Annotated in this window: 58 protein-coding genes, 1 tRNA gene and 1 riboswitch (2 of these 60 only partly in view); of the genes, 32 read left to right on the top strand and 27 right to left on the bottom strand. The window is 65.1% G+C overall.

Annotated elements, in window-relative coordinates:
• On the bottom strand, positions 1-345 hold the 5' portion of the coding sequence (locus tag CH275_RS09285; protein ID WP_032396781.1) for a type II toxin-antitoxin system Rv0910 family toxin. 84 nt of this gene lie to the left of the window's left edge; 345 of the gene's 429 nt are visible here — the first part of the coding sequence; it begins with the start codon at positions 343-345; its stop codon lies off the left edge, out of view.
• A 60-nt stretch (positions 346-405) separates the two neighbouring features.
• Here CH275_RS09285 and CH275_RS09280 point away from each other — a divergent pair, with 60 nt between their 5' ends.
• The 3 genes from CH275_RS09280 (at position 406) to CH275_RS09270 (ending at position 5,199) form a co-directional block, all read left to right on the top strand.
• On the top strand, positions 406-2,676 hold the full coding sequence (locus tag CH275_RS09280) for an ATP-dependent DNA ligase (RefSeq protein WP_094677227.1): 2,271 nt from the start codon (positions 406-408) through the stop codon (positions 2,674-2,676).
• Positions 2,677-2,909: 233 nt separating this feature from the next.
• Complete coding sequence (locus CH275_RS09275; RefSeq protein WP_094677225.1) at positions 2,910-4,124, top strand: lipase family protein; 1,215 nt, start codon at positions 2,910-2,912, stop codon at positions 4,122-4,124.
• An 85-nt stretch (positions 4,125-4,209) separates the two neighbouring features.
• Positions 4,210-5,199, top strand: a complete 990-nt coding sequence (locus CH275_RS09270; protein WP_094677223.1) for an ABC transporter substrate-binding protein — start codon at positions 4,210-4,212, stop codon at positions 5,197-5,199.
• Here CH275_RS09270 and CH275_RS09265 read toward each other — a convergent pair.
• The 3 genes from CH275_RS09265 to CH275_RS09255 all read right to left on the bottom strand — a co-directional run bounded on the left by CH275_RS09265 (position 5,121) and on the right by CH275_RS09255 (position 9,950).
• The gene (locus CH275_RS09265; RefSeq protein WP_094677411.1) at positions 5,121-7,070 is read right to left on the bottom strand and encodes an ABC transporter ATP-binding protein; all 1,950 of its coding nucleotides are present in this window, start codon (positions 7,068-7,070) and stop codon (positions 5,121-5,123) included. The two genes, CH275_RS09270 and CH275_RS09265, sit on opposite strands and share 79 nt — an antisense overlap.
• 73 nt (positions 7,071-7,143) lie before the next feature.
• The gene (gene lon, locus CH275_RS09260) at positions 7,144-9,459 is read right to left on the bottom strand and encodes an endopeptidase La (RefSeq protein WP_094677221.1); all 2,316 of its coding nucleotides are present in this window, start codon (positions 9,457-9,459) and stop codon (positions 7,144-7,146) included.
• 92 nt (positions 9,460-9,551) lie between these two features.
• On the bottom strand, positions 9,552-9,950 hold the full coding sequence (locus CH275_RS09255) for a winged helix-turn-helix transcriptional regulator (protein ID WP_094677219.1): 399 nt from the start codon (positions 9,948-9,950) through the stop codon (positions 9,552-9,554).
• A gap of 125 nt (positions 9,951-10,075) precedes the next feature.
• Here CH275_RS09255 and CH275_RS09250 point away from each other — a divergent pair, with 125 nt between their 5' ends.
• Entirely contained in the window at positions 10,076-10,966 is an 891-nt protein-coding gene (locus CH275_RS09250; RefSeq protein WP_094677409.1) for an NADP-dependent oxidoreductase, read from the top strand.
• A 7-nt stretch (positions 10,967-10,973) separates the two neighbouring features.
• Here the strand turns inward: CH275_RS09250 and CH275_RS09245 are convergent, their stop codons facing one another.
• The 3 genes from CH275_RS09245 to CH275_RS09235 are packed head-to-tail and all read right to left on the bottom strand — an operon-like array spanning position 10,974 to position 12,833.
• The gene (locus CH275_RS09245) at positions 10,974-11,675 is read right to left on the bottom strand and encodes a type 1 glutamine amidotransferase domain-containing protein (RefSeq protein ID WP_094677217.1); all 702 of its coding nucleotides are present in this window, start codon (positions 11,673-11,675) and stop codon (positions 10,974-10,976) included.
• 45 nt (positions 11,676-11,720) lie between these two features.
• A complete protein-coding gene (locus CH275_RS09240; RefSeq protein ID WP_094677215.1) occupies positions 11,721-12,011 on the bottom strand; it encodes a hypothetical protein in 291 nt (96 codons plus the stop codon).
• A 42-nt stretch (positions 12,012-12,053) separates the two neighbouring features.
• Entirely contained in the window at positions 12,054-12,833 is a 780-nt protein-coding gene (locus tag CH275_RS09235; protein WP_094677213.1) for a putative protein N(5)-glutamine methyltransferase, read from the bottom strand.
• A 61-nt stretch (positions 12,834-12,894) separates the two neighbouring features.
• Between CH275_RS09235 and CH275_RS09230 the strand changes: the two genes are divergently transcribed.
• Positions 12,895-13,299 carry an MmcQ/YjbR family DNA-binding protein gene (locus CH275_RS09230; protein WP_094677211.1) on the top strand — a complete coding sequence of 135 codons (405 nt, stop codon included), beginning with the start codon at positions 12,895-12,897 and terminating at the stop codon, positions 13,297-13,299.
• Between the two features lie 43 nt (positions 13,300-13,342).
• Positions 13,343-14,149, top strand: coding sequence for a pentapeptide repeat-containing protein (locus CH275_RS09225; protein WP_094677209.1), 807 nt, complete (start codon positions 13,343-13,345; stop codon positions 14,147-14,149).
• A gap of 3 nt (positions 14,150-14,152) precedes the next feature.
• On the opposite strand, the gene CH275_RS09220 is transcribed toward CH275_RS09225, so the two are convergent.
• A complete protein-coding gene (locus CH275_RS09220) occupies positions 14,153-14,362 on the bottom strand; it encodes a DNA-binding protein (protein ID WP_094677207.1) in 210 nt (69 codons plus the stop codon).
• A gap of 35 nt (positions 14,363-14,397) precedes the next feature.
• Here CH275_RS09220 and CH275_RS09215 point away from each other — a divergent pair, with 35 nt between their 5' ends.
• Positions 14,398-15,285, top strand: a complete 888-nt coding sequence (locus CH275_RS09215) for an oxidoreductase (RefSeq protein WP_094677205.1) — start codon at positions 14,398-14,400, stop codon at positions 15,283-15,285.
• A gap of 16 nt (positions 15,286-15,301) precedes the next feature.
• Here the strand turns inward: CH275_RS09215 and CH275_RS09210 are convergent, their stop codons facing one another.
• On the bottom strand, positions 15,302-16,333 hold the full coding sequence (locus CH275_RS09210) for a glycerophosphodiester phosphodiesterase family protein (protein ID WP_179276054.1): 1,032 nt from the start codon (positions 16,331-16,333) through the stop codon (positions 15,302-15,304).
• 44 nt (positions 16,334-16,377) lie between these two features.
• Complete coding sequence (locus CH275_RS09205; protein ID WP_094677201.1) at positions 16,378-16,938, bottom strand: TetR/AcrR family transcriptional regulator; 561 nt, start codon at positions 16,936-16,938, stop codon at positions 16,378-16,380.
• A 60-nt stretch (positions 16,939-16,998) separates the two neighbouring features.
• Here CH275_RS09205 and zapE point away from each other — a divergent pair, with 60 nt between their 5' ends.
• On the top strand, positions 16,999-17,913 hold the full coding sequence (gene zapE, locus CH275_RS09200; protein WP_094677199.1) for a cell division protein ZapE: 915 nt from the start codon (positions 16,999-17,001) through the stop codon (positions 17,911-17,913).
• Here the strand turns inward: zapE and CH275_RS09195 are convergent.
• Positions 17,869-18,249, bottom strand: coding sequence for a hypothetical protein (locus tag CH275_RS09195; protein ID WP_094677197.1), 381 nt, complete (start codon positions 18,247-18,249; stop codon positions 17,869-17,871). The two genes, zapE and CH275_RS09195, sit on opposite strands and share 45 nt — an antisense overlap.
• Positions 18,250-18,283: 34 nt before the next feature.
• The gene (locus CH275_RS09190; protein ID WP_094677195.1) at positions 18,284-18,784 is read right to left on the bottom strand and encodes a GNAT family N-acetyltransferase; all 501 of its coding nucleotides are present in this window, start codon (positions 18,782-18,784) and stop codon (positions 18,284-18,286) included.
• A 228-nt stretch (positions 18,785-19,012) separates the two neighbouring features.
• Between CH275_RS09190 and CH275_RS09185 the strand changes: the two genes are divergently transcribed.
• Entirely contained in the window at positions 19,013-19,387 is a 375-nt protein-coding gene (locus CH275_RS09185; protein ID WP_094677193.1) for a hypothetical protein, read from the top strand.
• Between the two features lie 98 nt (positions 19,388-19,485).
• Entirely contained in the window at positions 19,486-20,370 is an 885-nt protein-coding gene (locus CH275_RS09180) for a pirin family protein (protein ID WP_094677191.1), read from the top strand.
• Between the two features lie 16 nt (positions 20,371-20,386).
• On the opposite strand, the gene CH275_RS09175 is transcribed toward CH275_RS09180, so the two are convergent.
• Complete coding sequence (locus tag CH275_RS09175; protein ID WP_094677189.1) at positions 20,387-20,926, bottom strand: ribonuclease H family protein; 540 nt, start codon at positions 20,924-20,926, stop codon at positions 20,387-20,389.
• A 112-nt stretch (positions 20,927-21,038) separates the two neighbouring features.
• A complete protein-coding gene (locus CH275_RS09170) occupies positions 21,039-22,232 on the bottom strand; it encodes an MFS transporter (protein ID WP_094677187.1) in 1,194 nt (397 codons plus the stop codon).
• Positions 22,233-22,354: 122 nt separating this feature from the next.
• Here CH275_RS09170 and CH275_RS09165 point away from each other — a divergent pair, with 122 nt between their 5' ends.
• From CH275_RS09165 to CH275_RS09145, 5 genes are all read left to right on the top strand, one after another.
• The gene (locus tag CH275_RS09165) at positions 22,355-23,287 is read left to right on the top strand and encodes a DNA-3-methyladenine glycosylase family protein (RefSeq protein WP_094677185.1); all 933 of its coding nucleotides are present in this window, start codon (positions 22,355-22,357) and stop codon (positions 23,285-23,287) included.
• A gap of 52 nt (positions 23,288-23,339) precedes the next feature.
• Positions 23,340-24,284, top strand: a complete 945-nt coding sequence (locus CH275_RS09160; RefSeq protein WP_094677183.1) for an aldo/keto reductase — start codon at positions 23,340-23,342, stop codon at positions 24,282-24,284.
• Positions 24,285-24,383: 99 nt separating this feature from the next.
• A complete protein-coding gene (locus CH275_RS09155; protein ID WP_373453693.1) occupies positions 24,384-25,661 on the top strand; it encodes a multidrug effflux MFS transporter in 1,278 nt (425 codons plus the stop codon).
• Positions 25,662-25,671: 10 nt separating this feature from the next.
• On the top strand, positions 25,672-26,187 hold the full coding sequence (locus CH275_RS09150; RefSeq protein ID WP_094677407.1) for a DUF309 domain-containing protein: 516 nt from the start codon (positions 25,672-25,674) through the stop codon (positions 26,185-26,187).
• Between the two features lie 56 nt (positions 26,188-26,243).
• Positions 26,244-26,954, top strand: a complete 711-nt coding sequence (locus CH275_RS09145; protein ID WP_143546716.1) for a hypothetical protein — start codon at positions 26,244-26,246, stop codon at positions 26,952-26,954.
• On the opposite strand, the gene CH275_RS09140 is transcribed toward CH275_RS09145, so the two are convergent.
• Positions 26,932-27,696 (bottom strand): deoxyribonuclease IV, encoded by a 765-nt coding sequence (locus CH275_RS09140; RefSeq protein WP_094677403.1) that lies wholly within the window; start codon positions 27,694-27,696, stop codon positions 26,932-26,934. The genes CH275_RS09145 and CH275_RS09140 overlap by 23 nt on opposite strands.
• Before the next feature lie 75 nt (positions 27,697-27,771).
• On the opposite strand from CH275_RS09140, the gene CH275_RS09135 reads away from it, so the two are divergent.
• The 5 genes from CH275_RS09135 (at position 27,772) to CH275_RS09115 (ending at position 35,455) form a co-directional block, all read left to right on the top strand.
• A complete protein-coding gene (locus tag CH275_RS09135) occupies positions 27,772-28,506 on the top strand; it encodes an ABC transporter ATP-binding protein (protein WP_094677179.1) in 735 nt (244 codons plus the stop codon).
• Between the two features lie 53 nt (positions 28,507-28,559).
• Positions 28,560-31,082 (top strand): ABC transporter permease, encoded by a 2,523-nt coding sequence (locus tag CH275_RS09130; RefSeq protein WP_094677177.1) that lies wholly within the window; start codon positions 28,560-28,562, stop codon positions 31,080-31,082.
• A gap of 181 nt (positions 31,083-31,263) precedes the next feature.
• Positions 31,264-33,825 carry an alpha/beta fold hydrolase gene (locus CH275_RS09125; protein WP_094677175.1) on the top strand — a complete coding sequence of 854 codons (2,562 nt, stop codon included), beginning with the start codon at positions 31,264-31,266 and terminating at the stop codon, positions 33,823-33,825.
• Between the two features lie 80 nt (positions 33,826-33,905).
• Positions 33,906-34,820, top strand: a complete 915-nt coding sequence (locus CH275_RS09120) for an alpha/beta fold hydrolase (RefSeq protein WP_094677173.1) — start codon at positions 33,906-33,908, stop codon at positions 34,818-34,820.
• Positions 34,817-35,455: an LON peptidase substrate-binding domain-containing protein gene (locus CH275_RS09115; protein ID WP_094677171.1), complete on the top strand. Its 639-nt coding sequence runs from the start codon at positions 34,817-34,819 to the stop codon at positions 35,453-35,455. The genes CH275_RS09120 and CH275_RS09115 overlap by 4 nt, the downstream gene beginning before the upstream one ends.
• Positions 35,456-35,513: 58 nt before the next feature.
• On the opposite strand, the gene CH275_RS09110 is transcribed toward CH275_RS09115, so the two are convergent.
• A tRNA-Met gene (locus CH275_RS09110) sits at positions 35,514-35,587 on the bottom strand.
• Between the two features lie 78 nt (positions 35,588-35,665).
• On the opposite strand from CH275_RS09110, the gene CH275_RS09105 reads away from it, so the two are divergent.
• Positions 35,666-36,445, top strand: a complete 780-nt coding sequence (locus CH275_RS09105) for an enoyl-CoA hydratase/isomerase family protein (protein WP_094677169.1) — start codon at positions 35,666-35,668, stop codon at positions 36,443-36,445.
• On the opposite strand, the gene CH275_RS09100 is transcribed toward CH275_RS09105, so the two are convergent.
• Entirely contained in the window at positions 36,428-37,045 is a 618-nt protein-coding gene (locus CH275_RS09100; RefSeq protein ID WP_179276053.1) for a DUF998 domain-containing protein, read from the bottom strand. The two genes, CH275_RS09105 and CH275_RS09100, sit on opposite strands and share 18 nt — an antisense overlap.
• A gap of 109 nt (positions 37,046-37,154) precedes the next feature.
• Between CH275_RS09100 and CH275_RS09095 the strand changes: the two genes are divergently transcribed.
• Both CH275_RS09095 and CH275_RS09090 read left to right on the top strand, forming a co-directional pair.
• On the top strand, positions 37,155-37,718 hold the full coding sequence (locus CH275_RS09095; RefSeq protein ID WP_179276052.1) for a TetR/AcrR family transcriptional regulator: 564 nt from the start codon (positions 37,155-37,157) through the stop codon (positions 37,716-37,718).
• The gene (locus CH275_RS09090; protein ID WP_094677165.1) at positions 37,715-39,070 is read left to right on the top strand and encodes an ABC1 kinase family protein; all 1,356 of its coding nucleotides are present in this window, start codon (positions 37,715-37,717) and stop codon (positions 39,068-39,070) included. The genes CH275_RS09095 and CH275_RS09090 overlap by 4 nt, the downstream gene beginning before the upstream one ends.
• Positions 39,071-39,090: 20 nt before the next feature.
• Here the strand turns inward: CH275_RS09090 and CH275_RS09085 are convergent, their stop codons facing one another.
• Positions 39,091-40,068: an NADPH:quinone oxidoreductase family protein gene (locus CH275_RS09085; protein WP_094677163.1), complete on the bottom strand. Its 978-nt coding sequence runs from the start codon at positions 40,066-40,068 to the stop codon at positions 39,091-39,093.
• Between the two features lie 105 nt (positions 40,069-40,173).
• Here CH275_RS09085 and CH275_RS09080 point away from each other — a divergent pair, with 105 nt between their 5' ends.
• Together CH275_RS09080 and CH275_RS09075 are read left to right on the top strand one after the other, a co-directional pair.
• Positions 40,174-40,860 carry a dienelactone hydrolase family protein gene (locus CH275_RS09080; protein ID WP_094677161.1) on the top strand — a complete coding sequence of 229 codons (687 nt, stop codon included), beginning with the start codon at positions 40,174-40,176 and terminating at the stop codon, positions 40,858-40,860.
• Positions 40,847-41,755 carry an amidohydrolase family protein gene (locus tag CH275_RS09075; protein ID WP_094677159.1) on the top strand — a complete coding sequence of 303 codons (909 nt, stop codon included), beginning with the start codon at positions 40,847-40,849 and terminating at the stop codon, positions 41,753-41,755. The genes CH275_RS09080 and CH275_RS09075 overlap by 14 nt, the downstream gene beginning before the upstream one ends.
• 22 nt (positions 41,756-41,777) lie before the next feature.
• Here CH275_RS09075 and CH275_RS09070 read toward each other — a convergent pair whose 3' ends face one another.
• Together CH275_RS09070 and CH275_RS09065 are read right to left on the bottom strand one after the other, a co-directional pair.
• The gene (locus CH275_RS09070; protein WP_094677157.1) at positions 41,778-42,626 is read right to left on the bottom strand and encodes a patatin-like phospholipase family protein; all 849 of its coding nucleotides are present in this window, start codon (positions 42,624-42,626) and stop codon (positions 41,778-41,780) included.
• Positions 42,627-42,655: 29 nt separating this feature from the next.
• Positions 42,656-43,510 carry an alpha/beta hydrolase gene (locus CH275_RS09065; RefSeq protein WP_094677399.1) on the bottom strand — a complete coding sequence of 285 codons (855 nt, stop codon included), beginning with the start codon at positions 43,508-43,510 and terminating at the stop codon, positions 42,656-42,658.
• A gap of 166 nt (positions 43,511-43,676) precedes the next feature.
• Between CH275_RS09065 and CH275_RS09060 the strand changes: the two genes are divergently transcribed.
• Positions 43,677-44,864 (top strand): alkane 1-monooxygenase, encoded by a 1,188-nt coding sequence (locus CH275_RS09060; protein ID WP_094677155.1) that lies wholly within the window; start codon positions 43,677-43,679, stop codon positions 44,862-44,864.
• A gap of 1 nt (position 44,865) precedes the next feature.
• Here the strand turns inward: CH275_RS09060 and CH275_RS09055 are convergent, their stop codons facing one another.
• Positions 44,866-46,068, bottom strand: coding sequence for an ATP-binding protein (locus CH275_RS09055; RefSeq protein WP_094677153.1), 1,203 nt, complete (start codon positions 46,066-46,068; stop codon positions 44,866-44,868).
• 229 nt (positions 46,069-46,297) lie between these two features.
• Here CH275_RS09055 and CH275_RS09050 point away from each other — a divergent pair, with 229 nt between their 5' ends.
• Positions 46,298-46,765: an alpha-isopropylmalate synthase regulatory domain-containing protein gene (locus CH275_RS09050; RefSeq protein WP_094677151.1), complete on the top strand. Its 468-nt coding sequence runs from the start codon at positions 46,298-46,300 to the stop codon at positions 46,763-46,765.
• A 48-nt stretch (positions 46,766-46,813) separates the two neighbouring features.
• Here CH275_RS09050 and CH275_RS09045 read toward each other — a convergent pair whose 3' ends face one another.
• Positions 46,814-47,329 (bottom strand): hypothetical protein, encoded by a 516-nt coding sequence (locus CH275_RS09045; protein WP_179276051.1) that lies wholly within the window; start codon positions 47,327-47,329, stop codon positions 46,814-46,816.
• Between the two features lie 115 nt (positions 47,330-47,444).
• Between CH275_RS09045 and CH275_RS09040 the strand changes: the two genes are divergently transcribed.
• The 3 genes from CH275_RS09040 to CH275_RS09030 are packed head-to-tail and all read left to right on the top strand — an operon-like array spanning position 47,445 to position 50,350.
• The gene (locus CH275_RS09040) at positions 47,445-48,344 is read left to right on the top strand and encodes a metal-dependent hydrolase (protein ID WP_094677393.1); all 900 of its coding nucleotides are present in this window, start codon (positions 47,445-47,447) and stop codon (positions 48,342-48,344) included.
• Positions 48,341-49,447: a PDR/VanB family oxidoreductase gene (locus tag CH275_RS09035; RefSeq protein WP_179276050.1), complete on the top strand. Its 1,107-nt coding sequence runs from the start codon at positions 48,341-48,343 to the stop codon at positions 49,445-49,447. Before CH275_RS09040 ends, CH275_RS09035 begins: the two co-directional genes overlap by 4 nt.
• A 12-nt stretch (positions 49,448-49,459) precedes the next feature.
• Positions 49,460-50,350, top strand: coding sequence for an alpha/beta fold hydrolase (locus CH275_RS09030; RefSeq protein WP_094677149.1), 891 nt, complete (start codon positions 49,460-49,462; stop codon positions 50,348-50,350).
• 28 nt (positions 50,351-50,378) lie between these two features.
• Here CH275_RS09030 and CH275_RS09025 read toward each other — a convergent pair whose 3' ends face one another.
• A complete protein-coding gene (locus CH275_RS09025; RefSeq protein ID WP_094677147.1) occupies positions 50,379-51,314 on the bottom strand; it encodes a quinone oxidoreductase family protein in 936 nt (311 codons plus the stop codon).
• Between the two features lie 87 nt (positions 51,315-51,401).
• Here CH275_RS09025 and CH275_RS09020 point away from each other — a divergent pair, with 87 nt between their 5' ends.
• Positions 51,402-51,989, top strand: coding sequence for a TetR/AcrR family transcriptional regulator (locus CH275_RS09020; RefSeq protein ID WP_094677145.1), 588 nt, complete (start codon positions 51,402-51,404; stop codon positions 51,987-51,989).
• On the opposite strand, the gene CH275_RS09015 is transcribed toward CH275_RS09020, so the two are convergent.
• Positions 51,983-53,251 carry an LLM class flavin-dependent oxidoreductase gene (locus CH275_RS09015; RefSeq protein WP_094677143.1) on the bottom strand — a complete coding sequence of 423 codons (1,269 nt, stop codon included), beginning with the start codon at positions 53,249-53,251 and terminating at the stop codon, positions 51,983-51,985. The two genes, CH275_RS09020 and CH275_RS09015, sit on opposite strands and share 7 nt — an antisense overlap.
• A gap of 1 nt (position 53,252) precedes the next feature.
• Positions 53,253-54,014, bottom strand: a complete 762-nt coding sequence (locus CH275_RS09010; RefSeq protein ID WP_094677141.1) for a 3-oxoacyl-ACP reductase — start codon at positions 54,012-54,014, stop codon at positions 53,253-53,255.
• A gap of 48 nt (positions 54,015-54,062) precedes the next feature.
• Positions 54,063-54,155, bottom strand: a riboswitch (TPP riboswitch).
• Between the two features lie 105 nt (positions 54,156-54,260).
• On the opposite strand from CH275_RS09010, the gene CH275_RS09005 reads away from it, so the two are divergent.
• Complete coding sequence (locus CH275_RS09005; protein ID WP_094677139.1) at positions 54,261-54,575, top strand: hypothetical protein; 315 nt, start codon at positions 54,261-54,263, stop codon at positions 54,573-54,575.
• Here CH275_RS09005 and CH275_RS09000 read toward each other — a convergent pair.
• Positions 54,565-55,860, bottom strand: coding sequence for an alpha-amylase family glycosyl hydrolase (locus CH275_RS09000; RefSeq protein ID WP_094677137.1), 1,296 nt, complete (start codon positions 55,858-55,860; stop codon positions 54,565-54,567). The genes CH275_RS09005 and CH275_RS09000 overlap by 11 nt on opposite strands.
• Positions 55,860-56,255, bottom strand: partial view of an alpha-hydroxy-acid oxidizing protein gene (locus CH275_RS08995; protein ID WP_094677135.1) — the 3' portion only. The gene runs 783 nt beyond the window's last position; only the last 396 of its 1,179 coding nucleotides appear in the window; its start codon lies off the right edge, out of view; the stop codon is at positions 55,860-55,862. The genes CH275_RS09000 and CH275_RS08995 overlap by 1 nt, the downstream gene beginning before the upstream one ends.

The following is a 56,255-nucleotide window of genomic DNA, read 5'->3' as shown; positions in this document are numbered from 1 at the left end:
CAGGACACCACCGCCGAACTTCGCGTCGAGCGTCAACTCCGAACCACCCTCGGCCTCACGCACATGCACCGTCAGCGAGATGCGCACTCCACCCTTACCGCGGCCGGACATCTCGATCAGCTTGGGCTCGTCGTACTCCGTGAAGGTCCAGTTGATCGTGTTCTTGAAGCCCTTCACCTTCACCAACGACTCCACCTCGGTGCCCTTGCCGACCTTCTTCGGCGGTGGGCTGCACCATCCACCGTGGATCGTCATCCACTCGTCGAACCGATCGAGTGCGGAAGCTTTGTCCCACGCACCCTGCGGATTCTCGGGCATCTGTACTGAGACACTGATCGTCGCCATGAGAAAAGAGCCTGTCACAACTCCCCCGCAAGTTCTGACGGCGGACGTTAACCTGAGACGATGGCCACGCTCGAGATCGAAGGTCGGAAGGTCTCCGTCACCAACCTCGACAAAGTGCTGTTCCCCGAAACAGGGACCACCAAGGGCAACATCATCGAGTACTACGTTGCCATCGCGCCTGCGATGCTTCCTCACCTCGTGGACCGCGCGGTGACCCGCAAGCGCTGGCCGAACGGCGTAGACCAGTCCTCGTTCTTCGAGAAGAACCTCGCAGCGTCGGCCCCCGACTGGCTCGACCGTCGTTCGATGCAGCATTCCGACCGCATCGTCACCTACCCACTGTTCTCCACCACAGCCGATCTGGCGTGGCTCGGCCAACAGGCGGCTATCGAAGCGCATGTCCCACAGTGGCGGTTCGACGGCAACGAGCCCGGCCCCGCCACCCGCATGGTCTTCGACCTCGATCCCGGTGACGACGTGGATCTCGCCCGATGCGCCGAAGTGGCCTGCGAGATAAGGGAGCTGATCGGCGACATCGGCATGACCGCATATCCGGTCACCAGCGGCAGCAAGGGAATTCACCTCTATGTCCCGCTGGAGAAGCCGCTGTCGACGTCGGGCGCGTCCACCGTCGCCAAACGTGTTGCCACCCTGCTCGAAGAGCGTTCGCCGGATCGGGTGACGGCAACGATGGCGAAGGCGAAGCGAACCGGCCGGGTGTTCGTGGACTGGAGCCAGAACAACGGCAAGAAGACCACTGTCGCCCCGTACTCGCTCCGCGGGCGAACACTCCCCACCGTCGCTGCACCGCGCACCTGGGACGAGCTGGAATCGTCCGGGCTGCAACAGCTTCGGTTCGAGGAGGTCCTCGAACGAGCACAGGACTTCGGCGATCTGTTGGCCGAGCTGGACCCCGCAATGGACTCGATACCCGAAAATGGCTCGACCACAGACAAACTCGACAAGTACCGCAGCATGCGGAGCGCCGACCGAACTCCCGAGCCCGTGCCGACAGCTGCCGAGCCGCACGGCAACGACGACACGTTCGTGATTCAGGAGCATCACGCTCGACGCCTGCACTACGACTTCCGTCTCGAACACGACGGCGTCCTGGTCTCGTGGGCCGTCCCCAAGAACATTCCGGACGATCCGAAACAGAACCGGCTGGCCGTACACACCGAGGACCATCCACTCGAGTACGCGACGTTCTCCGGGCGGATACCGAAGGGCGAGTACGGCGGCGGCGACGTCTCGATCTGGGACAGCGGAACCTACGAGCTCGAGAAGTGGCGCGACGACGAGGTCATCGTCGTCCTGCACGGATCGAAGGCGCGCGGCCGGTTCGCCTTGATTCGCACCAAAGGCAATCAGTGGCTCATGCATCTGATGAAGGACGCACCCGACAAACCCGAGCCCAAGAGCATCTCACCGATGCTCGCCACCGCGGGCGACGTTCTCGGCCTTTCGGACGAGGAATGGTCTTTCGAGGGCAAGTGGGACGGGTTCCGCATCGTCGCCGAATTCATGCACGGTTCGATGACTCTGCGCACGCGCAGCGGAAACGACTACACCGAGAAGTTCGGCGCACTGCAGGCTCTCGCGAACGACCTGGCCCAGCACGACGCCATCGTCGACGGGGAAGTCGTCGTGTTCGACGCCGGCGGCATCAGCAGCTTCGAGATGCTGCAGAACGCCACCCGCGACGACATCCGGTTCATCGCCTTCGATCTGCTGTACCTCGACGGCACCTCACTGCTACGCAAGAAGTACTCCGATCGACGGCGGCTGCTCGAGCTCCTCACCACCGGACTCGACTCGGTGCTGGTACCGCCACGGTTGACGGGCTCCGCCGAGGACGCTGTCGCCGAGAGCAGGGAACGCGGATGGGAAGGCATCGTCGCCAAACGCACCGACTCCGTCTATCAACCCGGCAAGCGCGCCCACACCTGGATCAAGCACAAGAACTGGCGAACACAGGAGATCGTCGTCGGTGGATGGCGTCGGGGACAGGGTCGCCGTTCCGGCGGATTCGGCTCCCTGCTCATGGGCATTCCCGACGGAAACCTGCTGCGCTACGTCGGGCGGGTCGGAACCGGGTTCGACGACCGAGCGCTCGATACGCTCGCTGCCCTCCTGGCCCCACTCGAGGCGTCGGACAGTCCCTTCTCGTCGGAACTGCCCGCGGCCGATCGGAAGGGGGCAGTGTGGGTCGAGCCTGTCCTCGTGGGCGAGGTGCGGTTCTACGAAGCGACCGAATCGGGTCATCTCCGGCATCCGAGTTGGCGCGGCCTGCGCCCGGACAAAGCACCGAAGGACGTCGCTCTCGAGTAGCGCTACGTGTGCGGGGCAGAGTATTTCGCTTCTTCCCAAGAAACCGGCACTTGGACCGTTCTTCTGTTGCCTTAGAATCGACGAGTGCGTACCGTTCGTCCCAACGTTGCCCGGGGGGAGCGTAACGAGTCACGCTTTGACAGCTATATCGATTTGCGGGCCGGCTTCATTGGGGCTTGCCGGATCATCGGAGCGCACGCGCTTTCGATTCAGGCACGGAGGGGATTACTTACATGCGGGTTCTCAAATTGGCAGGCGCTGCCACATTCACGGCAGCGGCCGTGTTGTGCTCATCGCTCGTCGGCGCAGGTCAGGCGGCGGCGGAGCCACTGATGCCGACCCCCATCGCGGACGGGTTCGGTGCACCGCCTGCGGATCTGGACGCCCTGCAACCGGGCGACGTGATCTCCAGCCGGCCCATGCCCCCGCCGCCCGGATTCTTCGATGTCGACGTGTGGCAGCTCAAGTTCCGCTCGACAGATTCGGCGGGTGATCCCATTGCGGCGCTCAATACCATCATGGTGCCACGCAACAAGGCTCCCAATGGCCCATTGCTTTCCTATCAACACATCATCAATGCACTCGGTCTCGAATGTGCACCTTCACAAGCCCTCTGGACCAACGACCCCAATTTGGCAATTCGTGAGGCACCGGCACTGAACGCTGTGCTGCAGCGCGGTTGGACTGTCGCCATCGCCGATCATCTCGGACCGAGAAGCGCCTACGGTGCCGCGAAGCTCGGCGGGCAGATCGTGCTCGACAGCATTCGCGCCACTCAGCGCTTCGCGCCCATCCAGGTTCAGCAGAGCCCGGTCGCCTTGGCCGGCTACTCCGGGGGCGGCATGGCCACGGCATGGGCGGCGGCATTGCAGAACGACTACGCACCCGAGCTGAACATCGTCGGCAGCGCGAACGGTGGCGCTCCGATGAACCTCGAGCGCATGGCCCGCGATCTCGGCTTCGCCCCGCACCCCATGTTCGGTCTGGCGTTCGCGGCCGCTCTCGGTATCGAACGCGAATACCCCACCCGTATCCCGATCAGCTCTCAGCTCAACCCGGTGGGTAAGCAGATCGCGGCCAAGATGCAGAACGGGTGCACCAACGACATCATCGCCGCGGGCGCAGGCAAGAGTGCCATGGAGGTCGCCGGCACGCTCGACCTGATCAACAGTCCGGAGATGATCGCCGCCGTCAACGAGAACAGCGTCGAGTTGTATCCCGGCGTGCCGAAGGCACCGTATTTCGAGTGGCACAGCCCCACCGATGCGTTGATCCCGGTCAGCGCCATCGACAACACGATCGCCCGATACTGCCGTGCCGGAGTGCTGGTGACCGAGGTGAAGGTGCCCAGCAACGATCACCTGACCGCTGCAGTACTCGGCCTGCCACAGGCCCTCGAATGGATCGACCAGCGATTCGCGGGTGTGCCGGCCACGTCCAACTGCTGATCCCTGTACCGACCCATGGCATGTGATTGAAGCTTTGATGGGTCGGTTAGGCTAACCTCGCTCAGTTCCTGCGCGAGGAGATCACATGAAGAAGTCTGTCCAGCTCGTCGCCGCCGGTGCCTCCGTTCTGGCACTGGCGGTCGGCTGTTCGTCCGACAACACCACGGCCACGTCCGGTGGCTCCGAGAGCGATGCCGGCTTCCCCGTCACCATCGAACATCGATTCGGTGAGACGGTCATCGACGCCGAGCCGAGCCGTGTGGTGACGATCGGGTTCAACGAGCAGGACTTCGCACTCGCGCTCGGGGTCAAGCCCGTGGCGACGCGCGGCAACCTGAGCTACGACTACCGGCAGCGTCCTTGGGCCCAGGAGGCGCTGGGAGGCACCGAGATTCCCGAGGTCGGCAGTACCGACCTGAACCTCGAACAGATCGCGGCGCAGGCCCCCGATCTGATCCTCGGCCCGTACTCCTTCATCGACCAGGGCCAGTACGACACGCTTTCGGGAATGGCCCCGACGATCGCCGACATCGGCGGATACGACAACGTGCCCGCGGCGACATGGCAACAGGAGTTCGCAGTCGTCGGCGAAGCACTGGGCAAGAAGCAGGAAGCTCAGGACCGGACGGCCACGCTCGAACAGAAGTTCGCCACCACCGAGGCCGAGAATCCTCAGTTCACCGGCAAGTCACTGTCACTCGCATTCGTCATGGACGACGGTAGCTACCTGCTGCTCGGCAAGGACGACATCCGCGCCCTGTTCTTCACCGACCTCGGCTTCGAGATTCCGGACGCATCCGAGACCATCAGCCCCGAGAACCTCGACCGACTCGACACCGATGTCCTCGTCATCGCCGGCCAGAGCCGTGAGCAGCTCGAAGCGAACCCGATCATCGCCGCCCTCGACGTCGTCGAGCAGGATCGAACCGTCTACATCGGCTCGTTCAGCACCGATCTGCCGTCGGCCCTGGGATATTCGAGCCCACTCTCCCTGGACTACGCAATCGACGGATTCACCCCGATGCTCGCCGCGGCGACCGACGACGACCCGTCCACGGTGGTCCCCTCTCCCTGACGGCTTCTGTCCGACTGAGAGAACTGCGTCCGATGCAGCTCCTCGTAGCGGCCTCCCGCCGCGAGGAGCTCGTCGTGCGTGCCCCGCTCGGCGACTCGCCCGTCCTCGATCACCAGGATCACATCGGCAGCCCTGATGGTCGAGAGCCGGTGCGCGATCACCACCGACGTCTTGCCCTCCAACGCCTCGGCCAGCGCTGCCTGCACCGCGGCCTCGGACGTCGAATCCAGTGAGGCCGTGGCCTCGTCGAGGATGACCACCCGTGGCTGCGCGATCAGCAATCGCGCGATCGTCAGGCGCTGACGCTCACCACCGGAGAGCCGATACCCACGCTCGCCGACGACGGTGTCCAGGCCATCGGGTAGGGATCGCACGAGATCAGCGAGCCTGGCCCGCGACAACGCATCCCACAGCTCGTCGTCGGTGGCCTCGGGCCGGGGCAGCAGCAGATTGGACCGAATGCTCTCGTGGAACAGGTGCCCGTCCTGGGTCACCATTCCCACTGTCCCGCGGACGGATTCGGCCGTCAGATCCCGCACGTCGACGCCGCCGAGACGCACCGCACCACCGTCGACGTCGTACAGTCTCGCGATCAACTGCGCGATGGTGGACTTGCCCGCACCGGATGACCCGACGAGCGCGACCATCTGGCCGGGTTCGGCGCGGAACGACACACCGTGCAGAACCTGCTCTCCTCCACGTGAATCCAGGGTGGCGACCTCCTCGAGCGAGGCGAGCGAGACCTTGTCCGCCGAGGGATATGCGAACCGAACATCGTCCAACTCGACGGCCACCGACCCCGGCGGCAGTGCCTTCGCGTCGGGCTTGTCGGCGATCAACGGAACGAGATCGAGAACCTCGAAGACCCGCTCGAAACTGACGAGCGCGCTCATGATCTCCACCCTGGCGCTCGCCAGCGCAGTCAACGGGGAGTACAGCCGCGCCAGCAGCAGCGACAGTGCCACAACCGAACCCGGGTCGAGCGTCCCCCGCAGGGCATAGAAGCCGCCCAGTCCGTACACCACGGCCAGAGCCAGAGCCGAGACAAGAGTCAGCGCCGTCACGAACACCGTCTGCACCATGGCACTACGCACCCCGATGTCGCGGACACGCCTGGCTCGCACCGCGAATTCGACCGATTCCTGCTCGGGATGACCGAACAGCTTCACCAACGTTGCGCCCGGAGCCGAGAACCGCTCGGTCATCTGGGTGCTCATCGCCGAATTGTGCGCTGCCGCTTCGCGTTGCAACCGCGCCAGGCGTCGACCCATCCGTCGAGCAGGCAGCACGAACACCGGCAGCAGAATCAGTGCCAGAAGCGTGATCTGCCACGATATTCCGATCATCACCACCAGCGTCAGCACCAACGTCACCAGGTTGCTGACGACACCGGACAGCGTGGTGCTGAATGCGCGCTGCGCTCCGATGACATCGTTGTTGAGCCGACTCACCAGCGCACCGGTACGGGTCCGCGTGAAGAACGCGATCGGCATCCGTTGCACGTGATCGAACACCGCGGTCCGCAGATCCAGGATCAAGCTTTCGCCGATGTTCGCCGAAAGCCACCGGTTGACCAACCCGACCACCGCGTCCACCAGAGCGATTGCCGCGATCGCCAGTGCCAGCTGGACCACCACGCGCAGCTCGCGTCCGTCGACTATCGCGTTGACCACTCGCCCGGCCAACACCGGAGTGGCCACGGCGAGTACGGCCAGAGCCACGCTGAGCACCAGGAATCCACCGAGTGCCCGGCGATGCGGTGCCGCGAACGTCAGGATCCGGCGTGCCGTCACCTTCGAGAACGACGACTGAGTGTCCGGCCTGTTCATCGTGCGATACATCTGGTTCCAGGCGGTCATCTCCATGCTCATGTCATCACGGTAGAACCTCGACATAGGTCGAGGTCAAGCGCGGCTCCTTCGACCGGCATCGGGTACTCCGTTCTCATGCCGCCGCTGTTTCCTGCGCCGGCTCCAGAGCCAGTGCCAGGATGTCCGCGACGTCTGTCATCGGACGGACGTCCAACGCCTCCAGCACTTCTGCCGGGACATCGTCCAGGTCCGGTTCGTTGCGTGCCGGAATGAACACAGTCGTCAGCCCAGCGCGTTGCGCGGCAAGCAGCTTCTGCTTCACCCCACCGATCGGCAACACCCGACCGTTCAGCGTCACCTCACCGGTCATGCCGACATCCGAACGCACCGGCCGGCCGGTGGCCATCGACACCAGCGCCGTCACCATGGTCACGCCGGCCGACGGGCCGTCCTTGGGCACCGCGCCTGCAGGAACGTGAACGTGGATGCTGCGATCGAGGGACTCCGGAGTGACGCCGAATCGTGCTGCGTGCGAGCGCACATAGGACAGCGCGATCTGTGCGGACTCCTTCATCACGTCACCGAGCTGGCCGGTGAGAGTGAGACCGGCATCGCCGTCCGTCGAGGCGGCCTCGATGAACAGAACATCGCCGCCGAGGCCGGTGACCGCCAAACCGGTGGCCACACCAGGCACTTCGGTGCGCTCGTGAGCCTCGGGAGTGAAGCGCGGACGGCCGAGGTAGGTCACGAGGTCCGACTCGTCGATAGACAGCACATCGGTGGTACCGGCCAGCTTGGTCGCCACCTTGCGTAGTGCCTTGGCCAGCAAGCGTTCGAGCTGCCGCACTCCGGGCTCGCGGGTGTAGTCTGCCGCGATCTTGCGCAGCGCAGCGTCGGTCACCGTCACTTCCTCGGATGTCACTGCAGCCCTGTCCATCTGACGGGGAAGCAAGTAATTGCGAGCGATGACGACCTTGTCGTCCTCGGTGTATCCGTCGATGGTCACCAGCTCCATGCGGTCGAGCAACGGGCCGGGAATCTGGTCGATCACATTGGCCGTGGCGAGGAACACCACGTCGGACAGGTCGAGATCGAGATCGAGGTAGTGGTCACGGAACGTGTGGTTCTGTGCCGGGTCCAGCACCTCGAGCAGTGCGGCGCTGGGGTCGCCGCGATAGTCCGAGCCGACCTTGTCGATTTCGTCCAGCAGCACAACGGGATTCATCGATCCTGCCTCACCGATGGCTCGCACGATCCGACCCGGCAGCGCGCCGACGTACGTGCGACGGTGCCCGCGGATCTCCGCCTCGTCGCGGACGCCTCCGAGGGCGACGCGCACGAAGGTGCGACCGAGCGCGCGTGCCACCGACTCGCCGAGAGATGTCTTGCCCACTCCGGGCGGACCGGCGAGCACCATGACGGCACCGGATCCGCGTCCGCCGACCGAGTGCATGCCCCGCTCGGAGCGTCGCGCACGAACGGCCAGGTACTCGACGATTCGATCCTTCACGTCATCGAGTCCATGGTGATCGGCATCGAGAACCGCACGAGCAGAATCGATGTCGGTGTTGTCGGTGGTGGTGTTGTTCCACGGCAGATCGAGCACGGTGTCGAGCCATGTGCGGATCCAGCCCGATTCCGGACTCTGATCGCTTGCCCGCTCCAGCTTGCCCACCTCACGGAGCGCTTGTTCTCGCACTTTCTCCGGCAGGTCCGCCGCCTCGACGCGGCCGCGGTAGTCGTCGGCACCGTCGGGCTCGTCCTCACCGAGTTCCTTGCGGATGGCCGCCAGCTGCTGACGGAGCAGGAACTCCTTCTGAGTCTTCTCCATGCCCTCGCGGACATCTCCGGAGATCTTGTCGTTGACCTCGACCTCGGCGAGATGGGCCTTGGTCCACTCGATGAGCGACGTCAGACGTGTTGCCACGTCGGGTGTTTCGAGAAGGTCGCGCTTCTGCACATCGGTCAGGTACGACGCATACCCCGCGGTATCGGCGATCGCGCCCGGGTCGGTGAGCTTGTTGACCGAGTCGATCACCTGCCACGCGTCGCGGCGTTGCAGCATCGCCACCACGAGCTGTTTGTACTCGGCAGCAAGAGCTTTGAGGCCATCGTCGACGGTCTCGTCGGACACCGGCTCGGCTTCCACCCACAGAGCGGCACCGGGACCGCTGACACCGTGGCCGATGTGCGCGCGGCGCGTGGCCTTGATGACCGCGGCCGGTCGCCCGTCCGCCAGGCGTCCCATCTGCACGATCGTGGCAAGCACGCCGTAGGCGGCGTAGCGGTCTTCGAGACGCGGCGCGACGAGCAACGTGCCTCCGTCGCTCGCCTGAGCGGCGTCGACGGCGGCACGGGATGCCTCGTCGAGTTCGACGGGCACCACCATTCCGGGTAGGACGATCGGGTCGGTCAGAAACAGCACGGGGACACGAACGATTTCGGTCACTTCTCCTCCAAAAGATTGAGCTATCTGGGCTCAACTTCGAAAGCAGTAGTGATGTTCCCGCGAATTTCGCTGTTCTCCGTGGGCAGAACTCGCTACGCCGATTCGGCGTGGGCCTCGCGGGCGCGCTCGACCTCGTCCATGTGCTCCTCGGCCCACGCCTTGATCCGAACCATCAGGTGCCGCAGTGACGTACCGAGTTCGGTCAGCGCGTAGTCGACCCGCACCGGAACATCGGCCGTCACCGTTCTCGTCACGAGTCCGTCTCGTTCGAGGCTTCGCAGCGATTGCGTGAGCATCTTCTGGCTCGCGCTGGGAATCCGTCGAGAGAGCTCGGAGTACCGCAACGAACCGTCGGTCAGGGCGACGATGATCAACGCCACCCACTTGTCACTGATCCGTCCCAACAGTTTCTGACTCGGGCAGGCGGCTACGAACGCGTCGTACTCGACCTTCGCCTCCGCACGTCGTGCCGCTGCGGTTGCCGTTGCCATATCGAACCTCCACGAGGGTTACGCACTTTCGGGTGCCTACTTCCCAATGGAGAGTGCCACCGACAGGATCGATCTGCAACCGCTCGGCCAGCAACAGCATCGATCATCGAAAGGACGCGAACACCATGCGCGCAGTAGTGACGGACGGCAAGGACGAACTGCAGTTCTCCGATCAGCACGTGCCCGAGCCGAAGCCCGGTGAGGTACGAATATCGGTGGCCGCGGCGGGTGTGAACCCGGTAGACGTGGCAACCCGAAACGGACTGCTGCACGCGGGTGTGGTCCCCGCAGGCACCGCGGTCGGCCTCGGGTGGGACGTATCCGGAATCATCGACGCCGTAGGTACAGACGTCTCCTCGCCGACAGTGGGAACGCGAGTCGTGGGTCTGCGCGCCGACCCGACGACGTCACTTGGCACATATGCCGAATTCGTCGTGCTTCCGGTCGATGCCGTCGCACCGGTTCCGGACGGCATCGCAACCATCGACGCAGCATCGATCCCGTTGAACATCCTCACCGCCGACCAGGCCCTCGACCTCGCCGGCCCGGTCGGGACCCTTCTCGTGACGGGAGCTGCGGGCGGCGTCGGAGGATTCGCCGTTGCGCTGGCAGCAGATCGAGGATGGACGGTGACAGCCCTCGCGCGCGAGAGCGACCGTGAGTTCGTGTTGCGTGCCGGCGCGACATCGGTCGTGAGCAGCATCGCCGACGCGCATCCCGTCGACGCGGTCCTCGATACCGCGGCCCTAGGAAGCGCTGCGCTGGCCGCAGTCCACGACAACGGTAACTACGTCGGTGTGCTGCCGCCTGCGGTACCCGACGGCGAACGAGGTATCGCGACGACAGCAGTCTCCGTCCGACATGACGGTACGAGGTTGACCCAGCTACTCGAACTGGTGGTCAGCGGCGCGATCGAGGTGCGCGTCGCGGGCACCCTTGCGCTGGAACACGCCCGCACAGCGCAGGACGAGGCGTCGGCCCAGGGGGTGCGCGGGCGGTGGCTGCTCACCCCCTGATCGAGTCCTAGCTCAGAGCGCTGACCAGCTTCTCCGCCAGCGGACGCGTCGAGGCCGGGTTCTGTCCGGTGTACAGATTCCGGTCGACGACGACGTTCGGTGCCCACGCGTCGGTCGAGTCGAACTTCGCGCCGTTCTCGCGCAGTCGGGTCTCGAGCAACCACGGGGCCTTGTCGGCGAGACCGGCCTGGGTCTCCTCCTCGTCGGTGAATCCGGTGAGCTCGTAGCCGTCGAACGCCCAGGTTCCATCCGCGCGAACGGCAGGGAGCAGGGCGGCAGGCGCGTGGCACACCGCGGAGACGACCTTGTTCGCGTCGAGGAACTCGACCACCAGAGCGCCGAAGCTCTCGGACACGGCGAGGTCTTCCATCGGGCCGTGACCACCGGGGACGAACACGACGTCGAAGTCGGACGCCTTCTGGTCCTCGAGCACTGCGGGCGAGGACAGGATCGACTCGATCGAGGCGAGGTAGCTCTTCTGATCCGCAACCTTCTGCTCGTCACCGCCGTTGGCGTCGACCGCCAGGCTGCCCTGGTCGACGACCGGTGCCTTGCCACCGGGCGTCGCCACCGTGATGTCCCACCCGGCGTCGACGAATGTGCGGTGAGATTCGACGAGCTCTTCGGCCCAGTACCCGGTGGGGTGCTTGCTTCCGTCGTTCAATGTCCAGTGGTCGGCAGCGGTTACCGCGAACAGCAATGTAGTCATGGTGGATACATGCCACGGAGACCCATGATCGAAACCGAACCGACGTCAGGTCGCTACCGGACCGAATCCGCGATAGGGAGAGAGCGGAATCAGCGTGAACTCGGACAACCCGGACGACGCCATCGGCAGTGCGTCGATCGTCGACTGGGCGACGGACGCGTTCTCTGCCTCGACGACGAAAGCGGCACCCGCCACGTCCCCGCGGAGCCAGATTTGGCGCACGACGCCGTCCGCGTAGAGCGCCCGAACCGCCTCGGTCTCCTCGGGCAGCACAGCCGCGAAATCCTCGTCCGAGAACTGCTCGACGCGGCGGCGACTCATCACCAGGAACTGCATCGTTTCCCCCCGTGTTCGACTCTCTCGATGATATGCGAATCGCTACTCGCCCATCGAACCGATCACCACGACGGCGTCCGATGTCTCCGATTCGCAGATACGGCCGACCAATCCGGCGTCGACGACGGCCCGCAGCGTCGAATTCATCAGCAGGGCACTGGTTTCGATGAGTAGACATCCTCCCGGGGCCAGCCACTCTTCGGCTCCTGCGGCAACCCGCCGATGGAGGCGAACGCCGTCCGCACCGCCGTCGAGCGCGATGTGCGGCTCGTGGTCGCGCGCCTCTCTCGGCATCAGCCCGATATCCCCTGTCGGGACGTAGGGTGCGTTGACGACTATCGCGTCGAACCTGCCGTGCAGCTCCGGCGGCAGCGCGTCGTACAGATCGCCGCAATGTACGCGACCGACCGGCACCGTGCCCCCGACGTCGGCGAGGTTTCTCGAGGCACACTCCCCTGCCACTGAGTCGATATCGGCGGCGTGCAATTCGGTGACACCCGGGACCGACAGGCCTATCGCTCCGGAACCGCAACACAGGTCCAGTAGCGTCGAAGGATGCAGTGCCGCAGTACATTCGACCAGGAACTCGGTGCGGCGTCGCGGTACGAACACTCCCGGTGCGACAGCGATGCGTCGACCACAGAACCACACCCACCCGACGACGTGTTCGAGCGGTTCACCAGCGATACGACGCCCCAGCATCTCCGTCAGCTCGTCCGAGTTCGGGGCCGACTCGACGAGGATCTCGGCTTCCTCCTCGGCGAACACGCACCCGGCACCGCGCAGCGAGGACACCACCTCGTCGTACTCGAGTTCCGCCATGGACGGTGCCTCCCGGAATGCTGTGCGTCCAGCTGCCCCCGCTGAAATACTGTAGCCCGGTATGTCGCACGAGAGGGGTCCGATGAACTGGGAAACCACGATCCGTCGGATGTGCCTGGCGCTGCCCGAGACGTACGAGGAGCAGGCGTGGGTCGGTACGCGCTGGAGGGTACGCGGGCGCACCTTCGCCCATGTACTCGAGATCGTCGGCGGCACTCCGCCCGCGTTCGCGAAGGCGGCGGGGACCGACGGCCCGGCCCACGTTCTCATCTTCCGTTCCAGCGGAACAGAGCTCGACGCGCTGTCCTCGCGGGCCGGCTTCTTCGCCCCCGGTTGGGGTCCCGAGATCCTCGGCATGACGCTGGCCGCCTCGGTGGACCGCGTCGAACTCGGCGAGCTGATCACCGAGAGTTACTGCACCAGGGCACCGAAGAAACTGGTCGCGCTTCTCGATCCACCCGAGTGAATCTCGTTTGACCCGGCCTTGCGTCGAAGGACAGAGTGGACGTATGCATGCGCCCGAGAACCTGCTGGCCGACTGCGGCAGTTGTTTCGGACTCTGTTGCGTCGCTCTGCCCTTCGCGAGGTCGTCGGATTTCGCTGTCGACAAGGCGGCAGGTGAGCCGTGCCGCAACCTCCTGGAGGACTCGCGGTGCGGCATTCACTCGACGCTGCGGAAGAAGGGTTTTCCGGGGTGCACGGTGTACGACTGCTTCGGTGCGGGCCAGAAGGTGTCTCGGTCGATGTTCGAGGGACGGGATTGGCGACAGCAGCCATCGAACTCGTCGGAGATGTTCGCGGTGTTCCCGATCATGCGCGACGTGCACGAGTTGCTCTGGTATCTGGCGGATGCGCGTGACAGGACATCGACTGCGCCCCTGCACAACCGGATCGACCGTGAGTACGACGAACTGGACGCGCTCACCTCGGCAACTCCCGAGATCGTGATGTCGGTCGATGTGTCCGCGCTGCGAGCACGGGTCAACGACGTACTGCTGGACGCAAGTGACCTGGTACGCGCCGACGTTGCGGGCAAGAAGAAGAACTATCGCGGGCGGGACATGATCGGCGCGAAGCTCGCCGGTGCCGATCTGCGCGGCGCGAGCCTGCGCGGCACGTATCTCATCGGAGCCGACCTTCGAGGGGCCGACCTGCGGCTGGCCGACGTGATCGGCGCAGACCTCCGGGGTGCCGACCTGCGAGGGGCGGACCTGCGGGGGAGCATCTTCGCGACCCAGTTCCAGATCAACGCGGCACGTGGTGATCGAGCAACACAGCTACCCGAATCCTTGACGCGTCCGAGTCACTGGGCCTGACCTTCAGCCGAGCGATCGACCGGTCTCCTCCAACGCGGCCTGGACGACGGCCAATGACTTCGGGCCGACTCCGTGCAACTTCTTCAGCTCGGCCGCGGGTACATCTGCGAGATCGTCCAGGCACAGGTAGCCCGCCGCACGGAAAGCTCGGGACGCAGGATTTCCGGTGCCTTTCGGAAAGTCCGGATGTTCACCGGTTTCTGTTCTGCTCACGGGCGCATCTTAAAACAGACCGGTAGCCTGACGCCGTGCCCGAAACCAAGCAGAGACGCGTTGTCATCACCGGAGCGAACACCGGTATCGGCTACTTCACCGCCCTGGAGTTCGTCGGGCGCGGCGACCACGTGACGCTCGCGTGCCGTAACCAGGACAAAGCCGAGTCCGCAGCAGCCAAGATTCGTGCGGAAGCACCGAACGGCACCGTCGACACGGCCACCCTGAACCTCGCCGACCTGGCGTCGGTACGTGAGTACGCCGCGTCGGCCCCCGAGTCGATCGACATTCTGATCAACAATGCCGGCGTGATGATGCCCGCGTCGCGGACCGAGACCGCGGACGGGTTCGAGCTGCAGCTCGGCACCAATCACCTCGGCCACTTCGCGCTGACCGGCCTGCTGTTCCCCAAGCTCGCCGACGACGCGAAGATCACCACGATCGCTTCCGTCGCACATCGGCAGCGCCCCAAGCTCGACTTCGACAATCTCCAGCTCGAGCGTGGCTACAGCGCTCAGCGCGGGTACGCGAACTCCAAGCTGGCGAACATCTTGTTCGCGTTGGAATTGCAGCGTCGGATCGACAAGGCCGGATCGAAGATCACCAGCAATGCCGCACACCCCGGTATCTCGTCGACCGAGCTCTATTCGAGCCCGGATGGCTTGGGCAGCAACAAGATCCTGGCGGCACTGGCACCCATCGGACTGAAGTTCGTCTCCCAATCGGCCCGTGCCGGAGCGCTTCCGACGATCTATGCTGTCGACGTCGCAGGCGGCGGCACCTACAGCGGCCCCACATCCCTCTTCGAGTCACGCGGCAAGCCGGGCCCGGCGTCGATGACACGCATGGCACAGGATCCCGCGCTCGCAGCGAAACTGTGGGACGTCAGCGAGAAGCTCACCGGAGTCGGCTACCCGTTGTGACTCTTCGGCCGCGCGCTCACCGTGCTGGGTCGGGCAGCGGGAGTCCGCGCTCGGCCATGACGGTGCGCACGCGGTCGGGGTAGTCGGTGATCAGGCCGTCGACGCCCAGGTCCATCAAGGCACGCATCGTGTCGGGGTCGTCGACGGTCCACGGGATCACCCGGATTCCGCGTTCATGGGCCGAATCGACCATTGCCCGATTGACGAAGAGCTCGAAGTCCGGGTCGCCGACCTTGCCGCTCTGCGGGCTTCCCTGCACCGGCGAGTAGGCCGAGGCTCCGAACGAATCGATGGCGGCGATCGCATCTCCACCGAAATCATCGATGTCGATTCCGCCGAGCCAAGGCGAAGAGCCCTCTTGGCCCACCTGCAAGAAGTCACCGTTGGTCAGCGCCACCACCGGTACCTCCGGTTCGGCGTCTCGGACCAGCTTCAGAGCGCCCCAGTCGAAGCTCTGCACCGTGATCCGGTCCAGCATGCCTGCTTCCCGGATCGTTTCGAGCACTGTGTCGACGAACTGCTCGCGAGGAGCGGTCTCGGTGGGGCTGCCTGCCTCGACCTTCGTTTCCACGTTCAGCTTCACGTCCGGAGCGTCGACCGATTTCACCAGCTCCAGCACCTCGGTGAGCGTCGGTATGCGAGCACCTGGCACGCGCTGCTGCTCCGGGTAGTCCGCGAGAGTCAGCGCCCCGCAGTCCAGCGTGCGAATCTGCGCGAGAGTCAGTGTGTTCACGAACTTCCCGACGTACGGAAACTCCGGATCTCCCGGTGTGAGCGCACCGGAATCGACGCATTTCTTGTCGGAAACCTTGCGGTCGTGGGTGACGACCGCGATGCCGTCCTCGGTGATCTGGGTGTCCAATTCGAGCGTGTTCACTCCCAGTTGCAGTGCGTTGGTGAACGATTCGATCGTACTCTCGGTGACCAAGCCCAGGCCACCGCGATGCGCCTGGAGGTCGAACGAATCGAGCTGCGCAGCAGCACCTTCCGGCAAAGCCGGGTCTGCGGTCGATTCGGTTCCGCACCCCGCCAGAGCCACAGCGGCCATGCATATAAGGGAAAAGTACCGACCGTATCGCATGCTCGGCGAAACTACGCGAGGCCGGTGTCCACAGAGTTCCCTCGCAGTGAACTCCCGGCACCGCGGAGGTAGACGGCGACCGGGAGACTGAGCGCTGCAACGCCGTTCGATGCTCGGCGGGCGAACACCGCATCGGCCACCAGGCCCTCACAGAGCGAGACCAGCCCGTCTCCGTGAGCGGGATCGTCGAACAGCTCTCTGGCCCGTTCGAGCGAGAAGAGCGAGTGAGCCAACACGTCTCGAACATCCTGCGCAACAGTAGGATCGAGCATCAACGCGTAGCGAGCACGCAACTCCGCCATGCGATGCGTGAGCGCATCGTGGAGATACTGCCCGACCACCGTGGCGACATCGGTCTCGTTGTCGGCAATGTCCACGAACGAGTTGTGCGACAACTCGACCAGCCTGGTGGCCACCGCCGCCAGTAGATCGGCCTTGGTGCGGAAGTAATAGGACGTGGATCCGGCCGGATACTCGAGCGCCGAATCGATCGCACGATGAGTCAACGCGCGCAGGCCGTCTCGAGCAACGACGGTGAGGGCGGCGTCGGCAATGGCGGTTCGGCGATCCATGGCAGTGAGCCTACACACGGACTCTACAAATGTAGAGTCCGTCGGCGTACGGTTCGTTTCATGAGACCTGCCGCACCGCGACACACCTTCGATACCGACTTCGCCCTCGACCACGCCCAGGCCGCAGCCGCGGAGGCGTTGTCGACAACCGGCACGAAGGGCGTTTACCTGTGGGGGCCCGTCGGCCGCGGCAAGACCTGGCTGCTCGACACCTATTTCGACAATGTCGGCATCTCGGCGAAGAAGCGCGTGCACTTCCACAGCTTCTTCCGCGACCTGCACGCGGCGTACTTTCGCCACAGGTTCTCGATCGACGCTGCCATCGACGACATCCTCACGACGAACTCCACTCCCGCAGCCCTGCTGTGCTTCGACGAATTCCACGTCCACGACATCGGCGACGCCCGCCTCATCACACGCATGCTCGACGCCCTCTTCGCCCGCGGTGTCGTCCTGGTCGTCACCTCGAACTACGCGCCCGACGGTCTGCTGCCGAATCCGCTGTTCCACCCGACATTCGTGCCGACGATCGAGAAGCTGAAGAAGAACCTCGACGTGATCTGCGTCGACGGTCCCGTCGATTACCGTGCCGCCGGTACCAGTGGATCTCGATTCGCGTCGGGGACGTGGAGTCTGCACCCTGCGCGGCGCGGGCACACGTTTGCCGAGCTGTGCTGCGCCGCTCGTTCGACGGGTGACTACCTTCGGATGGTCGAGGCAGCAACGACTCTGACGATCGCAGACATTCCCGCTCTTGCGAGTGTGAACGAATTCGCTGCTCAGCGCTTCGCCAATCTCGTGGATGTCCTGTACGACCAGGACGTGCGTGCCGACTTTCACGCATCGGTCCCGCTGCACGAATTCGCCGTCGGGTGTGCCGGTCTCGACACCGACCGATTGATGAGCCGACTCAGCGAGCTGGGCTCGCCGTCACGCGAGCGCGCGACGCACAGCGTCGACGCCGCCGGCGCGTAGCAGTTCTTCGCCGTGCGCGAGGAGGACCACCTCGTTGGCATCGAGCGCCAGCCCGCGGCACGCCAGCCCCGCCCGTTCCCAGAGCAGAACCAGTTCGAGAATCAGGCGCGCGAGGGTGGCGTCGGGATTGCGGCGGATGCTCCACGACCAAGTGCTGACTCGGATGCCTGCGTCGCGGGCGAGCGATTCACCCAGCCGGGCGCCCGTCGTCAACGGGTAGGGGTCGTCGATGACCGGGACGAAGGCGGAGGCGAGCAACCGAGCAGCAATGTCTCTGCGATCCTGCCGAAGCAACGCCAGTACTTCGACCGACGGCACGCTGTCTGTCTTGGACACAGTGGCAGCCTAGGCGCGGTCGATGAGCTCGAAGCTATTTCGCCACGAGTGGTTTGGTCATCACAGTTTCCTGCTCGTGCGGAGCCAACGGGTAGGGAACCGTCTGACCGGTCGCGCTGAACCCCCTGCGCCGATAGAAAGCCTGGGCACGTTCGTTGTGCTCGTGCACCTCCAACGTCAGCTGGTCATCCCCTCGTTCACCTGCCCATCTCTCGATTTCGAGCAGAAGGGCATCCGCCAGACCTTCGCCGCGCAGCAGGGGCGTGACGTAGACGCCCAGCAGAAATGTCCTACCGTCCTCGACCCGTGCCCGCATGATGCCGACCCACCGACCCGCGTCGTCCACTGCGGCGAAGCCACACGACAACTCGGAATTCGCGGCGGTGGCTCTCCGTCGCCAGTCGTCGTCCGACTGCTGGGACGCAGCATCCAGAGTTTCGACGAAGGCCTTCGGTGAATCTGCCAGCATCTCGAGCCGGAGATCACGGAACGACCGCCAGGACTCACCGTCGACGGGAACGATACGAAACGCCATGAAGTCGATGGTAGGGAATCCGCCGCGACCATTCGGGTGCACCGCTCCACCTGTGCGAGGGGCACCTGGCCCCTGAAATTAAGGGAGACACCCACTACTGACGGCGGTCGGGGGCGACAGCAGCAGCGGGTGTCTCAGACTCTATTCGCCGCCCCTCGCCGGGTGGATGGGTATCGGATGGGAAATTCTTTCGAAGTTTTTTCCGCCACCCAGTAATAGCCTGTGACCATGGCATTCACAGCGGCGAACCACTACGACTTCAGCGGCGACGACATCACCGGAACCGTCGACGCCCATCGATCTGCCGGCGTCTGGGCGGCGCAGCTCGTTCTCAGCGGGGAGACGTTGGAATCCACCGACGTCACCCGATCCGATCTGGGGTTCGAGGTGCGGACCGTCGTGAAGACTCTCTCGGACGGCGACCGGACCCACCTACTGGTGGTGCTGCCCCGCGTCACCATCGACAACGGTGACACGCAGCCGGCGACCTTCACCTCGTACGCAGTGCTGTACACCGTGCACGACGGATCCACCGATCAGCACGGCGTTGCCGAGTCCTACGACATGCGTGCACTCAGCGGAACTGCATCGCTCGTTCGGTAATCGGTCGAGGAACAGTGCGCGAGCAACAACGGTTGCACGGCATAGTCGAGTCTGTGCACCACGCTCGGACCAGCCCAGACAGATATCCGGGAGCACACATGATCCAGGTCCTCACCCCTCGTGAAGTTCCACTGGGCGGCCCTCGCGCCATGAAGGTTCGTCGCACCCTGCCCCACAAGGACCGATCCCTCATCGGCGCATGGTGCTTCGCCGATCACTACGGCCCGGAGCGCTCACGCATGGATGTCGCACCGCACCCGCACACCGGATTGCAGACGGTCAGTTGGCTGTTCTCCGGCGAGATCGAGCACCGCGACAGTGTGGGTTCGCACGCCATGGTCCGGCCGGGCGAACTGAACTTGATGACGGCCGGGCAGGGCATCAGTCACTCCGAAGTCTCCACACCGGAGACCGACATCCTGCACGGCATGCAATTGTGGGTCGCGCTTCCGGCCGTATCTCGTTTCGTGGCTCCGGCATTCGAGCACTATGTGCCAGAACCGATCACTGCACCCGGACTGTCCGCCCGGGTCTTCCTCGGCACTGCGCTCGGCGAGACCTCGCCGGTGTCGACGTATACACCGCTGCTCGGGGCAGAGATGGTTCTCGACGCCGGCGCGCGGGTCACGCTCGAGGTCGATCCGACGTTCGAGCACGGGATCATCGTCGACCGAGGATCGGTGACTTTGGCCGACGCCGATCTGGGCCCTGCCGAACTCGGTTATGTCGAACACGGTGAACACGAGCTGCACCTGCACAATTCGACGCAGGAGCCGGTTCGGTTCCTGCTGCTGGGCGGTCCACCGTTCGGCGAGCAGATCGTGATGTGGTGGAACTTCGTCGGCCGCAGTCACGAAGACGTCGTCGAGTATCGAGCAGCCTACGAGGCCGAGAACGGCCAGTTCGGCACCGTCGAGGGCTATCCCGGGCCGCGTCTCCATGCGCCCGAACTTCCGAACGCCCGCATGAAACCTCGCGGCTGATCACCGAGCACGGCCGTCAGAACAGCGTCGCGATCTCCGGCTCCGAGGACTGCGGTGCAGCGCTCCCAGCCGGCTTGGTCTCGGCCGGCTTGGTCTCGGCCGGCTTGGATCCGGCGTTCGCACCCGCAGCTGCGATGGCCCGGGCAGCTTCGCCTGCCAAGGCGTCGGCTGCTTCGTTGAAGTGATTGCCGACATGTCCGCGGACCCATCGGAACCGGACGGGCCCTTCACGGTCGGTGATTGCCCGCTCGATGTTCTGCACGAGCTCGAGATTGCGTACCGGAGTGCCACTCGCAGTCTTCCAGCCCTTGCGCTTCCAGCCGGCGAGCCACTCGGACGCACACTTGATTGCGTACTGAGAATCGGACTCGATCAACAGCGGCTCGGGGCCGGGGTGGGCCAGAACTGCCTCGAGCAGGGCACGGAGCTCGGCTACCTGGTTGGTGCCCGAGGGCTCACCGCCGGAGCTGCTCGGCCCCGTGTGATTGACCCACGCCCACCCGATTGCTCCGCCGGGGTTACGCAGACACGAGCCGTCCGTACTCACGATGATCACGGTCTCAGACCCTACGTCGGGCCACCGACAAACTCCGGGTGACTCGCTCGAGAACATCGGGGTACTTGCAGATCCAGTACTCGGTACTGCGGATGGATCTCGCCGAACCGGGTCACGACGTCCTGGTACCCGTGGATCTTCTGCCGTCGACGGTGAGCAGTACGAACGCTACCGCTGCCAGCGCCGCGATCAACGCCGAGAACACCACCCCCGCAGTCACCAGACCCCACTCTGTCGCCGCAGCCCCTGCGCCGATCACCGGCACCGAAATCGCAACGTACAGAACCACGAAGAAGGTGGAGGTCACCTCGGCACGACGGTGCGGCGGAAGCTCCGCCCCTATCGCGGACATACCGTTGCTGAACGTCACGCCCTGCCCGATTCCGCAGAGCAGCGCCGCGCACACCAACACGATGAAAGACGTCAGCAGCAACGACGCGGCAAGCAGCGCCAGACCGAACACCAACACCAGGCAGCCCCAGCGCTGAGCCGATGCCGGATCGGCTGCGCGCAGCGCGATCTGGGCTGTCGCGGACGCGGCGAAGACGGCGAACACCACCACACCCGTGACGGCGTGATTGTCGATCCCCAGCACACCGGCGATGAATCCCGGTGAGACGGCGGTGAACAACCCCAGTACCGCGAACCCGGCGAACCCACCGACCGCAGCGCGCAAGAACGTACCGCGCACCTCCACCGGAACCGACAGTCGCTGCACGTGCGGACGCGCACCAGCAGCGACCCGGACGGTCTCGGGCGCGAAGTACACCGCGGCCGCAGCCACGAGAAGCAGCGCGATGTCGACGAAGAACGTCAGCCGCAAGGGCTGCGGCAGGTATTCCACCAACAGACCTGCCACCAGCGGTCCGAGACCCAGACCTCCGATATTGGCGGCAGTGGCGATCGCCGGAGCCCGGTCACGCCACGTGTCAGGAACCAGTTCGAGCAGGGTCACAGTGGCGGTACCCACGAAGATCCCGGCCGAGATACCGGACAGCACGCGCCCGATCACCAAGGCCGCCAGTGAGTCCGCGGTCACGAACACCACAGCACTGACGAGACCGAAAGCGATGGCCGCCAGCAACATCGGACGCCGACCGAGCGAATCGGACCAGCGACCGAAGGCCAACAGTGCGCCGAGCACGCCCACGGCGTACGCGGCGAACACCAACGTGACCACGAATACGGAGAACCCGAATTCGACCTCGTACAACGCGTAGAGAGGCGTCGGCATCGTCGTACCCATCATCGCGACGACGAACGCGAATGCGACCCCGACGAACGATGCTGCACTCGATCGAGTCACGGTTGTCCTCCTTGTGCGGGTGCACGATATTTCCCGGCGACTCCGCCGAAGGTGTTGACTGGGCTCTGCCAGAGATACACCGTCGACACTGGCCCTGACAGTCCGGGAGGTGACGAACCGCAATGTCCGACGCCACCGAGTCGAGCGGAACCGTACGCCTCGTCACGTCCGAGACGCGGCTCGACGTGCGAATGTCGCTGTCGCCGTTGCGTCGGGGTCGCGGCGATCCCACCTACGAGTCGACGCCGGACGGCGGAATCTGGCGCACGTCGAGGATGAGCTCGGGTCCGGTGACCTACCGTCTGGCCCAGACCTCGCCGACCAGCGTCCAGGCCCGGGCATGGGGTCCCGGCGCACCCGAACTGTTGGACGCGGTGCCCGCGCTGCTCGGCCGCGACGACGACGCCGGCACGTTCGCACCGGAGCACCCGATTCTGCGGGAAGCGCATCGGCAGCTGCCACACCTACGTCTGGGCCGAACCGGATTGGTACTCGAGGCGTTGATACCGGCGATCATCGAACAACGCGTACACGGCATTTCGGCGTTCGGTTCGTGGCGTTATCTGGTGAGCAAGTTCGGCGACCCGGCACCGGGGCCCACTCCCAAGCCGATGTTCGTGTTCCCGACGCCCGACGTGTGGCGGCACATCCCGTCCTGGGACTACCACCGCGCCAACGTCGACCCGGCCCGGTCGAAGACGATCGTCCGTGCCGCGCGGGCAGCCGGGCGCCTCGAGGAAGCGTCGACGATGACACCGGAGGATGCGCAGCGCAGACTGCGGGCGATACCGGGTGTCGGTGTCTGGACTGCGGCGGAAACCGCACAGCGAGCCCTGGGGGATCCCGACGCGTTGTCGGTGGGCGATTATCACTTGGCGGCCGTGGTGGGCTGGTCGCTGCTGGGGAGGCCCATCGACGACGCCGAGATGGTCGAGTATCTGCAGCCCCTGGCACCGCATCGGCATCGCGCAGTTCGCCTGCTGTACCTGAGCGGGAAGGCGACCAAGCCGAAGTTCGGTCCGCGAACCGCTCTGGTGGATCACACGTGGCATTGAGCGCTCGACTGCTCGTACAGTCGAGTTGTACGCCAACGTAAGGGGTTTGTTCATGGTTGCCATCGGCACGTCCGATCTCGACATCTTTCCGCTCGCCCTCGGCGGGAACACCTTCGGCTGGACCAGCGACGAGGCTGCGTCCTTCGAGATTCTCGACGCCTTCACCGCCGGTGGGGGCAACTTCGTCGACACCGCCGACTCGTACTCGGCGTTCGCCGACGGTAACTCCGGGGGCGAATCCGAGACGATCATCGGTAACTGGACCACCGCCCGCGGCAACCGCGACGACGTCGTCATCGCCACCAAGGTCAGCCAACATCCCGAGTTCCGCGGGTTGGCCCCGGACAACATCCGAGCCGCCGCCGACGCGTCGCTGGCCCGGCTGCAGACCGACCGCATCGACGTCTACTACGCGCACTACGACGACGACAAGACTCCGCTCGTCGAGTCCCTCGCCGCGTTCGACGAGCTGGTCACGGCAGGTAAGGTTCGCTACGTTGCCATCTCGAACTACACCCCCGCGCGGGTTCGAGAGTGGCTCGAGCTGGCGAAAGCGAACGGGTTCGCCGCTCCGATCGCGCTGCAGCCGCACTACAACCTGGTCGCTCGCCGCGATTACGAGGGCGAACTGCAGACGCTGGCCGTCGAGAACGACCTCGGCGTGTTTCCCTACTTTTCCCTCGCCTCCGGATTCCTGACGGGTAAGTACCGCACCCGCGAGGACTTGGCCGGCAAACAGCGCGAGCGGTTGACCACGGGGTACTTCTCCGATGCCGGGCTCGATGTGGTGCAGGGTCTGCGTGAGATCGCCGAATCGCGATCCGCAGAGATTTCGAGCGTTGCGCTGGCGTGGCTGCTGGCACGTCCGGGCGTCACCGCGCCCATTGCCAGTGCGAGCAGAATTTCTCAGCTGCCCGCGTTGCTCGACGCACCGTCCTTGGCTCTGACCAGCCAGGAAGTCGAGAAGCTGACCGTCCTGTCCGACTCGGTGGCATAGAACACGAAAGTTGTAGTCAGCAACGGGAACAGAACAAGTGCCCCGGTTGCTGACTTTCGGGTGGCCCCAGCAACGAACACGTCAGCGAAGAACACGTCTGTGACCGACACCTCGGCACCCGACACCTCTGCCTCGGCCCTGTCGAGCACGACGACCGAGCCGACATCGCGGGAACGCCTGCGGGTGATTCTCGTACTCGGTGCGCTCATCGCCCTCGGGCCACTGACCATCGACATGTACCTGCCGGCGCTTCCGGCGATCGCCGACGACCTGAACACTCCGTCGTCCGCCGTGCAGCTCACCCTCGCCGGAACGCTGGTCGGACTCGCCCTCGGCCAACTCGTCATCGGGCCACTATCGGACATCGTCGGGCGACGGCTTCCCTTGATCGTCGGCACCGGGGTGCACATCCTCGCTTCCGTGGCGTGCATCGTGGCACCGAACATCGCCGTTCTCGGTGGCCTACGCGTGGTGCAGGGTCTCGGAGCTGCTGCCGCAGCGGTGGTGGCGATGGCCATCGTGCGTGATCTGTTCACCGGCCGCGCTGCCGCCACCGTGCTGTCGCGTCTGATGCTCGTCATGGGCGTCGCACCCGTACTGGCTCCGTCCCTCGGCGGTGCCGTGCTGCTGGTCGGATCATGGCGTCTCGTCTTCGCGGCGCTGGCGATCCTGGGCGTCGGCCTGATGACGTTGGCCATCGTGTCGCTGCGCGAGTCGTTGCCACCCGAGCGTCGTCGAGCCAGTGGCGTCATGCCGGTGTTGCGTACGTACCGCTCGCTGCTGCGTGACGCCCAGTTCGTCGTCCTCGTCCTGGTCGCCGCGCTGGCGATGTCGTCGCTGTTCGCCTACGTGGCCGGGTCGTCGTTCGTGCTGCAGGAGGAGTTCGGCCTGGACGAGCAGCAGTTCGCGATCGTCTTCGCCGCCGGCGCGATTTCCCTGATCGGTGCATCCCAGCTCAACGTCCTGCTGCTCGGACGCTTCGCACCGGTACAGATCGTGCTGTCGGCACTGTCGTTCGGCGTCGTCGCCGGAGGAGTCATGGTGGCGTTGGCGGTGACCGGGACCGGCGGTATGGCAGGTTTCGTCGTCCCTCTGTGGTTCGTGCTCGGGGCCGTCGGATTCGTGATGCCCAACGCACCTGCGCTCGCGCTGTCCCGGCACGGTGAGGCCGCAGGTGGTGCTGCTGCACTTCTCGGAGCGGCACAGTTCGGTCTCGGTGCCATCGTCGCCCCTGTCGTCGGCGCACTCGGAAACGATGCGGTGGCCGTGTCCACGACCATGGTCGTGACATCCGCTGCAGCACTGATCGCTCTGGGCGTCATCACCGCGCGGTCGTCTGCGCGGCAACCGGCCGAGGGACTTGCACCCACCCACTAGGGTGACCGCCATGACCGAACGCGAGCGCGATGCGCGCGGTAAACCCCTCAATGCCAGGCCTCGCGACGGTCTCGGGCGGCCTCTCGCCCGCGGTGGAAGCGGAACTCCCCGAGTGCCCGACGACGTACGGCTTCCGCCCGGCGCGGCTCTCGTCGAGGCGCAGAGGTTTCTCGATGCGAACATGCCGTTCCACGCACACGAAGTACTAGAGGGCACGTGGAAGAGCTGCCCGACCGACGAGCGCCCGTTGTGGCAGGGTCTCGCCCAGCTCGCCGTCGGGCTGACTCACCTCTTGCGCGGTAATCGCATCGGTGCCGCATCGCTGCTTCGGCAGGGACACGATCGCTTGATCGGCTTCGAAGCCGACCCTCCGCACAGTGTCGACGTCGGTGGCTTGCTGGCCTGGTCCGAAGGGCTGCTCGACGATCTGGAGACCGGAACCCTGCCGGTCTCCCCCGGCATTCCGATGCTGCGCGCCACCGGTCCGAGCCGGGGTGTGCTGGCACCCGATTCCGGCTCGAGCTAGCCTTGGAGAATTAGGTAAGGCTAGGACAATCTGCACCGGAAGTGGGGTTCCTCGGCGTGACCGTGTTCGCACCGCTGAGAGTCGCGCGACAGGGACTCTCGGGCGGGGAGACCATCAGCCCGGCTCAGCTCGGACGCACCCTGTGCACCGAGGTCGCCGAACAGGTTCCGTACTGGGTCGCCGTCCTGACACCGGCGGAGCGGCCGCTGCTCGCCGAGCAGTCCACGACATTCGAGCAGACCTCGGTGACGTTCCCGTTGCAGTACAGCGCACACCGGCACCGCGTCCTCCTGCTCGCAGCCCTCGGGTCGGCCATCTGCACCTGGCAGAGAAACAACCGACGCGGCTCCTCGGCCGGCGTGCTGGTCGACCTGGACCTCGAGGGCACTCGCGCAGTGCACCCGGTTCGTCTCCCCGCCGTTCACACCGACGTGCCCGCTCACTGCACGAACCTCGTCGACGATGTCTCGAGGAAACTGGACTCGGTGCCGAACGGCGGTCGCGACTACGCGCTCACCCGCAACTATCCCGCGCTCGCCTCACGTGCCGGGGCGCAGATCATCGTGCGTGACCACGCATCTGCTGAGCCGAACCGCGAGTACGCGATCGATGTCAGGATCACCGTCACCGATGCCGGCACCACGGCGGCACGAGTCCGCTGGGCCGGCGAACTGCAGGGGGTCGACGAGCTGATCCGGCTGTGGTCGGTAGCCGTCCACCACCTGACAACGGTGGCAGCCGCTGCTACAGGCTCTTCAGCAGCCTGACGTCGTCCTCGATGCCCTCGGGCGGAGTCTCGAGGATCACCGGCGCATCGGCGGCCAACGCGACGGCGGTCAGGATCTCGGCGTCGATGGTTCCGGTTCCGAGGTTCGCGTGCCGGTCCCGAGCCGAGTCGAACTCGTCCCGCGAATTGTTCAGGTGCACCAGATCGATTCGTCCAGTGATGGCCTTGATGCGATCGACGACGTCGACGAGATCCTCACCCCCGGCCCACGCATGGCAGGTGTCCAGGCAGAAGCCGGCACCGAACTCGCCGATCGCATCCCACAGACGAGCGATGTCGTCGAAGTGCCTGGCCATCGCGGAGTCGCCGCCCGCGGTGTTCTCGACGAAGATCGGAACGGCGAAGCCGCCCTGCTCGGCCTGTCGCTCGAAGAGCTTGCGCCAGTTGTCGATTCCCTTGGCAGTGTCCTCACCCTCGCGGACGTGACCGCCGTGGACGACCAGACCGATAGCCCCGATCTCGGCCGCAGCAGCGGCCTGTTCGACGACGGCCTTGCGGGACGGAATGCGGATTCGATTGTTCAGGCTCGCGACGTTGAGGACGTACGACGAGTGCACCACCACGTCGACGTCGCCGGTCAGCAACGCCTCGCCCTGTGGATGTGGGGTGAGCTTGTTCCACTTCTGCGGATCGGTGAGAAACATCTGGACGAGGTCGACACCGAGCGCCTCGGCCGTACCGAGAGGGTCGCTGCTGTCGCGAACGTGTGCTCCGATGCGCATGACGCCCATCATAGTGGTCATGTTCAGGGTCTCCCCTGATAGCGACCGCCGCCGAACACTGAAACACTGGAGCCCATGAGCGACATTGCCGCACGTGCGGTCGACGTATCGAAGGTCTACGGTTCCGGCGACACCCAGGTGCACGCACTGTCCGGGGTGAGCGTCGACTTCGCCCGCGGAGAATTCACGGCCATCATGGGACCGTCGGGTTCGGGCAAGTCCACACTGATGCACTGCCTCGCCGGGTTGGACAACGCATCCTCGGGCACGGTGACCATCGGCGACACCGAACTGACGGCGCTCTCCGACAAGGAGATGACCGGATTGCGCAGGGACCGAATCGGATTCGTGTTCCAGGCATTCAATCTGGTGCCGACACTGACGGCGCTGGAGAACATCACGTTGCCGCTCGACATCGCGGGCCGCGCACCGGACCAGGCATGGCTCGACACCGTGGTCGACAAATTGGGCCTGCGCGACCGCCTCGATCACCGCCCCAGCGAGCTGTCGGGCGGGCAGCAGCAGCGAGTGGCGTGCGCGCGTGCACTGGCCGGCCGACCCGACATAGTGTTCGGCGACGAGCCCACCGGCAACCTGGATTCTCGCTCGTCCGGCGAGGTGCTGTCGATTCTGCGCACTGCCGCAGACGAATTCGATCAGACCGTCGTCATCGTCACCCACGATCCACGCGCAGCCAGCTACGCCGACCGCGTCGTGTTTCTCGCCGACGGTGCCGTCATCGATCAGCTGAACTCGCCCACGGCAGACGCCGTACTCGAGCGAATGAAGAAGCTGGAGACGGTCCGATAATGGCGCATTCCGTTTCCAACAAACCTCCTCGACAAAAGCCGTCGGGCAATCCCATGCGCAAGGTGTCACTGAGAAACCTTGCCGCACACAAGGTTCGGTTGGCACTGACCGTGCTGTCCGTCGTGCTCGGCACCGCGTTCGTCGCGGGTTCGTTCGTCTTCACCGACACCCTGCAACGCACGTTCTCCTCGTTGTTCGCCGATACCGCACAGGGCGCAGACGTACGGGTGAGCCCGGAGGATGCCCGCTCGAGCGGGGTTCCCAACGAGGACATCGCCGCGATCTCGGCCCTGCCGAACGTGCGCGCCGTGTCGCCGTACGTCGGCGGACAGCTCGTGCTGCTCGGCTCCGACGGTGCCGCCGTGCAGTCCGGCGGCGCACCGACCATCGGTGAGTCGTACCTCCCGGACGACCAGCGCCTCGGAGACCCGACGACCTTCGTCGACGGATCGGCTCCCAGTACCCCGGGGCAGGTCGCGATCAACGCGGGCGGTGCCGAGCGCGCCGGACTGAAGGTGGGCGACGCCACCCAGGTGCTCGTGCCGTCCAAGGGCATCACCGACATCACGATCTCCGGAATCTATTCCACGGCAACCGAATCCGGTGGCTACATCGGAATCCAGTTTGTGCAGAGCCAGGCGAACGAGTTGTTCACCGACGGTGCGCACGTGCAGTACATCGATGTCGCGGGCAACGATCTCGCTGCGCAGGGACTCACACAGGGCGACCTTCGGGACGAAATCGCCGCAGCGCTACCAGGACTGAAAGTCCAGACGGCTGCGGACGTTCAGGCCGAAACTCAGGCCGAGGTGGAGTCGGCGCTCTCGTTCATCAACTACTTCCTGCTCGCGTTCGGCGGAATCGCACTGCTCGTGGGCACCTTCATCATCTACAACACGTTCTCGATGATCGTCGCCCAGCGAGTCCGTGAGCTGGCGTTGCTCCGTGCCATCGGAGCCAGCCGCGGCCAAGTCAGCCGATCGGTCGTGCTCGAAGCCCTCGTCGTCGGCATCATCGGCAGCATCCTCGGCTTCGCAGGGGGCGTCGGGCTGGCCTACGGCCTGCGCGCACTGCTCAACGCGTTCGATCTGGGTCTGCCGTCGGGGCCCCTGGCCCTCGAGCCCCGCACCGTCGTCGTCGCCTTCGCGGTCGGCATCCTCGTCACCGTGCTCAGCGCATACGCACCGGCGCGTCGAGCAGCCAAGATTCCGCCGGTCGCCGCGATGCGCGAGGAGTTCGCATCCGCAGGCGACACCCTGCGCACGCGAACATTCGTGGGTGTCGGGCTGGGAATCGCCGGCGCGGCCGCACTGGTCATCGGTGCGCAGTCGACCGGTGGCGCAGCCGCAGCGACCGTGGGTGCAGGTGCCGTCGCACTCATCGTGGCCACCGCTCTGGCCGCGCCGTCCCTGTCGCGGCCCATCGTCGGGGCGCTCGGTGCCGTCATCACCCGTCCGTTCGGAGCGATCGGACGCTTGGCCAGAACCAACTCCGTGCGCAACCCGCGTCGCACCGCGGCCACCGCGTTCGCGCTGATGCTCGGCCTCATGCTCGTCACTGTGATCGGTGTGCTCGGATCCACCGCAAAAGCCAGCGTCGATTCGCTCGTCGACACCGGCGTGGAGGCGGACTACATCCTCTCGGGCCCCCAGTCGATCGGCGTTCCCACCGGTGCCACCACGGCTGTGCAGCAGGTGAGTGGCGTGGACCGGACTGCGGTGCTGCATCCGGTGTTCGTGACGATCGCCGGGCAAGAGGAGTACGGTGCCGCAATCGACGGCTCACCCGAGGGGCTGCTCGATCTGTCGATGGTCCAGGGCACCGCGGATCTCGACAGCAACGGGTTCTCGGTATCGGAAACCGAATCGGCCAACCGCGGTTGGACCGTCGGAACCGAGGTCACCTTCGATACCGTCGACGGCGCGTCGGTCCCGGTGACGGTTACGGGAGTGTTCACCGACAATCCGCTGATCGGGAACTGGATCGTCTCGGGCGACATCTATCAGAAGGTGACGCCGTCCATCACCCGGTCGGACCTCCTGGTTCTCGTCAAGGCCGCACCCGGTACCGACCTGCAAACGCTGCGCACCGACCTCGAGGCCGCCACCAAGCCGTTCGTCGTCGTCCAGGTACAGGACGTCGAGGAGTTCAAGGGCAGCCAGGGCCAACAGATCGATACCTTGCTCGCGGTGCTGTACGGCTTGTTGGCACTGGCAGTCGTCATCGCGGTACTCGGTATCGTCAACACCCTTGCGCTGTCCGTCGTGGAGCGGCGTCGGGAGATAGGCATGCTGCGGGCAATAGGAATGCAGCGACCACAGGTCCGACGCATCATCTACCTCGAGTCGCTGCTCATCGCATTGTTCGGCGCGATCGTGGGCGTCATCCTCGGCATCGTGTTCGGGTGGGGATTCGTGCAGACCCTGCGTGACGAGGGCCTGGGCACCATGACGGTTCCGTGGGGGCAGGTGGTGTCGATGCTGTTCGGGTCCGCCGTGGTCGGAGTGTTGGCCGCATTGTGGCCCGCCGTGCGGGCCGCCCGCACGAAACCCTTGGAGGCCATCGCGGACGTCTAGTCCCGAGCGAACCAGACCGGGCATTCTGCAACGACACCGGATTGTTGCGGAATGTCCGGTTTTTGGGTTGCGTACAAAGGCGATGCCCGTCTACCTTTGGGTAGGTAAAACAGTCTTCAAGTAGGTTTGCTGGGTAAAAACCTACTCTGGTATCGCGGGTCGGGCTCGTGCAAGGAGAATCATGTCGATTCAAGGCATCGATGCGCCAACTCGTCTCTCGCTGGCTCCACTGTGTCGGCCCGAGCGGCGCGACACGCTGATGGATCGATATCGCGAGGTGGCGCATGCATTGCCCCACGCCGTCGCACTGTCCGCAGGTGCAACCTCACTCACCTACGACGAACTTCTCCACCGCGCGTACTCACTGGCACGCAAGATCGCCACACTCTTTCCCTCCGACTCTCGCCCGCTTGCCGTCGATACCGACGAAACTTCGACCTCGATCGTGTTGATGCTGGCAGTGATCGCCTCGGGGCACCCTCTCGTGCCGCTCGACCCCATGCTCCCCGCCGAGCGTCGCGCCACGATCATCGATCAAGCGGGAGCGGGTGCCATCGACTTCGCTACCGTGACGGCGACCATGGATTCGTGCATTCCTCTGCCCACGCTGTCGGGTGACCACACCGCGGTGATCAACTACACCTCAGGATCGACCGGCACCGCCAAAGGCGTGGTTCTCAGCCATCGCATGTGTCTGACGAAGGCATACGAGGTAGCGACCGCCTTGTCGATCGGCCCGCACGATCGCGTCGGGAACTCGTTGCCGATCAGCTTCGGTGCCGGATTGAACACGCTGTTCGCGGGGCTGCTCAGCGGTGCCGCGGTCCACTGCCGAGACCCTCGCTCCGGCGTCCCCACCGGCGTCGTCGACTGGATAGCCGCGAATTCGCTGACCACCCTGCATTGTTCGTCGTCATTGCTACGCGCCGTGTCCGCAGCCGATCACGGCCTCGCCGAACAAAAACCGGGCACGAGTGGGTCTGTGCCCACCCTGCGCGTCGTCACCACGTACGGGGAATCCCTGCATTCCGACGACGTCCACAGTTTCAGACGACAATTCGACGGTCGGGCCACGATGGTCAACTGGTACGCGACCACCGAAGCCGGTGCCGTCGCGTACAGCGAGTTCCGGCCGGAACGGGCACTGCCATCGGGCTTCCTGCCCGCCGGAAGGCCCATCCCGGGCAAGCTCGTCGAGATCGTCGCCGCCGACGGCTCGCTGTGCGAACCCGACACGATCGGCGAAGTCCGGGTCACCTCCACCTGCTTGGCCGACGGCTACCTCGGCGAATCCCGTTCGGATACCCAACGATTCGCCGCCCTCGGTGACGGCCTGTTCCGTTACCGCACCGGCGATCTGGGGCGACTCGACGCATACGGAACGCTGCACCTGGCCGGGCGAATCGACGACGCCGTCAAGGTCCGCGGATACCTGGTGGAGCCGGCCGAGATCGAGGCGGCTCTGCGCGCCATGCCGGAGATCGGTGACGCCGCAGTGATCGGTCGGCACTCCGGCACCGACACCGATCTCGTGGCGTACGTGTGCGCGGCCAGGTCCGGCAGACGACCCTCCGTCGGGGAGATCAGAGCGTCGCTGCGCCGGACGCTGCCGGAGTGGATGGTGCCCACGCACATCGTCGCTCTCGACTCGATGCCGCGCAACGAACGCGGCAAGCTCGATCGGGCGGCACTGCCCGAGCCTGCGATCCGCAGGACAGTCGAACTCGCTACAGGACCTACGGAGTTCATCGTCGCGGATGCCGTACGCAAGGCCCTCGGAATCGAGGTCGTGGGGCGCGACGAGGAATTCATCACGCTCGGCGCGACCTCGCTCGACACCATGCAGATCCTGACGCAGTTGAACACGGGCCTGAACATCGTGCTGACGGCCGAGGACATGTTCGGCAGCGGAACGGTTCGATCATTGGCGGCGGTCGTCGACCGTCGACTCCGTGATGTCGCACCCGAACGCCGGCGCACAGGGGCATACGACGTTCTGGTTCCGTTGCGTACCACCGGATCGAAGCCACCGATCTTCTTGGTCGGCGGAGCAGGCGTCGGCGCCATGGCGTTTCAGAGTCTCGTCCGTCATATCGATCCGGAGTTTCCGGTATATGCCCTTCAGGCGCGTGGACGGGGTCGACGCGGGCGTCCCGATCGGACCTTTCGGGCGTCTGCCCGGCGCTATGTGGATGCCATTCGGCAGGTCAACCCGGAAGGGCCGTACCACATCGTGGGTCACTCGCTCGGTGGCTGGATCGCGGTCGCCATGGCAGAGGAATTGCACGCCGCAGGCTTGGGCACTGCCGAAGTCCTGTTACTCGACACACGACTGTTCCGGTTTCTGCTGGACCGACTGCCAGGAGGTGCCGAACTTCCCGCTGCACCACAGCCACCGAACAGAGACGAAGCAGGAATGTCTCTGTCCAGGGCGCAGAACATCGCTCTGTGGATCCGCATGCAGTTCGCCGGGTTGTTGCGGTACCCCACGACCACGGAGTGGTTGGTTTTCGCCAGCATCGGGTACGTGGCCCTCGAGCGGCACGTCCCGACTCCGTGGTTCGGCCCGCTGTCCGTGGTCCGTACCAAGGACAATGTTCGCAATCTCGAATCGTGGCAGGCGCTGGCGACCGGCGATCTGAAGTTCGTCGACGTCGATGGAGACCATCAGGACATGCTGCGAGAGCCGATGGCCGAGAGGTTGGCGGAGATCATCGTCGAGACCTTCGAGTGCGACAGCTGATCCGCCGCGAGAACTGTCACCGTCGGCGATGAGCTTGTACGTTTGGGGAACGACCGCACTATCAGACAGGGAGGTCGACAATGAGTTCATCGTACGAGTTGCAGTCCGTGGAACTACACAAGGACATCCTGCGATACGTCGACACCGGAGACGGTCCGCCCGTGGTGCTCGTGCACGGTCTGCTCGGATCGCACCTGTCCTGGGACACACAGATCGAGCGACTGTCGCAGAAGTACCGGGTCATCGCCCCCGATCTGTTCGGGCACGGCGAGTCCGACAAGCCTTCCGGGGACTATTCGTTGAGCTCGCACTCGGCCACCATCCGCGATCTGATGGACCATCTGAAGATCGACTCGGCCCCGATGGTCGGTCACTCGCTCGGTGGCGGCATCATCATGCAGCTGACATACCTCTTCCCCGAACGGGTGGACCGCCTCGCCCTGGTCAGCAGCGGCGGGCTCGGCCCGGAAGTGAGCCTGTTGCTCAAGGCCGCCACGCTGCCCGGCAGCGAGCTGGTGCTGCCGCTGCTGGCGTCGGATTGGTTCCGCAAGAACACCGAGGGCGCACTGGCCCAGCTCGGTAGGTGGGGGTTGCCGGTCAAGCCCGGACCGAGCATGGCCGAGACCTGGCGATCGTTCCGGTCGGTAGCCGACCGCTCCACACGGGAAGCCTTTCTCGCGTCGACGAGAGCAGTGGTGGGCCCGCGCGGTCAGACCGTCAGCGCAAAACAGCATTTCGAGAAGTTCGAGTCGATCCCGTCGTTGCTCGTCTGGGGCGGTAAAGATCGAATGATCCCGGCCAAGCACGCGGACAACATCCGACGCGAGGTGCCCAACAGTCGCGTCGAGATCTTCCCCGACGCGGGTCACTTTCCACAGCTCGACGAGCCGGACTTCTTCTTCCGATTGCTGGACGAGTTCTTGGGTGCCAACGAAGTGGAGAAGGACACAACTGCGGAGATCACCCCAGCAGTCATGCCGCTGCAGCGCCCGTGAGCGTCATCCCGATGTTCCCGCTCGGCAGCGTGTTGCTTCCCGGCGAACGCTTGCCGCTGCACATCTTCGAGCCCCGCTACCAGGCCCTGGTGCACGATTGTCTGAAGCAGGACGATCCGAGCTTCGGCGTCGTTCTCATCGCTCGTGGACACGAGGCAGGCGGCGGAGATGTTCGGCACGATGTCGCCACCACCGCACACATCATCGGTCACGAGGCCATCGGTGACGGGAGATATCTCCTCGAGTGCGTCGGCGGCGACCGCATCCGAATCGACGCCTGGCTCCCCGACGATCCCTATCCTCTGGCCGACGTCCGACCGTGGCCCGACGAGGACGTGGAAGCGTTGATCGCCGATACGGAATTCGACGCGACCTGGGCGAAAGTGGAGGATCTGTACGAGCTGATCGGCCGGCTCGAATCGACGGAAACCGTTGCCACTCCTGGCTTTCCGGATTTTCTGAGTTTACCGATCTCGGCCGCCGAGAAGATCTGGTCCCTCGCAGCACTGATTCCGATGGGTCAGTCCGATCGACTCGACATCCTGTCTGCACCGGACGCCCGAGCCCGCAAGACCGCACTCGACGACGCCATCGAGAACGTCACGGCCGTGGTGCAATTCAGGCTGCAACCCTGACCTGACCCACAGACGAGATCAGGCCCGACATCACCGATGTCGGGCCTGACCTGTGTAGTAGCGGGGACAGGATTTGAACCTGCGACCTCTGGGTTATGAGCCCAGCGAGCTACCGAGCTGCTCCACCCCGCGCTGTGTGTTCACAACCGTACAGGCCATCTCGGCAGTCTCCCAATCGCCTGGTCAACCGCAGGCTCTACCGTTCTCGTTATGCCCACCGAGCCTTCCCCCGTTCTGTCCTTTCCCCACCCGGACGTCGCGCAGATCACATTGAGCAACCCACCGGTCAATGCACTGACGCGTCCGGCGACGCGCCGGCTGCGTGCCGTTCTACGACAACTGGCTCGGGACTCCGCGATCCGAGCGGTGGTTCTCACCGGCGAGCGGGTGTTCAGCGCCGGCTCGGACATCTCCGAGATGCCCGAGATGCAGAACGACGGCGACGTGCTGGCACGCAAGAGCACCCTCGAGAACTCCACGCTCGAGATGCTCGCCGAACTACCGCTACCCACGATCGCAGCGATCGACGGCTTCGCATTGGGCGGCGGCCTCGAGATGGCGTTGTGCTGCGACCTCGTCGTTGCCGACGCAGGGGCTCGGCTCGGGTTGCCCGAGATCGATCTCGGTGTGATTCCCAGCAGCGGCGGGTCGATGCGTGCGCTGCGGCGGGTGGGTCAGGCCCGCGCCGCCGAACTCGTGCTGCTCGGCGAGCCCGTATCGGCCGAGACCGCGCTGGAGTGGGGACTGATCAACCGGGTGGCCCCGCGCGGTGCGTCGCTGTCGGTTGCACTGGATCTCGCACGAGTGTTGGCCGACAAATCCCGCTCGGCCGTGCACGCGAACAAACGAGCACTCGCGCTCACGTTCGGGCAGTCGCCGCACGAACCGGCACGCCGGGCACTGCCGGTGTTCGAGGAAGCCTTCGAGTCGACGGACGGCCGGGAGGGTGTGCGCGCCTTTCTCGCGAAGGAGTCACCGAGGTTCCGGTAGCCCACGCTTCGCGAGAATCAGTGCGCCGGTAGCGATCTCCCATCCGATGATGGAGTACACCGAGATTCGCTCGAACGTTCCGCCGCCCAGGACGCCGGTGTCGGCGAGAAACAGGGCCAGACCGGCCAGGCCCACGACCCCGGCCGTGGCACTGCCCACCGTGTACCAGCGCGGTGCCCCGGCGCGGCCGCCGTACCGGCCCGCGGCCAGCAGCACCAGGTTGCCGCCGATGATCGCCATACCCGCACCTACCGCATGCGGCGTCGACGCCCCGTCGACCGAGGCATGGGCGAGCCCGACGACGATGCTGCCGACGCCGTGCACCACAGACGTACCGAGAACGATCCACCGCGCTCGACCCTCGAACAGCATCGACAATCCGAGGCCCGCCAGAACGAACAGCGTGCCGTCGACGACGAAGCCGGTGTTCATCACCGCATGCAGCGGTGAGATGGCCGGGATGCCGAGGTCACTGATGTTGTTGCGGGCGTAGCTGTACGGCCGGTCCGTCCAACCGAGTGCCGCACTGGCTTCGGCGGCCAGATAGGTCACCCCACCGACCAGAAAGGCTCCGGCGGCCAGGACCGTAGTTCTCTTCACCACTGCAGTATTCACTGCCTACTGCCTACTGCCCGATGAATCATTCCGCAGGCTCCACTCCCGCGACCCCGATACACCCGGCGTGTACCGATTGGTACAGTACCGGCTCATGAGCGATCGCCACGACGTGGTGCCGATACTCGCAGGGGTGTTCCGCGACCACGGATTCGACGGTTCGTCCCTCGCAGTCATCAGCAAGCAGACCGGCCTGGGCAAAGGCAGTCTCTATCACTACTTTCCGCGCGGAAAGCAGGAGATGGCCGAGGCCGTCCTCGACGACGTCGAGCAGTGGTTCCAACACAACGTGTTCGAACCGCTCCGGCACAGCACCGACGCCGCGTCGACCACGCACGCCATGTTCGAGCAGACCGCCCGATACTTTCGCTCCAATCGCCTGGTGTGCCTGTTCGGAGCGTTCACGCTCGGTCTGGAGCGAGCGGTCTTCTCCGGCCGCGTCGCAGCGCATTTCACCCACTGGATCGACGCACTCACCCCGGTACTGCGCCAGCTCGGGCACGGTGAATCGGCAGAAGAGCTGGCCGAGGAGATCGTGGCCGGGATCCAAGGGGCACTGGTGTTGTCGCGGGCCTCGAACGATGCGACGAGGTTCGATCGACTGTTGACGCGGCTGGAAGCCTCCACCGCACGCATTCCCGCAGGAGCACCCGCATGACGCCCGAGCCCATGGCACCGAACCCGGCACCCGAGCTGCGGAAGTTCGGGATACGAGAACTGTTGCGACTGATCGTGATCGGCTCGGTCCTGACGTACTTCCAATTCGTCGCGATCGGACGCTGGATTCGCACCCCGCGGCGCGGGTGGCCGGTGCACGCCTCGGAGGCGGTCGTCGACGCCTTCTTCGTTCTCGGACCCACGTTCGTCAAGGTCGGGCAGCTGATGGGCTCGTCGCCGGGGCTGTTCCCCAAGGTCCTCGCCGACACCTGTCTGCGCTGCCTCGACGAGGTTCCGCCGTTCCCCGGGTCGCAGGCCCGCGCGGTGATCGAGGCCGACCTGGGCCGGGGAATCGGCGACCTGTTCTCTTCGTTCGACGACGTGCCGCTCTCGTCCGCCTCGGTCGCTCAGGTGCATCTGTGTGTGCGCCGCGACAACGGCCGTGAAGTGGTCATGAAGGTGCAACGGCGAGGCATCTACCACCGAATGAAGATCGACCTGCGTATCGCGTACCTCATCGCCCGCGGACTCGAGAAGTTCATTCCGTTCTTCGCCACGGCCAACGCGTCGGCCATCATCGTCGACCTGCACGCTGCCACCTTCGCCGAACTCGACAGCGCCGTGGAAGCCAAGCGTCAGGACAGCTTTCGCGCGGCAATCGGCGCTTTCGGCGACAACGAGCACGTCACCGCTCCCGAGGTTTTCCTCGACTACTGCGGTGGCCGTGTCATCTGCATGGAGCGTATGCACGGTTCCCCGCTCGACCGCTACGAGCCGGGGGATCAGTCCGAGCTCATCGTTCGTCGCGCAGCCAAGGTCTGGATGGAAGCCCTTGTGCTGCACGGCCTGTTCCACGGCGACGTGCATGCGGGCAACGTCTGGGTTCTGGACGACGGCAGGGTGGCGTTCCTCGACTTCGGAGTCATGGGCGAGGTGGACGAGCAGTGGCGCGCGCTACTGCTCGACCTGTTCCACGCCACCGTGATCGACGGCGACTTCACCCGGCTCGCCGGCACCGTCAAACGGCTGGGAATCGTTGCCCCACAGATGGGTTCGGACGCCGAAGTCGGTGCGATCCTACAGTCGGTCTTCGCTCCGATGCTCTCGGCAACCCTCGCGCACTTCAGCCTGGCGGACTTCATTCGAGCGCTGGTTGGCATGGGCAAGCAGTACAAGACGTCGAGCCCGGAGGAGTTGATCCTGGTGGCCAAGCAGCTCGGCTACTTCGAGAGGTACGCAATCGAACTCGCGCCGAACTGGGCTCTGGGCACGGATCCGTTCGTGTTCAAGAATGTCTTCCCCGCCGAGATCGCCGCCCTGGCCGAGGCGAGGGGCGTCGAACTGCCGGAGTGAACCGGCAGTTCGACCACCCGTCACAGACTGAAGTCGAGCACCACTTTGCCTGCGGCAGTGCGGTTCTCCAGTGACGCGATGGCCGCCGCGGCATCGGCGGCCGGGAACACCGACGGCTCGGGTGCGCTGAGCGATCCATCGGCGAGCAGCGGTTCGATCTCGGCCCACTGCGTGGCGAGATAGCCCGGGCGCGTCATCCACCATGCACCCCAACCGACTCCGACGACGTCGACATTGTTGAGCAGCAATCGGTTGACCTTGACCGTGGGGATCTCGCCACCGGTGAAGCCCAGCACCAGGATTCGGCCCGCCGGCGCGAGCGAGCGGAGGCTGTCGGTGAACCGGTCGCCGCCCACCGGATCCACGACCACATCGACGCCGCGTCCGCCGGTCAGTTCCTTCACCGCGTCCTTCCACCCGTCGACGAGAACGACGTCGGTGGCTCCGGCCGAGCGGGCGATGTCGGCTTTGGCCTCCGAACTCACCACGGCGATCACCCGGGACGCACCGAGTACCGGAGCCATTCGCAGCGCCGAGGTTCCGATACCGCCCGCGGCACCGTGCACCAGCACGGTCTCGCCTGCTGCCAGCCGTCCGCGTTCACGCAGTGCGAAGTGCACCGTCAGGTCGTTGAACAACAGCCCAGCTCCTGCGGACAGGGACACCGACTCGGGCAGCGCGAAGACAGTGTCGGGTGAGACCACGGCGACCTCGGCCATGCCATCGCTCAAGCCCGTCAGCGCCGCGACGCGATCGCCGGCCGAAAAACCGGAGTCCGCCGGAGCCGACCGGACGACACCGGCGATCTCGCTTCCGGGAACGAACGGCAATTCCGGCTTGTACTGGTACAGCCCGCGGGTGAGCAGAGCGTCGGGAAAGGCAACGCCGGCGGCATGGACCTCGATGACCACCGAACCGTCGCGCGGGGCAGGCTCGTCGATGTGCACCACGCTCACCGAGTCGGGTCCGTCGAGGCTGGAGATCTGTACCGCGCGCATGAGTTGTCCTCTCGGTCGGGATCGTTCCCTGACGCCACCGTACAAAACAGCGAGTACGGCCGCCGCTACCGGCATGCAGTACAGGTGGTGTGCTCCAATCGAAGGATGAACACCACTCCCCTCACCGTCGTCCGGCCCGACGGGAACGCCCGTGGCGGCGTCATCGTCATCCAGGAAGCCTTCGGCGTCACCGACCACATCGTCGACGTCTGCAATCGGGTCGCGGCCGCAGGTTGGGCCGCCGTTGCTCCACATCTGTTCCACCGGCAGGACGGCGTCACCGTGCTCGACTACGCGGACATGGATTCGGCGATGGCGGCGATAGGGAAGCTGAAGGCGGACGAGGTGGACTCCGACGTGGACGCGGCGGCGAGTGCTCTCGCCGAATTGGGATTCGAGCCCTCGTCGATCGCCATCGTCGGCTTCTGTATGGGTGGCAGTGTGGCGTTCCAGACCGCTGTTCGACGCCCCCTCGGTGCGGCAGCGACATTCTACGGCGGCGGAATCACGAAGGGCCGCTTCGGCTATCCCGCGATGGCCTCGGTGGGCGACGCCCTCCAGACGCCATGGCACGGATTCTTCGGAGACCTGGACGAGGGCATCCCGTTCCAGGACGTCGAGACGTTGCGCGAGATCACCGCAACGGCCCCGGTCGATACCGAGATCACCCGTTACGCCCACGGCAAGCACGGGTTCCACTGCGACGACCGCCCTGCCGTGTTCGACGCCGATGCCGCTGCCGATGCCTGGGGCAAGACTCTCGAGTGGTTCGACGCCCATGTCGCACGCTGAGCAGCCGCGGTCCGACGCCGAACTCGCCGAGGAGACGGAACGGATCGTCGCCTTCTGGACCGAGCTGTCGTTGCCCGGTCTGTTCGACGTCCACACACACTTCATGCCGAAGAACGTGATGGACAAGGTGTGGAGTTACTTCGACAGTGCGGGCCCGCTCACCGGCAGCGTCTGGCCCATCTCCTATCGGTACGCCGAAGACCGACGGCTGGAGGTCATTCGAGGATTCGGGGTACGTCACTTCACCTCGATGATCTACCCGCACAAGCCGTCGATGGCGGCATGGCTCAACTCCTGGGGTGCCGACTTCGCGGCCCGGACCCCCGACTGCCTGCAGACCGCAACGTTCTACCCCGAGGACGGTGCCACCGAGTACGTCGAGCAGGCGTTGACGAACGGCGCTCGAATTTTCAAGTCGCACATCCAGGTCGGCAACTATTCACCGATCGATGCCTTGCTGGACGGCGTCTGGGGTGCGATCTCCGATGCCGAGGTACCCGTGGTGATCCATTGTGGATCAGGCCCGGCTCCCGGCACCCACACCGGACCGGAGTCCATTGCAGCACTGCTGCAACGGTTCCCGAAGCTGCCGTTGATCGTCGCGCACATGGGCATGCCCGAGTACGTCGACTTCCTCGACCTGGCCGATCGCTACGAGAACGTTCGACTGGACACCACGATGGCGTTCACCGACTTCTCGGAGGCGGGCGCACCGTTTCCGAGAAACGAGCTGCCACGACTGCTCGATCTACAGAATCGCATTCTGTTCGGCAGCGACTACCCGAACATCCCGTACCCGTATCTGCACGCCCTCCACGCAGTGCGCCGACTCGACCTGGGAGACGACTGGGTTCGGGCCGTGTGCTGGGAAAACGGGGCCGCACTGTTCGGCTGAGCACCCAAGGCAGAGCAGTTCTCTAGCCGACCCAGAACTCGGCGATACGCTCGGCGATGGCGTTGCCCTGCGCTCGTCCGGCCACCGCCGCAGCGGATCGGACGGCGACGTCGGTCGCGTCGGGTCCGATGGCAGCCGACGAATCGGCATCGGGTGCAATCACTTCCACCTTCGACCCGCCCTTCACCAGCCGCTCTCGTTCGATGTCGAAGGGATCGTGCTCCAGGTCGAGTGCGCCCACCCTGAACACCAGAACCTTCTCGAAACCGACTGCCAGATCAGCGTTTTCGCTCGCGCGGATACCTCCGTCGACGTAACGATGATCGCCGATCGTCACCGGCGGCCACATTCCCGGGATGGCGCAGCTCGCGGCCACCGCGTCGACCAGCTGAACGCCCGAGCCCCGATCGAGTACCCGATGCCGGCCGGTCAGCGCGTCGACGGTGACTATCCGCAGGTCGCGGTTCGGCCATGAGTGCGATGGCAGCCGTCGTTCGATGATGGCCCTGCGCTCACGCTCGGTGATCGTCGAGGCCGCCAGCGCCTCGCTGCCGATGCGCCGGCGAGTGTCGATGGCACTGCCGTCCGAATTCTGGGCCGCCCGAGCCAGCATGGAGACCAACTCGTCGATGGTCGCCTCGGCGTGCGGCTCGTCGTCCTGCTTCGCCTCGTCGGCTTGGCGCTCGAAGAACTCCGCGAGCGGAAGTCCGCTGGAGATCTGAGCTGCCACCGAGGAGCCGGCCGAGGTGCCGAGCAGCATCTCGGCATCGGTGACGTCGGCTCCCGATTCTGCCAATCCCAGTAGGACACCCGTCTCCCACGCAATACCTGCGACTCCGCCGCCGCCCAACACGAGTGCTCGCCTGGTCATGGTCGTACCCCCTTCTTCGAAAAGATCCGTCAGGAATTTACAGCGCCGGTGTGTACACGGGGACGCAGCCAAGCGATGAGGTCGTCGAGTACGCGCTCCTTCTCCGGTTCGTTGAACACTTCGTGGAACAGTCCGTCGTACTTCTTCAGGGTGAGGTCGTCGGATCCGGCACGTTCGGCGATCAGTTCGCTACCGGACACATCGGCCAATCCGTCCGCCGTCCCGTGCTGGAGCAGAACCGGGATCGTCAGCGACGGCAGACGCGCCGGAAAGGATTCGCCGGCACCCAGCATCGCCGCGGCCAGGCCCGCCGAGACACTGCCGTGGTAACCCAACGGATCGGCAACGTACGCGTCGACGACGTTCTTGTCCCGCGAGACGAGGTTGGGGTCGAGCTTCAGGACGGGAGCGCTCGGTACCATCCGTCCGAGGATCTTGCCCACCGCCACCAGGGCTTTCGGTTGCCCGACGCTGGGAACCACGGCTGGGCCGGACAGCATCAGACCGTCGAGGTCGGCCTGATGGTCGAGGGCGTAGGACAGTGCGATCGCGCCGCCCATACTGTGTCCGAGTAGGAACGTGCGCTGGTTCGGGTACTCGTCGGCTGCGATGCCGAACAGGGTGTGCAGGTCGTCGGTGAAGTCGGACCACTTCGCCAATGCCACCCGCTTGCCGCCGGAGCGCCCGTGTCCGCGGTGGTCGGGTGCGTAGACGACGAGCCCGAGTGAGCCGAGTCGTTCGATGACGTGGCGATACCTGCCTGCGTGTTCGGCCAGGCCGTGGGCCAGCACGAGAATCCCGGTCGGCGTGTTCTCGGGGGTCCAGACGTCGTAGACGATTCGGGTTCCGTGAACTCCGACGAACGACGACTCGACATGCTTCATGCGGTCACCGTACAAGGGCGGCGGGGACTGCGACGGCCCATCGGCGAACCCGAGAAGATTTGCTCGAGTAACTAACCCGATGGACCGAGCGATGTCATTGTGAGACGCCACTACGGGCGGGCCTCGACCCCGAGGCGCGGCACAGACCAGGAGTTACGAATCCAGAATGCGTGAAGAGTCCGCCACGAGCACGTCGCCGCGGTGGCGCGACCCCAAGCGCTATCTGTGGCCGCTGGGATTGACGATTCCTCTGAGTCCGTTCCTGGCCTGGGGTCTGGTGACCCTCCTCGGTCCCGGTGCCTTCTGGACCCTGGGCCTGATGATCATGGGCATCGCGCTGCCCCTGGTGGACAAATTCGCCGGTGTCGACCGCAGCAATCCCCCGGACGAGGCGATCGCCGCGCTGGAGAAGGACCCCTACTACCGGTGGTGCGTCTATCTGTTCCTGCCGCTTCAGTACGCGGGGCTCGTTGCCGCCTGTTACCTCTGGGCGCACGGACCGCTGGGGGTTCCCGAGCGAATCGGTCTGGCCATCACCGTCGGCATCGTCGGCGGCGTCGGCATCAATGCCGCCCACGAACTGGGCCACAAACGTGCGCGCCTCGAACGTTGGCTCTCGAAGGTGACGTTGGCGCAGACTCTGTACGGCCACTTCTACGTCGAACACAATCACGGCCATCACCTGCGTGTTGCCACCCCGGAGGATCCGGCGTCGGCGAAATTCGGTGAGTCGTTCTGGAAGTTTCTGCCACGCACCATCGTTCACGGTCTGCGCTCGGCCTGGGAGCTCGAGTCCCGACGCCTCGCCCGGCAGGGGCTGTCGCGGTGGACGTACCGAAACAATCTGTTCAACGCCGCGGCCATGAGCGTCGCGCTGTTCGGCGTACTGATCGCCGTCTTCGGCACCGTGATCGTGCCGTATCTGATGCTGCAGGCCGCGATCGCCATCGTCCTGTACGAGGCGGCCAACTACCTGGAGCACTACGGGCTGCTGCGTCAGAGGCGGCCCAGCGGGCGATACGGCAAACCGACTCACCGGGACAGCTGGAACAGCGATCACCTGTGGAGCAATCTGTTTCTGTACCACCTGCAACGACACAGCGATCATCACGCGAATCCGGTGCGCCGATACCAGGCTCTGCGCACCGTCGACGAGTCCCCGCAGCTACCGGCCGGATACGCGGTGATGATCTTCTGCTCGCTGGTTCCGCCGCTGTGGCGCCGGGTGATGGACCGACGACTGATCGATTTCTACGACGGTGACGCAGACCTCGTCAACGTCGATCGGTCCGACCCCAGGGCAGTGCGGAAGCTCGAGCAGCTGTGTGTCGAGCGAGCCGAGGCACACCGATAGTTCACACTGCTGCAGGCTCGTCGGTCTGTGCGCGCAGGTAGCGACCGAAGTGCGGGACCGTGAACGCGATGGTTCCGCGCTCGGCCGAGTAGATCAGGCCCTTCTTGATCAGGCCGTCGCGGGCCGGGGACAGTGACGCCGGCTTGCGTCCCAGCTCGGTGGCCACGGCCGAGGTCGGCACCGAACCGTCGTCCACCGACAGTTCGGCCATCGCACGCATGTATTCGCGCTCGGCCGGTGTCGCCCGTTCGTAGCGAGAACCGAAGAATCCGACGGCCAGTTCCTCTTCCGCCGTCGGGGCGGCGACGCGCACGTCCTCGACGGTGATCGGGGTATCGGCTGCCAGATCCCACGTCGCCTTGCCGTATGCCTGGACGAAATACGGGTAGCCGTCGGCGGCCGCGTACAGCGCGTCCAGAGCTTCCGGAGTGAACTCGACGTCCTCCCGGTCGGCCGGAGCGATCAGGGCCAGATCTGCTGCGGCCCGCTCGAGCCGTCCGATGCGGTGGTAGCTGAACAGGCGCTCGGAGTAACTCTTGGACGCCGACAGCACCGCAGGCAGGTGCGGCAATCCGGCTCCGACGATGATCAGCGGGGCGGTGTCCTGACTGAGTTCGTGGCAGGCCGCACACAGCGCGGAGATGTCTGCGGGCCCGAGGTCCTGCATCTCGTCGATGAAGATGGCGATGCCCACGCCCACGTCCCCGGCCAGCGCTGAGGCGTCGAGCAGCAGTTCCACGAGGTCGATCTCGATGTCGCCGGAGTCGGCGCGGCCGGTCTTCGCCGGGACGTCGATGCCTGGTTGCCACCGCTCCCGCATGCCCTTGTCAGCGGTGGAGCGCAGGGCGAAGGCCTTGAGCACGCCGAGGAAGTCGTCGACGCGTTCGGGATCGCGATGCGAGGCCGCGATCCCGCGGACGGCCATGTGCAGCGCCGAGGACAGTGGTCGACGCAGTTCCTGGTCGGGGCGAGCCTCGATCTTGCCGGTGCCCCAGCCGCGCGCGATCGCTGCGGATCGGAGCTGGTTGAGCAGCACCGTTTTCCCGACGCCTCGCAGCCCGGTGAGAACGACACTGCGTTCCGGTCGGCCGCGGGTGATGCGTTCGAGCACGACGTCGAAGGCGTCGAGCTGCTTCTTTCGGCCTGCGAGCTCGGGTGGGCGCTGGCCGGCGCCGGGAGCGTAGGGGTTACGCACGGGGTCCATGGGGCCAAAGTTACAACCAAACGAGAGATATATGCGGACATCTAGCTCGTGTCCTAGAGATGTGTATTCACTCGATACTTGCGCGCGGCCGCGCTGAAGGACTAACTTCGCGGATGTGAAGCGCATTCTCGTAGTACGCCGCCGTAGCGGGGTCTGATTCGGACCGACCCCTCGCTGCGGGTCGTCGTGCTCTCTCGGTCCTCCCTTCACATTCGCCAGGACCACTCCCATGAATGCACTTGCTTCTACTCTCGCCACAGATCCGTTCCACTCCCGATTCGGCTGCCCACTGCCGCGCACCATGTGCGACGCGATCACCTGGCGGCACATGTCGTGGGCGAACTTCACCGAACGCTTCTCACCCACCACCGGGCCACTCCGCCTGGGGTCATGGACTGCCTGCAGGGCACCAGGCGGCAGAACCGAATTCGACGCCACCTTCGGTATCGGCGACACCATCATCACCTGTGCCGCAAGGGCTTACGGGCCGATCGAGGCACTGACGTCCATGCTCTACGACGCCGGCTTCCGCATCGAGATTCTCTCGTTTCACCAGCAGAGCATCGATTCGGAGACAGCCACCTTCGTGCTGGCCGAGCGGGACGGTCGACGCGAATGGTCGATGGGCATGGATGCCGACGCCACCCTGTCGTCTATCAAGGCAGTCGTCGCCGGGGCCAACCTTCTGCATCGGTAGTGCTTTCTTCGCCTGTCTAGCCATTGCGCAAGACAGGCGAAGATCTCGCTAGGGAATCTCGATCGTCTCGGCTCGGTGGACTTCGGCCAGTGCCCTGCGCAGATACGTTTCGGCCCGGCCGCGGCGTACCGCGAGCAGGTCCGCAACCACCAACACGGCATGCGCCGGACGGGGCCTGGAGCGGGATTGCTCGTCCGTATCTGCAACACCCAGGGCTCCGGTGAGCACCTCGACGAACCCTGCGATATCCAGATTCGGCAACCAGTCCGCGCTACGCACGGTTCGGCCGAGCACCTCCTGGACGTTCTCGCCGGTCAATCCGTCGCTGTATACCTCCTCGAGCAACGTGCGTACCATTTCGGCATGCTCGTGCCCGGCCTGCGCCGAGTCCGAGCGGCCCAACAACTCGACGGCATCGTCGAACGCCACCGAATCCCGCGCGGCCACTGCTGCGAGGGCATCGTTCGTGGCGTCCGCGATCTTTCGAACCTCGGTCGGCCACTCGGCAGGCCACGTGATGGGGACGGTGCTCGGGGGAACAGCCGCTGGGGAGGGGTCGGTCATTGCAGAAGTCTCTCATTCACGACCGACACGGTTCCTTTTACATGTAACTGGTGTTTATACTAAGTTGCGCATTGTGGCATCGGCCACACATGCGAACGTGGAGGAGGTGGACTCGATGAGCGAGCGGAAAGTCGTCGCATCGGATCCCGGCGAAGTGATGCTGCAGGCCAGGAACGTCAAGTTCGACTGGACCGATCTACCTATGCACTGGGTGCCGGGCGATCCGTACACCACGCACGTACTCAACGTGCTGCATCTCCTGCTTCCCGCAGGCGAGCACTGGTTCGTCGACACGTTCAAAGAAGCTCTGCCCTACATCGACGACGAGAAGCTGCGCGACGACGTCATCGGCTTCATCGGCCAGGAAGCCGTGCACGCCGAGGCCCACACCGGTGTCCTCGTCCATCTTCAGGCCAAAGGCCTAGACCCCACACCGTTCACCGACCAGATGGAGTGGGCCTTCGGCAAGGTCCTCGGATCCGACTCGGTGACCAGTCTGCGATCGAAGAACAACCTGGTCGAGCGCCTGGCCCTGATCGCCGCGATCGAACACGTGACGGCATTTCTCGGCGACTGGGTGCTCAACGCCGACGGTCTCGATCGCGCAGGCATCCACCCGACCATGCTCGACCTGCTGCGCTGGCACGGTGCCGAAGAGGTCGAGCATCGCTCGGTCGCGTACGACACGCTGCGCTACTTCGACAAGCGCGAGGTTCGGCGGCTGCGCACGTTCGTGGTGGTCGTGCCGTTGATGGCCTACATCTGGATGCGCGGGATCATCTTCCTGATGAAGAACGATCCGGAGCTGCAGACCGCGCCGAAATCCGTACGCAAGCCTCGCTCGGCACTGTGGAGAAAATCTGTCCGCCGCGGCACTCTGCCCGCCTTGACGCACGTCGGTCGCAGCATGTCCCGCTACCTCAAGAAGTCGTACCACCCCAGCCAGGAAGGCTCGACCGCGCAGGCCGTCCGGTACCTCGCATCCTCGCCTGCAGCGCAGGCTGCGGCCAGGTGAAGCTCACCTCGCGCCGGGTGCCGCGACTGCTCCCCAAGGATGCGCCGCCGGATCTGCGTGGACGGGCACGGCCCGATCGCTCGATGCAGCTCCTCGGCACATTCCTCAACGGCTACATGCATGCGGCTGCCGGCACGGAGTACAACGACGCAGTCGCCGGCCACAATCCCGATTCCGCGCTGAGATTGGTCGTCACCGATCGCGAGATCGTCGCCGAGGACAACGATGTCGCCGCCCTCACCCTCGCGTCGCCGACGGGCGATCAGCTGCCGATCTGGCATCCCGGCTGTCATCTCGATCTACATCTGCCCTCGGGCCGTCGTCGGCAGTACTCACTGTGCGGCGACCCTGCCGATCGCAGCTCCTACCGGATCGCGGTACGCCGAATCCCCACCGGCGCAGGTGGCTCCATCGAGATGCACGGTCTGCAGCCGGGCACCGAGGTCATCGTCCGCGGGCCGCGCAACGGGTTTCCGTTCGTGGGCGAGGGCAGTGCCCTGTTCATCGCGGGCGGAATCGGCATCACTCCCATCATCGCAATGGTCAGAGCTGCACGGATTCTCGGCATGGACTGGCAGTTCGTGTACTGCGGTCGGTCTCGCGACACGATGCCCTTCCTCGACGAGATCGAGAGCTGGGAATCGGACCGCGTGTTCATCCGCACCGACGACGTGCACGGCTACCCCACCGAGGGCGAGTTGCTCGAGCGCGCGCCGGCAGGAGGTGCCGTCTATTGCTGCGGCCCGACCCCCATGCTCGACGCCGTCCGCCGCGACTTTCGCCAGTGCCCGGCCACCGCATTGCATTTCGAGCGCTTCGGTCCGCCACCGATTCTGGACGGCACACCGTTCGAGGTACAGCTGATCAGCACCGGTGCAGTCCTCGACGTCGCCGCCGACGCCTCCGTGTTGACCGCGGTCAAGGCCCAGCGACCCAATATCGCGTACTCGTGCCAGCAGGGCTTCTGCGGCACCTGCAAGGTCCGAGTGCTCTCCGGTGAGCCCGAGCATCTGGAATCACGATTGACGCCGGAAGAGCAGCGCGATCACATGCTGATCTGCGTCTCCCGCGCACGCAGCGGGCGTCTCGTACTCGATCTATAGAACGGAAAACTGTTGAGCAACAACGCGGTTCGTACGACGGTCGTCAACGAGGGAATTCGCCTCGCGGTGTTCGAGAGCGGTAACCCCGACGGCGATCCCATCGTGCTCGTGCACGGCTGGCCCGATACTCACGAACTGTGGAGCCACATCGTGCCGCAGCTCGAGGACCGCTTCCGGGTGATCAGCTACGACTCGCGTGGAGCCGGCGAGAGCACGGTCCCCACTGAGCAATCCGCGTACAAATTGGCGCGGCTGGCCTCGGATTTCTATGCCGTTGCCGATGCGGTCAGCCCCGACGCTCCCGTTCACGTGCTCGCTCACGACTGGGGTGCCGTGGAGGTATGGGAGGCGGCAGCCCAACCGCAGGCGAAGGACCGAATTCGCTCCTACACATCGATTTCGGGACCCAACCTCGACCATCTCGGTAAGTGGTCGCAGTCGCGGCTCCGCAAACCCACCCTCACCGGCATCAAGCAGGTCCTGGCCCAGACGCGAGCGTCCTGGTACACCGTCACCTTCCACATCCCCGGCCTGTCGACGCTGCGTATCAAGCGACAGTTCGCCAAAGGTTGGCCGGCGTTCCTCCAGGAGTTCTCGGGAGTCGACCCGAAGCTCGTCACCCAGAACCCCACGCTGTGGTCGGATGCGACCAACGGCACCAATCTGTATCGTGCCAACATCATTCCGCGCCTGGGCAAGCCACGTGACCGGTACATCGACATCCCGGTGCATCTCATCGTCAACACCGAGGACGTCGCCGTGCGTCCTTACCACTACGACGACACCGGCAAGTGGGTGAAAGACCTGACCCGCAACGATATTCCCGCCGGGCACTGGTCGCCGATCTCCCATGCCGACGACATCGCCAGACTGACAACAGAATTCATCGACTCGCTGAACTGATGGGCTGATGGGCTGATGGGCTGATGGGTCAGGGGACCAGTACCAGCTTGTGACGGGTACGTGGGGCTCGCTCCCATGCACTCGCGACCTCTGCCAGTGGGACGTTCTCGTACTCCACGGTGATCTTGCCGGCCGCGGCCCAGTCGGTCAGGGTGCGATACGACTGTGAGGTTGCTTCGGGTCCGTAATGCATCGGCATGAACCCGTGGACACTCGCACCGAGCGACCGCATCAACTGAGCCGGTACGGTGATCTCGGCACCGGCTCGGTCACCGATCTGCACCAGCCGAACGAGCCGGTTTCCTGCGCGCAGTGCCGCCAGAGCCACTGCGCCCCAAACATAATCGACGACAACATCAGCTCCGGAGGACGCCGTCCGAATGGCCGAGCTCAACTCGTCGACGTTCTGGTCGCCGATGGCAACCGTGGCCGTGGCCCCGAGATCACGGGTGGATTCGAGTGCGGCCTCATCGCGTCCCACGACCGTGATCGATCCTGCACCGAGCAACCGCGCCGTCTGCACCGCAAGACGCCCGACCACCCCGGTCCCGCCGAGGATCACGACGTTCTCCCCTGGCTTCATTCGACCCCCATGGGTCAGTGGCATCAACGCCGCAAGGCCGGCATTTCCCAGCGTCGCGGCGGTCGAGAAGTCCAGCCCTTCAGGTAGTTCGATGAGCGACGTCGTCGGTACCAACGCCTGCTGAGCCATCGAACCGTAGGGCGAGACGGGCGGGGAGAAGTACACTCGCCGACCGTCCGACGTCGTACCGGCGCCTTCGATGCCGCTCACGGTTGGAAGTGACTTCGGGCTCAAATAGTGCGTGCCGGAGGCGATCACCACGTCGACTGCATTGAGCGTTGCGGCCGCAACGTCGATGACCTCCATACCCTCGGCCGGTGCCGGCTCGGCGTGATCGGCGTACCTCGGCACTCCGAACTCGGTCAGGACTGCTGCTTTCATATCCACCTCTTCGACGAATTGGCATTCACTGAATCGAGATTCAGTGTGTATCGTGACGGCAGAGATGTCAACGGGAGGTAGGAAGCGGTGGCAGGCACCACGAGGGCGCAGCAGGCGGAACAGACCCGACACGAGCTGGAGAGCGCGGCCCGCGTCGTGTTCGCCCGTTCCGGCTATCTCAACACCAAGATCGTCGACATCACCAGACAGGCGGGCCGGGCAGCGGGGTCGTTCTACAACCACTACTCAGGCAAGGACGAACTGCTGTTGGCGCTCGCCGAGCAGATCGGCGTGGATGCCGACGTCATCGTTGCCACCCAGGACCCGGCGGCGCGCGAGCACCCGACGATGCGCCCCCACGTCGAGGTGTTCTGGCAGTTGTTCACTCGACACCGCGTGGTGATCGATGCCCTCCGCGATGCGGCGCTGGTCAATGCGGACTTCGCACAGCGGATACAGCGATTCACGCAGGTGCAGTTCGAGCCCTGGGTCGACCGGCTCGCGAATTTCGAGAAGGCAGGCGTCGAGCTACCGGCATCCCCTGCCACCACCGCGATGCTGATCGGCGGGGCGGCGGAGAACTTCGCCCGGCTGTGGCAGGGCTCGCCCGAGGACGGTCTCGACGCTCTGGTGACGTTCGTCGATCGAGGAGTCTTCGGGCCTGCCGCTCAGTGAGCCAGGTGCCCACGCAACGTCGACTCCGCGTATTCGGATCGAAACAGCCTGCGCTGCTGCAGGATAGGGACCACCTGATCGACGAAGTCGACGAGCGATTCCGGGTAGCGCGGACACATGAGGTTGAATCCGTCGGCACCGCGGCCGATCCACGACTCCATCTCGTCGGCGATGGACTCCGGTGTGCCGATCATCGTTGCGTGCCCGCCGCCGGCAGCCAGCGTGCCGAGCAGTTCTCGCACGGTGGGAGCGTCCTTCTCGACGATCCGCAGAATCGTCTCGTAACGGCCTTGCGGGCCGGTGAACTCGGACGCCGGCGGCAATGCCGGTACCGGGGCATCGAGTTCCCAAGCAGCACAGTCCTGCCCGGTGAACGTCGACAACATCGCCAGTGACTCCTCGGTGGGGAGCAGCCGATCCAGCTCGGACTTCTTTCGGCGGGCCTCGTCCATCGTCGATCCGATGTACGTCACCAACCCCGGCATGATTCCCACTGCCGCGCTGTCGCGGCCCGCATTCCGGATTCGCGTCTTCACGTCCTCGTAATAGCTCTGCGCTGCAACGAGATCGTAGGCGACGGCATAGATCGCCTCGGCGTACTTCGCCGCGAGATCACGACCCGGACCCGACGCCCCGGCCTGGAACAGCACCGGCCGACCCTGCGGTGAACGCGGCACCGTCAACGGACCGTCGACGCGAAAGTGTTTGCCGTCGTGATCGATGGCATGCACCTTGGTCGGGTCGGCGTAAGCGCCGGCGCGATCGAGTGTCAACGCGTCTGTATCCCACGAATCCCAGAGCGCCAGAGCGGTATCGACGAACTCTTCGGCGCGGGCATAGCGTTCCTCACGAGCGGGGATGCCGTCCATTCCGTGATTGCGCGCCTCGGCGTCGAACATAGAGGTGACGACGTTCCAGCCCGCCCGGCCGCCGCTGATGTGATCCAACGACGCCAACATGCGCGCGGCATGGAAAGGGGTGTAGAACGTCGAGGACACGGTGGTGACCAACCCGATATGGGTGGTCGCTCTGGCCATGGCCGACAGAGCGGTGATCGGCTCGAGAAACCAGGTCCCTGCCCCGGCCGGGTCTCGCACCGAATGTCCGTCCGCGAAGAACACCGCGTCGAACTTGCCCCGCTCGGCGAGCTGCGCAAGTTCCTCGTAGTACGAGATATTGCCCAGGTCCTCCACTCGCGAATCGGGATGACGCCACGCCGCGCTGTGGTGACCGCAGCCGTAGAGAAACGCGTTGAGATGCACGTCAGTCCTTGACCAGACCGCCGTCGACCACCAGATTCTGGCCGGTCACCGACCGCGCCCACGGTGAGGCGAAGAACAACAGGGCATCGGCGAACTCCTCCGGGGTGGTGACCCGTTGCAGCGGGGTCGAGGCCGCGATGAAGTCGAACACCTCGGCCGGGGTGGCGGCACTGGCATCGGTGGTGCGCAGCAGCCCACCCGAGACCATGTTGACGGTGATGTTGTCCGCGCCGAGGTCCGCGGACAGAGTACGGGTCAGCGAGAGCAGTGCGGCCTTGGACGCGGTGTAGTCGTGGTACGGCACCACCGGATTCTGGAACAAGTTGGTGCCCACGTTGATGATTCGGCCGAAACCCACCTCACGCATACCCGGCAGCGCCGCCTGGGTGGTGAGCAACGCTGCACGGACACTGCCGCGCAGCTGAGCGTCGAAGCGGTCCCAGGTGATGGTGTCGGCCTTGGGGCGGGCATCACCGTCGAAGGAGAAGTCGGCCAGTGCGTTGTTGACGACGGTGGTGATCGGGGTGCCGAAATGCTCACGCGCCGAGTCGAACACCGTGGCCACCGCGCTCTCGTCGGTCACGTCACCCTGAACCGCGACAGCATTTCCGCCGAGGCGGTCGGCCAGCGCTTCGGCGGCTTCTTTGCTGTTGCGGTAGTCGATCACCACGCGTGCGCCCTCACCGGCGAACGCAGCGGCGATCGCTGCTCCCAGTCCGCGGCCGCCGCCGGTGATCAACACTGTCTGCTCGTCGAATTTCATGCGCCTCGCCTCTCGTTCGAGGTCGGGACCGTCACGAGGGGACAGGAATACCGAACGTCACGACATTCCCTTCGCTGGTCCTAACCAGATCAGGTTCGACGGGTGTGATCTCAGCCCTGTCGGGCACCCCGTGTCGCGCTCGACTGTACCCATCGGGGTCGGCAAGGTGCTGCATTGCCGTCGCTACGGATCTCTAGCTCAGTTGATAGATACCGGAATACGACGATGACAAGTTACTGTGCCGCCATGACCGAACGCGTCTACCTGGAGTATCGCCTCGACGAGAACGTGATCTTCGTCCTCGACCACCGCACGGTCGAGGCGTTCGACGCCGCCGTGAGGGTGGCGGCCGGCGGGCGCTGTCGGTGGCACGTGGATCAACTCGGCGTGGACGCGAAGCCGACGCGCGGCGGCACCAAGATCGTGCTCGGTCTGCGAGCACCCGACGGCAGCATCGGCTACTCGGGCGACCGAATGAAGTTCACCGTCACCGACGAACAGCTGCCGCATCTGCTGGCTTTCTTCGACCGCGCGAAGGCGGCCAGGGCCCTCAGCCGATGACGGCCCAGCCGTGCGGCGGAACGCTCACCCGTCCGTCGTTCAGGTGCGCCTCACCGGCCAGCACCTCGCTGCCCTGAGCCGGGTAGTCGATGGCGTCGTCGCCGAGATTGAGCGCAACCGTCATCGAATTGCCGTCCGCCTCGACGCGGTAGAGCAGCGCCGTGTTGGTGAGCTCGAGCGTCTCGGTGCGGGCGGAGTACAACCACGAGTTCCGACGCCGCAGACCGATGAGCTCCTGATGAACTCGAAACACGGGCCAGCCGTACGGGGCCAGATCGTCCGGGGACTCGGGGTACTCGGGACGCACCTCGTCGTCGCCGCCCACGCGGTCTTCCTTCATGCCTCGGAACGCCTGCTCGTCGCCGTAGTAGATCATCGGCATACCGCCCACGGTGAACAGAACCACCAACGCGTGCAGCAGATGTCGTTCGTCCTCGACGACGCTGGCGATGCGATTGACGTCGTGATTTCCGACGAACGTGGCGGGTACGAAGGCGTCGAGCCAGCCGTTGTGGCGCTCCAACGCGTGCGAGAGCTCGAAGAAGTTCTTCTCGCTCAGGCCACTCCAGATCGCCTTCCACAGTTCGTACTGGGTGACCGAGTCCAGCGTGGAGGCCGAGACGATGCGGTCGTAGTCGCCGTGGATGACCTCGCCGAGAAAATATGCGTCCGAATGCTTCTCACGGACCTTCGGCAACACTGCGGCCCAGAAGCGCGGCGAGACAGCGTAGGCGGCGTCGAGCCGCCAGGCATCGACGCCGCGTTCGAGCCAGTGCGAGAGCACGTCCACGACGTACTGCTGCACGTGCGGACTCTCATGATTGAGCGCAACCAGTTCGTCGTGGCCCTCGAAGTTGCGATGCGTCGGCTCGTCGCCGGACCAGTCCAGATGAAACCACCCTGCGGCCTCGGAGTCCGGGCCCTCGGCCAATGCCTGTCGGAACTTCGGAAAGCTCTGCGCCACATGGTTGAATACGCCATCGAACATGACCTTCAGGCCCCGCGAATGCGCAGCGGCGATCAGAGAGTCGATGTCCTCGTCCGTACCCAGCCTGCCGTCGACGTGGTAGTAGTCGACGGTGTCGTAGCCGTGCTTCTCGGATTCGAAGATCGGACCGAGGGCGATGCCCGACGCGCCGAGCTCGAGTGCGTAGTCGAGCCACTTCTCGATTCTGTTCAGCCGGTGCAGATCCGACTGCGATTCGCCGTCCCAGCCGTGTACCGGTGCGCCGGTGAAGCCGAGCGGGTACAGGTGCCACCAGATAGCGTGCTTCGTCCACTCCATCAGGACTCCATGATGGAGTCGCGGCTCAATTCGCCTGCGCCGGTGTGACCCGACAGGCTCGTCACCAGATCGAATTCTGCCAGCAGGCAACGCAATACGTGGGCAACACCTTCTTGCCCACCGAGTGCGAGGCCGTACAGGAACGGCCTGCCGAGCAGTACCGCATCGGCTCCGAGCGCCAGTGCCTTGGCCATGTCGGCTCCGGTGCGCACGCCCGAGTCGAACAGGATCGTCAGTTCGTCACCGACCGCATCGACGATGGACGGCAACGCGTCGAGTGACGGCCTCGCACCGTCGATCTGACGTCCGCCGTGGTTGGAGACGACGATGCCGTCGACTCCGTGCGCTGCAGCCTCCCTGGCGTCGCCGACGGTGCAGATTCCCTTGAGGACGAT

The organism is Rhodococcus sp. 06-235-1A, assembly GCF_002258785.1.
Taxonomy (GTDB): Bacteria; Actinomycetota; Actinomycetes; order Mycobacteriales; family Mycobacteriaceae; genus Rhodococcoides.
This window is presented reverse-complemented; position numbering and strand designations above follow the sequence as displayed.

Coding starts and splice junctions, on each gene's coding strand:
- CH275_RS09240 (WP_094677215.1), bottom strand. CDS start 12,011: ATGCAGTTCCTGGTGATGAGTCGCCGCCGCGTCGAGCAGTTCTCGGAC.
- CH275_RS09135 (WP_094677179.1), top strand. CDS start 27,772: ATGAGCGACATTGCCGCACGTGCGGTCGACGTATCGAAGGTCTACGGT.
- CH275_RS09065 (WP_094677399.1), bottom strand. CDS start 43,510: ATGAAGCATGTCGAGTCGTCGTTCGTCGGAGTTCACGGAACCCGAATC.
- CH275_RS09090 (WP_094677165.1), top strand. CDS start 37,715: ATGACGCCCGAGCCCATGGCACCGAACCCGGCACCCGAGCTGCGGAAG.
- CH275_RS09075 (WP_094677159.1), top strand. CDS start 40,847: ATGTCGCACGCTGAGCAGCCGCGGTCCGACGCCGAACTCGCCGAGGAG.
- CH275_RS09270 (WP_094677223.1), top strand. CDS start 4,210: ATGAAGAAGTCTGTCCAGCTCGTCGCCGCCGGTGCCTCCGTTCTGGCA.
- CH275_RS09080 (WP_094677161.1), top strand. CDS start 40,174: ATGAACACCACTCCCCTCACCGTCGTCCGGCCCGACGGGAACGCCCGT.
- CH275_RS09275 (WP_094677225.1), top strand. CDS start 2,910: ATGCGGGTTCTCAAATTGGCAGGCGCTGCCACATTCACGGCAGCGGCC.
- CH275_RS09105 (WP_094677169.1), top strand. CDS start 35,666: ATGCCCACCGAGCCTTCCCCCGTTCTGTCCTTTCCCCACCCGGACGTC.
- CH275_RS09000 (WP_094677137.1), bottom strand. CDS start 55,860: ATGGAGTGGACGAAGCACGCTATCTGGTGGCACCTGTACCCGCTCGGC.
- CH275_RS09230 (WP_094677211.1), top strand. CDS start 12,895: ATGTCGCACGAGAGGGGTCCGATGAACTGGGAAACCACGATCCGTCGG.
- CH275_RS09205 (WP_094677201.1), bottom strand. CDS start 16,938: ATGGATCGCCGAACCGCCATTGCCGACGCCGCCCTCACCGTCGTTGCT.
- CH275_RS09185 (WP_094677193.1), top strand. CDS start 19,013: ATGGCATTCACAGCGGCGAACCACTACGACTTCAGCGGCGACGACATC.
- CH275_RS09210 (WP_179276054.1), bottom strand. CDS start 16,333: ATGGCCGCTGTGGCTCTGGCGGGGTGCGGAACCGAATCGACCGCAGAC.
- CH275_RS09040 (WP_094677393.1), top strand. CDS start 47,445: ATGAGCGAGCGGAAAGTCGTCGCATCGGATCCCGGCGAAGTGATGCTG.
- CH275_RS09280 (WP_094677227.1), top strand. CDS start 406: ATGGCCACGCTCGAGATCGAAGGTCGGAAGGTCTCCGTCACCAACCTC.
- CH275_RS09055 (WP_094677153.1), bottom strand. CDS start 46,068: ATGGACCCCGTGCGTAACCCCTACGCTCCCGGCGCCGGCCAGCGCCCA.
- CH275_RS09235 (WP_094677213.1), bottom strand. CDS start 12,833: ATGGCGGAACTCGAGTACGACGAGGTGGTGTCCTCGCTGCGCGGTGCC.
- CH275_RS09250 (WP_094677409.1), top strand. CDS start 10,076: ATGCGCGCAGTAGTGACGGACGGCAAGGACGAACTGCAGTTCTCCGAT.
- CH275_RS09060 (WP_094677155.1), top strand. CDS start 43,677: ATGCGTGAAGAGTCCGCCACGAGCACGTCGCCGCGGTGGCGCGACCCC.
- CH275_RS09150 (WP_094677407.1), top strand. CDS start 25,672: ATGACCGAACGCGAGCGCGATGCGCGCGGTAAACCCCTCAATGCCAGG.
- CH275_RS09140 (WP_094677403.1), bottom strand. CDS start 27,696: ATGCGCATCGGAGCACACGTTCGCGACAGCAGCGACCCTCTCGGTACG.
- CH275_RS09255 (WP_094677219.1), bottom strand. CDS start 9,950: ATGGCAACGGCAACCGCAGCGGCACGACGTGCGGAGGCGAAGGTCGAG.
- CH275_RS09085 (WP_094677163.1), bottom strand. CDS start 40,068: ATGCGCGCGGTACAGATCTCCAGCCTCGACGGACCCGACTCGGTGAGC.
- CH275_RS09050 (WP_094677151.1), top strand. CDS start 46,298: ATGAATGCACTTGCTTCTACTCTCGCCACAGATCCGTTCCACTCCCGA.
- CH275_RS09225 (WP_094677209.1), top strand. CDS start 13,343: ATGCATGCGCCCGAGAACCTGCTGGCCGACTGCGGCAGTTGTTTCGGA.
- CH275_RS09125 (WP_094677175.1), top strand. CDS start 31,264: ATGTCGATTCAAGGCATCGATGCGCCAACTCGTCTCTCGCTGGCTCCA.
- CH275_RS09070 (WP_094677157.1), bottom strand. CDS start 42,626: ATGACCAGGCGAGCACTCGTGTTGGGCGGCGGCGGAGTCGCAGGTATT.
- CH275_RS09130 (WP_094677177.1), top strand. CDS start 28,560: ATGCGCAAGGTGTCACTGAGAAACCTTGCCGCACACAAGGTTCGGTTG.
- CH275_RS09005 (WP_094677139.1), top strand. CDS start 54,261: ATGACCGAACGCGTCTACCTGGAGTATCGCCTCGACGAGAACGTGATC.
- CH275_RS09265 (WP_094677411.1), bottom strand. CDS start 7,070: ATGAGCATGGAGATGACCGCCTGGAACCAGATGTATCGCACGATGAAC.
- CH275_RS09025 (WP_094677147.1), bottom strand. CDS start 51,314: ATGAAAGCAGCAGTCCTGACCGAGTTCGGAGTGCCGAGGTACGCCGAT.
- CH275_RS09180 (WP_094677191.1), top strand. CDS start 19,486: ATGATCCAGGTCCTCACCCCTCGTGAAGTTCCACTGGGCGGCCCTCGC.
- CH275_RS09190 (WP_094677195.1), bottom strand. CDS start 18,784: ATGGCGTTTCGTATCGTTCCCGTCGACGGTGAGTCCTGGCGGTCGTTC.
- CH275_RS09010 (WP_094677141.1), bottom strand. CDS start 54,014: ATGAAATTCGACGAGCAGACAGTGTTGATCACCGGCGGCGGCCGCGGA.
- CH275_RS09160 (WP_094677183.1), top strand. CDS start 23,340: ATGGTTGCCATCGGCACGTCCGATCTCGACATCTTTCCGCTCGCCCTC.
- CH275_RS09045 (WP_179276051.1), bottom strand. CDS start 47,329: ATGACCGACCCCTCCCCAGCGGCTGTTCCCCCGAGCACCGTCCCCATC.
- CH275_RS09120 (WP_094677173.1), top strand. CDS start 33,906: ATGAGTTCATCGTACGAGTTGCAGTCCGTGGAACTACACAAGGACATC.
- CH275_RS09165 (WP_094677185.1), top strand. CDS start 22,355: ATGTCCGACGCCACCGAGTCGAGCGGAACCGTACGCCTCGTCACGTCC.
- zapE (WP_094677199.1), top strand. CDS start 16,999: ATGAGACCTGCCGCACCGCGACACACCTTCGATACCGACTTCGCCCTC.
- CH275_RS09095 (WP_179276052.1), top strand. CDS start 37,155: ATGAGCGATCGCCACGACGTGGTGCCGATACTCGCAGGGGTGTTCCGC.
- CH275_RS09245 (WP_094677217.1), bottom strand. CDS start 11,675: ATGACTACATTGCTGTTCGCGGTAACCGCTGCCGACCACTGGACATTG.